Source organism: Sphingobium sp. FW305-3-2-15-F-TSA7 (assembly GCF_058787155.1).
Genome location: NZ_JBYSZM010000045.1, coordinates 1 through 51,522, shown reverse-complemented (window position 1 = coordinate 51,522; position 51,522 = coordinate 1). Strand labels below are relative to the sequence as shown.

The following is a 51,522-nucleotide window of genomic DNA, read 5'->3' as shown; positions in this document are numbered from 1 at the left end:
GCCCCAACCCCTCCCTTGAAAGGGAGGGGCTAATTGCTCTCAAAATCCCGAGAGAAAACTCGCGACATTGCGCCCTAGCGCGTCGGTGGCGTAGCCACCCTCCATCACCACCACCAATGGCAGTCCCGACGCGGCGATGCGCCGTGCCAACGCCGGATAGTCGCTCGTCTTCAGCTTGAACTGAGAGATCGGGTCCTCCTCGAACGTGTCGGCACCGAACGAAACCAGCAGCAGATCAGGTCCGAAATCGGCGATCGCACCAAGCGCGCCGTCCAGCACCGGCTCGTAATCCGCCAGCGTCGTGCCGCGTGGCAGCGGGAGATTGAGCGTCGCACCCTCCCCCGCCCCTTCGCCGCGCTCGTCGGCATGGCCCCAGTAAAAGGGATAGTCGGTCACCGGATCGGCATGGATCGAGACGAACAGAACGTCGCCGCGATCGTAGAAGATGTCCTGCGTACCGTTGCCGTGATGATAGTCGATATCGAGGATCGCGACCTTCTTGCGGCCCGCATCGAGCGCGGCCTGCGCGGCAACGGCGACATTGTTAATGTAGCAATAGCCGCCGAGATAGTCGGCGCCGGCATGATGGCCCGGCGGGCGGCAGAGCGCGAATGAATTGGATGCGCCGTCGAGCACGTCATGCGTCGCCGACAGCGCCGATTGCGCACCCCAATAGGCGCTGGCCCAGGTATCCGCGGTGATCGGCGTCGAGGCATCGAAACTGTACAGGCCGAGCTGCGCATCGATGCGATCGAGCTTGAGCGGGCGGCGGCGCGCGACCGGCCAGGTATAGCCGACGGCATCGCCACTGCGGCCCGCATCGATCCAGCGCGCATGCGCATGTTTGAGGAAATCGACATAGTCGGCCGAATGGACGCGCAGGATCGGCGCCTCACCGCGATCCGGCGGCGGCTCGGTCGCGCCAAGCGCGCCCAGCATGTTGCGGGCACGGCCGGGATGCTCGGCATAGGGGACGAAGCTGCCATTGTGCAGCTCCTGCTCGGGCGCGTGGTCAAGCTCGCGCGGATCGAAGAACAGTTTCATGGCGACATGCTAAAGCATCGCGCGGAAAAGAGTGAACCGGTTTTCCACGAAATTGGCCCAATCGCGGCGATCAACGGCCCGCCACGGCGGTGTGTTCGCCGAACGCGGCCCATTCATCACAGATTGATTTCCTTCATGTTACGGAACTGTGACTGGCTTCGTTAGGTTTTTACCGTCATAAATTTGTCATGGACCGAATCGCGCTCACTCTCCCGGCCTCGCCGCCACCGATCGCCAAGCTGCTTGGCGAAATGCGTGTGCTCGGCGAGCTGCGCCGCGGCTGGCGCTATGGTCCGGCGATGGCGACAGACCATGACGGTCATGGCCGCCCGGTGATGGTGATTCCCGGTTTCCTGGCGGCGGACGGATCGACGGTGATGCTCCGCCGTACGCTGAAGGCCGCGAATTTCCGGACTTTTGGCTGGGGCGAAGGCCGCAATTACGGTGTGAAGGCCGATATTCTCGAACGGCTCGATCGCCGGATCGACCAGATCCAGCGCGAATGTGATGCGCCCGTGGCCCTGATCGGCTGGAGCCTGGGCGGCCTGATCGCCCGCGAATATGCCAAATACGCGCCCGACCGGATCGATCGCGTGATCACGATGGGCAGCCCGTTTTCGGGCGACCTGCGTGCCAATCATGCCTGGCGCCTCTATGAACTGATCAATCGCCATCCCGTCGACCAGGGGCCGCTTTCGGTCAATCTGACCGAGAAGCCGCCCGTGCCCACCTACACTTTATGGTCGGAGAATGACGGCATCGTCTCGCCCGACTGCAGCCGCGGATTGCCGCATGAAAGCGATCGGACCTGGCAGGTCGGCTGCGGCCATCTAGGCTTCACGACATCGCCCGATTCGATCAACGCGATCTTCGAAGCGCTCGACGCCTGAGCTCTGACGCCGCGTCATTGATCGAAGCGATACCCTCTAAAATGGCACCGTCTCGGCGCGGTGGATGACGATCTCCGGCGGCTCGTTGGCGTTGGTCCGTGCATAGGCGGCAAAGGCGCGGGTTTCCGGCACCGCGAAATGCGTCCGCAGCGCGGCTTCGTCCTCCCAGAACTCGACGAACACCAGCCGGCACGGATCCTCGCAATCGACATGGACATTGTGTGCGATGCACCCCGGTTCCGATCGGGAACGGCGACAATGCTCAAGGCAGGCGGCCAGCATCGGGCCATGGCTTGCCGCCTGGGTATGGATTGCGCCGGTGACAATGATCATGGCTTCTCCTCCTCTCCCCCAATAACGAAGTTCCTGGCGACGTCGCGCGGTACGCGGCCGATACGACCGGTCGCCTTGTCGATCATCGCCCAGGTCGTCTTCGCGCGCACCTTCACCTTACCGTCGGGTCCGGTGAACTCGATCATCCGGTCGAAACGCGCGCCGCGCGGCCATTCGGGAACCCAGGTCCGCGCCGTCACGGTCTCGCCCGTGCGGACATTGCCAACATAGTCGATTTCGTGGCGCGCCACGACCCAGACATAGATATCGACATGCTCGGGCGCCGCGGCATGACGCCAATGCGCGGTAGCGATGTCCTGGATCCAGCGTACCCAGACCGCATTGTTGACATGACCCAGCTCGTCGATGTCGTCGTCGGTCGCAGTGATCGACCAGGTAAAGTCCATGAAACCGGCCTCCTCAGTCCACATCACCGAGCTGCCACAGCACGAATGCGTAGGTTTCCGCATCCTCGCGCAAGCTGTCGAACCGGCCCGACTTGCCGCCATGGCCCGCGCCCATATTGGTCTTAAGCAGCAGCATGTTCCCGTCGGTCTTGGTGGCGCGCAGCCTGGCCGCCCATTTCGCGGGCTCCCAATAGGTCACGCGCGGGTCGTTGAGCCCACCGGTGATGAGCAAGGGCGGATAGGCCTTGGCCGCGACATTGTCATAGGGGCTGTAGCTGCGGATCAGTTCGAACGCCTTTTTGTCGGTGATAGGATTGCCCCATTCGGGCCATTCGCCGGGCGTCAACGGCAGGCTGTCGTCGAGCATGGTGTTGAGCACGTCGACAAAAGGCACATCGGCGACCACCGCGCCCCATAGATCGGGATCGGTATTCGCGACGACGCCCATCAGTTCGCCGCCCGCCGAGCCGCCATTGATCGCGATATTGCCGGCCTTGGTGAAATTGGCGGCGATCAACCCCTTCGCCGCATCGGCAAAGTCGTGGAAGGTGTTCCAGCGTGCTTCCGCCTTGCCCTGCAGATACCAGTTATAGCCGAGATCGTCGCCGCCGCGGATATGCGCAATGGCAAAGGCATAGCCGCGGTCGAGCAGCGAAAGCCGTCCCGTCGAGAAGCTGGGCGGGATGGCATAACCATAGGCGCCATAGGCGTAGAGGAAGAGCTTGCCGTTGCCGTCCTTGCGGAAACCTTTCTTATAGACGACCGAAACCGGCACCTTGGCACCATCGCGCGCCGTCACCATCAGCCGTTCGGTCTCGTACTGGCTGGGATCGTAGCCCGACGGGATTTCCTGGACCTTGAGCGTCGTGAGCCCGCCGGTCGCGGGATCATATTCATAGGTGGTGCGCGGCGTCACCATCGAGGAATAGGACAGCCGATAGACGTCGGGATCATATTCGGGGTTGCTCGACAGCCCCGCCGAATAGCTCGCTTCCCCGAACGGGACACGGCTTTCCACGCCGTCATAGGTCCTCAGCACGACCTGATCGAGGCCATCGACGCGCTCGGAGAGGATGAGGTGCTTCTTGAAGGCCGCAAAGCCGGTCAGATAGACGCGATCGGAGCCGGGGATCACCGTCTTCCAGCTTCCGGGATTTGCCGGGTCGGCCTCCGCCAGGCGGAAGTTCACATGCTCGTCATTGGTCAGGATCCACAGCTTCCCATTGGACGAATCCACCGAATATTCGTGCTTCACCTTGCGGGGGGAAACCAGGATCGGCTCGGCAAGCGGGTTCGACGCGGGCAGCAGGCGCACTTCGCTGGTCTGGTTGTCGCCGGTCGCGAGGATGATCCACTGGCGATCCTGGGTTTCGTCGATACCGACCTGGAAACCGATATCCTGTTCCTCATAGAGGACCCTGTCGGTCTTCGGATCGGCGCCCAGCACATGGTGCAGCGCCTTGTAGGCGCGCCACTGCTCGTTGACCTCGGTATAGACCAGGCTCTTCGAATCCGCTGCCCAGGCGACTTCGCCGTTCACCTGCGTGCTGACCGTCTCCAGTTCGCGACCGGTCGCGATCTCGCGGATGCGCAGCGTGTAGCGTTCCGATCCATTGTCGTCGGCACCATGAGCCATCAGCCGGCCATCGGGGCTCACCTCGAGGATGCCGAGGCGGAAATACTCCTTGCCTTCGGCTTCCTTGGGTTCGTCGAACAGCACTTCGTCCGCGCCGCCGGAGACGGGCCGGCGATAATGGACCGGATATTGCGCACCGGTCTGATAGGCGAGCCAGTAGAGCCAGTCGCCGTCCCTTTGCGGAACCGACGAATCATCCTCCTTGATGCGGCCCTTCATCTCCTGGAAGATCGTCTCGACCAGCGCGGCGCGCGGCTTCATCTGTGCTTCGAAATAGGCGTTCTCCGCCTTGACGTAAGCGAGCACGTCGGCGTCGTTCACTTCGGGATAGCTCTGGTCCTTCAACCAGAAATAGGGATCCTGGATGGTGACGCCGTGGCGGGTATATGCATGCGGCCGCTGTTCGGCGACGGGGGGCTTGATCGGATCGGTCATGGTGTCTTTCTGGGCTTGAACGGGCGCGGCGAGCGCGATCAGCAGGGCGGCGGCCGGGGCCAGGCGCATGGTTGGTATTTCCCGTTGCGGCGGGTGGCAAGGCGGTCGCCATCGCCTTATGTTGATCGCAGCCACTAGAGATCAAGGATCAATCCATGTCCACCCATGAAGCGCGCCTTCAGGCGCTGCGCGAGCAACTGAAGCGCGACCGGCTCGACGGCTTCGTCGTTCCCATCTCCGACGAGCATATGAGCGAATATGTCGGCGATTATGCGCAGCGTCTCGCCTGGCTCACCGGCTTTCAGGGTTCGGCGGGATCGGCCGTGGTGCTTCCGGAGGAAGCCGCGATCTTCGTCGACGGCCGCTACACGCTGCAGGTGCGCGAGCAGGTCGACGGCAATCACTGGCAATATGTCGGCGTGCCCCAGACCAGCATCGCCCAGTGGCTGGGCGACCATGCCGCGACCGGCGCGCGCATCGGTTACGATCCCTGGCTGCACACGCGCGCCTGGGCCGATCAGGCGGCACAGGCGCTCGCGGAAAAGGGCGCCGAACTGGTGCCGGTGGACACCAATCCGGTCGATGCGGTGTGGCCCGACCGGCCGGAGCCGAGCAAGGCGAGGCTGGTCGTCCATCCGCAGGAGCTGACGGGCAAGGGTGCGGGCGAAAAACGCCAGGAGATTGCGGACTGGCTGCACGCGCACAAGGCCGACGCCGTCATTCTCTCGGCGCTCGATTCGATCGCCTGGACCTTCAACATCCGCGGGCGCGACGTCAGCCGCACGCCCGTCGCGCTCGCTTATGCCGTGGTGCATGCCGATGCGACCGCCGATCTCTATGTCGCCCCCGAAAAGATGGCCGACGACGTCGCCCAGCATCTCGGCAATGCCGTGCGCGTGCACGACCGGGCGGCTTTCGCGAAGGATTTCGCGGCACTGACGGGCAAGGCCGTGGTCGCCGATCCCGAACGCGCGGTCGCGGCGATCTTCGCCGGACTCGACAAGGCGGGCGCGAAGCCGATCGCATTGCGCGAACCGACCGTGCTGGCCAAGGCGCTCAAGAATCCGGTCGAGATCGCCGGCCAGCGCGCCGCCCAGGCGCGCGACGGCGCGGCGCTCAGCCGCTTCCTCCACTGGATCTCCGTCGAGGCGCCCAAGGGCGGGCTGACCGAATTGGCGGCGGCCGACCGGCTGGAGGCGTTCCGCAAGGACACCGGCAAGCTCGAGGACCTGTCCTTCGACACCATCTCGGGTGCCGGCCCCAATGGCGCGGTCGTCCATTACCGGGTGAGTGAGGAAACGAACCGCCCGATCGAGATCGGCTCGCTCTATCTGGTCGATTCGGGCGCGCAGTATCGCGACGGCACCACCGACGTCACCCGCACCGTCGCGATCGGCGATCCGACCTCCGAAATGTGCGATCGTTTCACCCGCGTGCTCAAGGGGCATATCGCGCTGGCGACCGCGATCTTCCCACAGGGCACGCGCGGCGGACAGCTCGACACGCTGGCCCGGCAATATCTCTGGGCGGCCGGGCTCGATTATGCGCACGGCACCGGTCATGGCGTCGGCAGCTTCCTGGGCGTCCATGAAGGGCCACAGCGCATCGCCATGTCGGCCGGCGGCCAGGCCGGCACCGACGAACCGCTGCGCGCGGGCATGATCCTGTCCAACGAGCCGGGCTATTACAAGACCGGCGAATACGGCATCCGCATCGAGAATCTGGTGCTGGTCGAGGATCGCGACATTGCGGGCGCGGAAAAGCCCGTGCTGGGCTTCGAGACGCTGACCTTCGCCCCGGTCGAGCGGCGGCTGATCGATGTCACGATGCTCTCACCCGCCGAGCGGCAATGGGTCGACGGCTATCATGCGAAGGTGCTGGCCGTGGTCGGCCCGCAGCTCGACGGCGAGGCGAAGGCCTGGCTGGAAGCGCAGTGCGCGCCGCTTTGAGGGCGATCACACCCCCATTGTCATTCCCGCGAACGCGGGAATGACAATGGGCTGATCAGGCTGCCGCCACGCCCTTCGGAATCACCGCATCGGCATAATCGCTGTCGGCAAGCGCGATCAGCGAGCGATCGTCGTGATTCCAGGGGTGGAAGCCCGGCAGGAAGAAAGCCGACCAGGACGGGATCAGCTTGCGGACGACGCCGGGGCTGCCGAACCAGAGCCAGAGGATGCGCATCGCGGCGCGCGGCCCTTCGATGCCATCCTGCTTGAGCAGATAGAGCATGCCCTGGAAGCGCTTCTTCCAGAATTCCTTGCTGACCAGCAGCATCATGATCGTCTTGACCTTCCAGCGCTTCCAGCGCGACCAGTCGCGCGTGGCGTGCAGCCAGGTGTCGTAGGCGACGCCCTTATGCTCGATCTCCTCGATCGCGTGCCATTTCCACATCGCGACCAGTTCGGGATCGGCGCCTTCCCAATAGCCGGGTTCCTTGAGCATCTTCTGCGCCATGATCGCGGTATAGTGCTCGAGCGCCATGGTGACCGCGAGATTCAGGATCTGCGGCCGATCCTTGGTCAGTTCCAGCGACTGGGCGACGACATTTTCGAGATACGCGATCTCATAGCCCGCATCGGACACGCGCTTGTTGAACGAGACATGCTCGCGGCTGTGCATCACCTCCTGCTTGATGAAGGCGTTGATCTCCCGCTCCAGCTTGGGCGGCACGCCGTCGCGGAACGCACGCACGCTTTCGACGAAGAATGCCTCGCCGCGCGGGAAGGTGACCGAAAGCGCGTTGTAGAAAGCCGTTGCAATCGGATCGCCGCGCATCCACCACCGTTGCTGCGTCATGCCGCGTCCAAAGCGGCGGTCGCGGGGGGTGATGGTCAGGTCCGTGGGTGTCTTGTCGCGGGTCATACCAAAGCTCCTTGAGCATCCAACTGGGCCTTACTGACATACATGTCAATAGTGAAAAAGAGATTGAGCCCCGAGCACAGCCGCGCCGCCGCGCTCAATGCCGCGCGCGAGCTGCTGATAGAGGCAGGGCCTCAAGCGGTTACGCTGAAAGCCGTGGCCGGGCGGATCGGACGCACCCACGCCAATCTGCTCCACCATTTCGGTTCGGCCGCCGGTCTTCAGAAAGCGCTGATCAAGTCGCTCGCCGAATCGGTGACTGCGGAGATCGGTGCGGCGGTGCTCCGCTCGCGCGCCGGCGATCATGATCCGCGCGAAGTGGTCGACCTCACCTTCGACGCCTTCGACCGCGGCGGTGCCGGCGCACTGGCGAGCTGGATGCTGCTGTCGGGCAATGAGGACGCGCTGGATCCGATATTGGAGGCGATCCATCGGCTGGTCGACGAGCTGGGCGAAGGGCATGACGGATCGATTCCGCTTCACGAACAGACGCTTTCGCTGGTGCTGACCGCGCTTGGCGACGCATTGCTCGGCGGTCCGATGGCAAGCGCCCTCGGCCTTCCGCGCGACAAGGCACGCGAGATCGCGGCGGCGCAATTGCGCGCATCGATGGCGGGGAAGGCCTGACCTTCAACCCGTCATAAGCGTCCGAATCCACGCCCCCTCCCCTTCGGAGCGGAATTGGGCTAGGCGCACGCCATGCATTTTCTCGATCAAGCAAAGATTTTCATTCGTTCCGGCACGGGCGGCCCAGGCGCCGTCAGTTTCCGGCGCGAGAAATATATCGAATATGGCGGTCCCGACGGCGGCAATGGCGGCAAGGGCGGCGACATCATGTTCGAGGCGGTGCCCGGTCTCAATACGCTGATCGACTTCCGCTACACCCAGCATTTCAAGGCGCCACGCGGCAAAGGCGGCGCGGGCTCCAACCGCACCGGCGCGGGCGGCAAGGATCTGGTGGTGCGCGTGCCGATCGGCACCCAGATCCTGTCGGAGGACAAGGAAGAGGTGCTTGCCGACTTCACCAAGCCGGGCGAACAGGTGGTGTTCCTGCGCGGCGGCGATGGCGGGCGCGGCAATGCCAGCTACAAGACATCGACCAATCGCGCACCGCGCCAGCACGGCCAGGGCTGGCCGGGCGAAGAAATGTGGGTCTGGCTGCGGCTCAAGCTGCTTGCCGATGCGGGTCTGGTCGGCATGCCCAATGCGGGCAAATCGACATTCATCAACGCCGTCACCAATGCCAAGGCCAAGGTCGGCGACTATCCCTTCACCACGACTCGCCCGCAACTCGGCGTGGTGCGGCATCACGATCGCGAGTTCGTGGTGGCGGACATTCCCGGACTGATCTCGGGTGCGGCCGAAGGCGCCGGCATCGGCGACCGCTTCCTGGGCCATATCGAACGCTGCCAGGTGCTGCTCCATCTCGTCGACGCCAATGTGCCCGACGCGGCGGCCGCCTATCGCACGGTGCGCGATGAGCTCGAAAATTATGGCGCGGGCCTGACCGACAAGATCGAGATCGTCGCGCTCAACAAGGTCGACATGCTCGACGACGAACTGACCGAGGCGCTCGTCGCCGAACTGGCGGAGGAAAGCGGCGCCGAAGTGTTCGCAATGTCGGGCGCGAGCGGACAGGGGCTGGACGCCGTGCTCGATCGGCTGATCGCGGCGATCGATCCGCCCGAAGCGGTGGCGCACAAGGAGGATGACGGGGGAGACGGGGAATGGTCGCCGGTCTGAGCGTCGCCCGCACCGACAATCCGCTGTCGCCCGCCGCCTGCCCGCGCCTGATCGTCAAGGTCGGCTCCGCGCTGCTCGTCGATCCCGACGGCACGATCCGCCGCGACTGGCTGGCCACTCTGGTCGCCGACATCGCCGCCGCGCACGCTGCCGGACAACAGGTCGCGATCGTCTCGTCGGGCGCGATCGCGCTCGGCGCACGGCGGCTGAAGCTGCCCAAGGGCGGGCGTGCCAGCCTTGAGGATGCGCAGGCCGCCGCCGCAACCGGGCAGATCGCATTGTCGCAGGCCTGGTCCGACCTGCTGGCGAGCCATGATCTGATCGCCGCGCAGATGCTGCTGACCCTCGACGATCTCGAGGATCGCCGCCGCTACCTCAACGCCAGCGCCACGCTCGACCGGTTGCTGAACCTGAGGGTCGTTCCCGTCATCAACGAGAATGATTCGGTCGCGACCGCGGAGATCCGCTTTGGCGACAATGACCGGCTGGCCGCGCGCGTGGGTCAGGCCGCAGGCGCGCAGGGTGTGATCCTGCTGTCCGATATCGATGGACTCTACACCGCCAATCCGCAGCGCGATCCGCAAGCGCGCTTTGTCGAGCGTGTGGAGCGGATCGACGCCGAGATCCTCGCAATGGCCGACGGCGGCACCGCATCGGGCATGGGATCGGGTGGCATGATATCCAAGCTGCAGGCCGCGCAGATCGCCAATGCGGCCGGAACGACGCTTGCCATCGCATCGGGCCATCATGATCACGCCTTGGCCCGCTTCACCGAAACCGGTCATGGCACGGTGTTCGTTCCCGAGCGCGCGAAGCGTGCGCGCAAGGCCTGGCTTGCCGGGCGATTGCGCGTGACCGGTGCTATCCAGGTGGATGCGGGCGCCGCCGCCGCCCTGGCAAAGGGCAAGAGCCTGCTGCCGGCTGGCGCGACCACGGTATCGGGCGAGTTCCAGCGCGGCGACGTGATCGACGTGCTGGGGCCGGACGGGCGGGCATTGGCGCGCGGCCTGGCGGAATATGACGCGACGGACGCCGCACGCATCGTCGGCCAGCGATCGGACCGGCTCGCCGCGATCCTGGGCTATGCACCCCGCACTGCCCTGATCCATTGCGACCATATGGTCCTGCTGTGACGTTGCTCGCAATCACCGGCGCGACCGGCTTTGTCGGCAGGACGCTGCTTCGCCTCGCGCTCGATCAGGGTCATCAGGTCCGCGCTCTGGTGCGCAAACCGCAGGAACCGCGTGCGGGCGTGACCTGGATTCCGGGTGCGCTCGACGATCCGGCCGCACTCGACACATTGGTCGCCGGCGCCGATGCGGTGATCCATGTCGCCGGCATGGTCAGCGGCGCCAACCGTGCCGCGTTCGAAGCCTGCAATATCGACGGTACGCTGGCGGTGGCGAACGCCGCGAAGGCGGCAGGCGTGCGCCGCTTCATCCATGTCTCGTCGCTGGCCGCGCGCGAGCCGCAGCTTTCGGATTATGGCTGGTCCAAGGCACGCGCCGAGGACGCCGTCGCCGCGAGCGGGCTCGATTGGACGATGGTCCGCCCCCCCGCAATCTACGGCCCCGGCGATACCGAGATGCTCGACCTCTTCCGCATGGCGCGGCGCGGGTTGATGCTGCTGCCGCCCGGCGGCCGGCTCTCGGTCATCGAAGTGAGCGATCTCGCGCGCCTGCTGCTTGCTCTCGCCCCGGATCGCAGTTCGATCGCCCAAATCTACGAAGCCGATGACGGTGCGCCCGACGGCTGGACGCACGAAGGCTTTGCGCGCGCGATCGGCTGGGCAGTCGACCGCCGCGTCACCATCTTCGCGACGCCCAAGCTGCTGCTCAAGGCGGCCGCCCGGCTCGACAAGTTGATCCGCCGCTCGCGTGCCAAGCTCACCCCCGATCGGGTCGATTATTTCTGCCATCCCGACTGGACCGTCGATCGGACGAAGCGGCCGCCGGCAGGCCTGTGGGAACCGCATGTCAACACGCGCGGCGGATTGAAGGCGACCGCGGCCTGGTATCGCCGCGCCGGCTGGCTCGGATAGCGCCGGAACGGACGCATCGCGTCTGGACGGCGCAGTTCCGCCGCTTATGATATGCGCGTGATGGTGGCCCTTTGCTCCGGGAGGCCGGCCCATGCCGCAATATAGTCTTCTCAAAGCCCGCATTCCCGCCGCCGACAGAAAACGCGTGGTGGCGCATCTCCAGCGCCTGATCGCCCAGCTCGACCGTGACATTCCCGACAAGGACAGCGAACGGAATCTGCTGCTCGCCACATGGAATATCCGCGATCTCGGCAAGGTCGACGGGTGGGGCCATGGCAAAAGACTGCCCGAAAGCTTCTTCTATATCGCCGAGATCATCTCGCGCTTCGATTTCGTGGCGGTGCAGGAGGTCAATGAGCTCGACGACTGGTATCGGATCATGGATATCCTTGGCCCGAACTGGGATTTCATCGCCACCGACGTCACCCATGCCAAGCTCGGCGGCAATGGCGAACGGCTGCTCTACGCGTTCGACAAACGCAAAGTCTGGTTCCAGAAGATCGCGGGCGAGATCGTGCTGCCCAGCCAGATGCTGGTGACCGGCGCGACCACCGACAGCGACGAGGCGCTGTTCAAGGGCAAGCAGTTCCGCCGCACGCCGTTCATGGCGCGCTTCCAGTCGGGCTGGTTCAAATTCGATATCTGCACGGTACATATCTATTATGGCGAGACATCCGGTGCCGCGCTGCAGGAGCGTATCCAGGAGATCGATCGCATCGCCAAATATCTGGCCGGCCTGGCGAAGCTGAACGCGAAGAAGGGCGGCCGGGCGATGATCCTGCTCGGCGATTTCAACATCGTCCACCCCGAGCATGAAACGATGCAGGCACTGAAAGCGCATGGCTTCAGGACACCCAGGAAGCTCGACGCGCCGAGCAATCTCGACCGGACCAAATATTACGACCAGATCGCGTTTCTCGCTGATCCGTCGGTGATCGACTATATCGACGGCGGCGGCGCCACGGCGCGCAATGCCGGTATTTTCGACATATATGAAAGCATTTTCAGGCCGCAGGATTTCGAGGACTACAAGGCCCATGCTGCCGCATCCAAGGCGGGCCAGGCGGTTCCGGCGGACAAGCTGCCCGGCTATTACGAAGAGGATTGGCGAACATGGCAGATTTCCGATCACAAGCCGCTCTGGGTCCGGTTAAAGTCCAGTGAAGCCGCGGAATATCTGAAGGCGCTTGCGGAGATTCCCGCCTAGACCGGCTTCCAGCCCAGATACACGACCAGGATGAAGCTGAGGAAAGTCACGGTCAGGCCAACGAGGAAAGTTCGATAGGCCAGGCCGAGATAGCGATATTTCTTGGCCTGCAGCACCTGTCCATTCTGATGGATGTCGCGCAGCATCAGCCGGTAGAGCTGTTCCTCATCGTGAAGCGCATCGAGAACCCGATCGGCGAACGCGTCTTCGTCGAGCCGGGTGAAGACGCCGAAGAACAGGATATTGGGCTCGCCTTTCGGCTTGCCGGATACCGAGGGCAGCACCGCGAACACCGCCAGCATCGCCGACACGAAGGAGAAAAAGGCAAGCAGCATCAGCGGGATCGAAAAGCTGCCGCTGCGTGCCTGCCCGACAGAGATGGTGAAGACGACGAAGGTCGCCCCCATCAGGATCGACGCCTTCTGGTCAGCCATCTGGCTCAATTGCAGAGTCAATTGCTGCGCGGTGCGGACAAGATGGATGGCGTTGGGCGAATAGGGCGGCCCCGCCCGTTCCTCAGCCTCGTCGCGCGCATTCCCCATGCAGCGACTATGCATGGCGACTTTGCCCTTTACAAGCGACGGAAATGCCGCCTTTCCGCCGCAATCCATTGGCATTCGGGCCAGGCGCGATTAAGGATTTCAGATGAGCGACAGACAGCAGATTTTTGACACGGTCGCGGTGCAGATCGCCCCTTTCAACAAGAAGGGCATCGACCTGACCGAAGCCACGACCTTCGCCGGCGACCTCGAATGGGACAGCCTGACGGTGATGGATTTCGTCGCAGCTGTGGAGGACGAATTCGACATCGTCATCACCATGAACATGCAGGCCGAGATCGAGAATGTCGGCCAGCTCGTCGATGCGGTGGGCAAGCTGAAGGGCTGATGGCTCCCGCTCAATCCTGCGCGACCGTCATTCCCGCAAAGGCGGGAATTCCGCTTCTTCTTTCCTTCTCATCGCCTGCAGGACAGCGGGATTCCCGTCTTCGCGGGAATGACGATGACAACGGGATAGTCCGATGACCGACCTCTTCTCCAAATTCGATCCCCTGATCCAGCAGCGCGAAGCGCTGCTCGCGACCGGCGTGAAGGATCCTTTCAGCCTCGTCATGGAGGCCGTGAAATCCCCGACCGTGGCCGTCTGCAACGGCCGCGAGACCATCCTGCTCGGCACCTACAACTATATGGGCATGACGTTCGACGACGACGTCATCGCCGCGGGCAAGAAGGCGCTCGACGAATTCGGCGCCGGCACCACCGGCAGCCGCGTGCTCAACGGCACCTATCAGGGCCATCGCGAAGTCGAGCAGGCGCTCAAGGACTTTTACGCGATGGACCATGCCATGGTCTTTTCGACCGGCTATCAGGCCAATCTCGGCATCATCTCGACGATCGCGGGCAAGGGCGACTATGTCATCCTCGACATCGACAGCCACGCCTCGATCTATGACGGCTGCAAGATGGGCGACGCCGAGATCGTCGCCTTCCGCCACAATGATATCGAAGCGCTCGAGAAAAGGCTGAAGCGCCTGCCTGCCGAAGCAGGCAAGCTGGTCGTGCTCGAAGGCGTCTATTCGATGCTGGGCGATGTCGCGCCGCTCAGGGAGATGATCCGCGTCTCCAAGGAAGCCGGCGCGATGGTGCTGGTCGACGAAGCCCATTCGATGGGTTTCATCGGCGACAATGGCCGCGGCGTCGCCGAGGATCAGGGCGTGCTCGACCAGGTCGATTTCGTCATCGGCACCTTTTCCAAGAGCGTCGGCACGGTCGGTGGCTTCTGCGTCTCCAACCATCCCAAGTTCGAGATATTGCGCCTCGTCTGCCGCCCCTATGTGTTCACGGCATCGCTGCCGCCCAGCGTGGTCGCGACCGCCGCCACCTCGATCCGCAAGCTCATGCACGGATCCAACAAGCGCGCGCATCTGTGGGAGAATAGCCGCAAGCTCCATGCCGGGCTGAAGGCGCTGGGCTTCACGCTCGGCACCGATGTGCCGCAATCGGCGATCATCGCGGTGATCATGCCCGATCTAGAGCGCGGCGCGGCGATGTGGGAAGCGCTGCTCTCCGAAGGCCTCTACGTCAATCTCGCCCGCCCGCCCGCGACCCCCGCGAACATGACGCTGCTGCGCTGCTCGCTCTGCGCGGAGCATAGCAGCGAGCAGGTCGACCAGATCCTCGGGATGTTCGCGGCCGCCGGACGCACCGTCGGGATCATCGGCTGACCCGCTCGACCACGCGACTTTCGTCGTTTCGGCCATTTTGCTAGACTGATCCCGATGGCGGCGGAAGACTTCGAAACCGGCAACGAGGACGGGCCGCGCTCCGGCTGGCAGCGCTGGCTGGGATGGATCGCGGCGGCACTTGTCGTCGCGAGCCTTTCCGGACTCGTCGTGATGCTCGGCGTTTCCAGCACGCAGCGCGATACGGCGCTCGCCCAGCAGGAACATAGTTTCGAAGTGATGATCGCGGTGCGTGGCATCGAGGGTCAGATGTCGAATGCCGAGGCGGTGCTCGGCCGCGCCGTCATCGCCAGCGACAAGCGGATCGCCCGCCAGTTCTACGACGAATGGCGCCGCACCGGCGTGATGATCGAACGGCTCGCCCGGCTCGCGCGCGACAACCCCGATCAGGCCGCGCTCGTCGATGCGCTGCGCGCGCTTTACCGCACGCGCAGCGACGAGCTCGAGGCAGCGGCGCTGCATCTCAATTACGACCAGAAGGTGCAGGCGCTTTCCGCCTATTTCGCCGCGGGCAAGACCGACAGCATCGCCCGCACCAAGGCGATCTTCCGCGAAATCGTCCGCAACGAGGAAAAGGTGCTCGCCACGCGCGCGGGCGATGCCCAGGGCTTCCTGCAACAGGCCAATCGCCTTGCCGCCACGCTTGCAGTGCTCGGCCTGTTGCTGGTGGCGGCGCTGATCGCGCTCGGCTGGACCACGATCGAGGTGATCGGCCAGCGCCGCCGCGCGCGCAGGCGCGCCGATGCCGAATCGATGCGGGCCGAAGTGCTCGAGGCCGCGGTCGCCGAACGCACCGCCGAACTCCGTCTCGCCAACCAGCATCTGCTGACCGAAGCCGCGGAGCGCGCCCAGGCCGAAGCGCAGCTTCGTCAGATCCAGAAGATGGAGGCAGTGGGCCAGCTCACCGGTGGTATCGCCCATGATTTCAACAATATGCTCGCGGTGGTGGTCGGCGGGCTCGAGCTGGCCAAGCGCAAGCTCCACAATCACGCAACCGATGCCGAGCGGCACATCGACAATGCGATGGAAGGCGCCAACCGCGCCGCGGCACTGACCCGCCGCCTCCTCGCCTTCGCCCGCGCGGAACCGCTGCTGCCGCAGGCGGTCCTGCCCGACGCGCTGGTCAAGGGCATGACCGACCTGATGGACCGCACGCTCGGCGAGCGCGTCCAGCTCGAATTCGCGACGATTCCCGATCTCTGGCCGATCTGGGTCGATCGCCACCAGCTCGAAAATGCGATCCTGAACCTGGCGGTCAATGCGCGCGACGCGATGGAGCATGGCGGGCGGCTGACGATCCACACCGCCAATGTCACTCTGGCGGCGGACGAGATCGGCGAATCCCCGCCCGGCGATTATGTCCGCCTCGACGTATCCGATACCGGTGCCGGCATGACGCCCGAGATCCTCGATCGCGTCTTCGAACCCTTTTTCACCACCAAGCCGGTCGGCAAGGGCACCGGCCTGGGGCTCAGCCAGATCTTCGGATTCGTCCGTCAATCGGGTGGCGAGATCGCGATCGCTTCGACCCCGGGGACCGGAACCACCGTCTCGCTCTATCTGCCGCGCCACCATGTCTACGCGACCGACCTGCCCGAAGCCGAGGAAACGCCCGCCGCCGCGGACAGTCGGCCGCTCGCGTCCCACCATGTCGCACTGGTCGTCGAGGACGACCCGCGCGTGCTGATCGCCACGGTCGGCGCACTGGAGGAACTGGGCTTCGAGACGCTACGCGCGACGAGCGGCGAAGAAGCGAAGGCATTGCTGGCGTCGAACGCGCGAATCGACATCGTCGTCACCGACGTGGTCATGCCCGGCATGACCGGGCCCGAGCTCATCGCCGAAATCGGCCCGCTCTATCCCGAACTCGCTGTATTGTTCGTCACCGGCTATGCCGATGTCGACGATGCCGCGGCGTTTTGCGGACACGCGGTGTTGCGCAAGCCCTATACGATCGGCGCGCTCAAGGCGGCCGTCGAAGCCGCGCTCAGCGGATCGCCCCGCGCGCCAGCAGCCGAGGCAGCAGAGTAAGCGCGCCGAGGATCGGAAAACGCCGTTGCCAGGGCCGAATCTCGATCCGCGTGCCGGCGTGGCGATTCACCTTCCAGGCAAGATAGTCGATCCCACCCGCAAAGGTCAGGCTCGCCTTGGCCAGCCTGATGAGCGTCAGCAGCTTGCCGTTGCGGCGAAGCTGCCGCCACCTGCGCTCCAGCCCATCCTCTGGCGGGATTGCGATCACCGCACCGAAGCGCCGGTAGCGATCCGGATCGAAATCGACGATCGATCCCGGCCGTTCGCCACGCTCGGCGCGCAGCTCGGCGCCATAGGTCAGGCTGAAACCGCGCCGCCAGCGATCGAGCGGATCGGGGTCGACGCCGCCCGGCGTCAGCGAAAGCAGCGTCCGGGGCGCGCGCGCGATCGCTGCAACGACACGCGACCGCGCTTCGGAATCGGCCATCCAGACCAGCCGCGACGGTTGCGCGAAGCGCGCCCAGACCGAAACCGTGCTGGCATCCGGCCCGCACAGCGCGTCGAAATCGGCCTCGCTCAGCACCGCATATTTGGCCGCGAGCCCATCATGTTCGAACGGAAAGACGTTGGGCGGGACAAGCCGGTTCGCGGTCGCGAGCCAGCGCCGTCCATAAGCGGCACGATAGTCGGAGACGATCAGATAGAAATCGAGCATCTGCCCGTCGAGTTCGGACGTGCGCAGGCACGAACCGTAGAACAGCACGGCGCGCGCGGCGCCCGGATAACGCGCCGCCACCGCAGTGGCCATCGCCGCGACGCGCGGATCGACGGGCACGGCAAGCTCGGCCTCGATCAATTGGGAGAGATCGGTCACGCCGCCAGGCGGAGGAAGGGCACCGGAGGCGTGGAGGTGAGCACGATCGGATGATCGATCTCCGCACGGAACGTCTCGCCGTCCAGGATCACGCTCGATCCGACACCTTCGATCCGCACGATATCGCCGCGCTCGAAATGCACGCCGCTCATCGACTGGCGACCCAGCCGGCCGGAGATCGCCGCAAAAAAGGCGCGCGCCAGTGCGGGCACGCCCACATCGACCGCCATGAACTTCATCCGCCCAGGCTGCGCCGCCGCGCCGTCGGTGCGGCTGGCGAGCAGCATCTTTTCGAGCGTGGTCACGATCAGCAGCGAGAAACGCCCCTGGAACTGCCCGTCGCGGACCAGCGACACGCGCACCGGATTGGGGCGCGGCGGCAGGAAACGCGTGCGAATGCCGAACAGCATCGACACCAGAACCGCAAAGGCCGTCAGCACGTGACTCACCCCATTGGGCAGACCCAGCGGATAGATTTTATGCCGGCAATAGAGGATCGTATCGGCAAGGCCCGCGCCACCGAGGAACATGCCGAGCGTCGGGCGGCTGCCCGCATGACCGTCCGACAGCGCGATCAGCTCGCGCGCTACGATATGATCGGACAGGTCGGACTTGGAGAGCTCGACGACGCGCTCCAGCGCATGCAGCGGATCGCCCACCGCGCCCAGGTCGAGCGCGATCAGATTGGTCTTGCCATTGGGCAGCACCGCGACGGGCGGCGGCGTGTCGCCGAAATGCCCGCCGTGATAGAGCTCGGTCAGCGCCGCCTGGACGGTGCCGTCACCGCCATTGATGACGAGAATCTTGGGCTTCACCCGCGCGATCGAACGCAGCGCATCGCCGATCTGGCTGACATGCTCGACTTCGTAATGGAAGATGTCCGGCCGGCCCGCACAATAGCTCCTGACACGCGGCAGCAACGCGCGGTTGCCCGTCGAGCGCGGATTGGAGAGGAGCGCGACGCAGGCCATGATGCTCCTATGCCGCGATCGGCCGGAAAGAGAGGCCCTGCACGTAACGCAGGGTGACGGGAACGACCTGGGTGCCGCCGCCGACGTTGAAGGCCACCCGGGCCAGACTCGGCTTGCGCTTGGCCAGCAGGTCCATCAGCGACATGTCGGGATTGCCGGAGAAACCGCCGCCGTCGCCGCGATCCGACTTGCCGTCGCCATTGACGTCGTGGCGCACCGAAATGGCGTAGCGCCCTTCCTTGGGCACAGGCACGCAGATATCCATCGACGACGCGCGCGCCGGCACGTCGATGCGCTGGAGATACGCCTTCTTCTCGAGGAAAGTGGCGGGATTGCTCGCATAAAGCTGCACACGCACCGTACCGGTACGCGCCTTCAATCCACTCACCCGTGCGATCACCGCCGGGCCGTTTCCGGCACAGGCGGCCGCGAACGGGCCGATAGGCGCCGCCATTGCAGGCATGGCGAACGGCAATGTGGCCGTGCCGAGAGCCAGGGCGATGACGGCTGAAACTTTGAACATGACCTCGTTACTCCTGGAAGCTATACCCACACCGCACGGGTGTGGCTGGTCCGGTCTAGCCCCTGTTACGATCACAAGATCGGCTGCGTTTGCGGCCAAATCATGGTCACGAGGCGTCTGAAATCTGAAAATGCTCACCTCGACCGATCGTTACCTCGCCAAGCTGATCGCGCTGCCCCTGTTCGGGACGCTGGTGATCGCCGCCATGCTGCTCGTGCTGGACAAGATGCTGCGCCTGTTCGACTTCGTCGCGTCGGAGGGCGGGCCGGTCAGCGTGGTCTGGCAGATGCTGGCGAATCTGATTCCCGAATATCTCTCGCTCGGCATTCCGATCGGACTGATGCTCGGCATCCTGCTCGCCTTCCGCAAGATCGCGACGAGTTCCGAGCTCGACGTGTTCCGCGCGGTGGGCATGAGTTATGGCCGGCTGCTGCGTGTGCCCTATATGTACGCGATCGGGCTCGCGCTCGTGAATCTCGCGATCGTCGGCTATATCCAGCCCTATGCGCGCTACGCCTATGAAGGGCTGCGCTTCGAGCTGCGTTCGGGTGCGCTCGGCGCCTCGATCAAGGTCGGCGAGTTCACCAAATTGGGCGGACGACTGACACTCCGCATCGAGGAAAGCCGCAACGAGGGCCGCAATCTCTCCGGCATCTTCGTCCGGGCCCAGAGCCGCAACGGCCAATCGGTGACCGCCACCGCCAAGGCCGGCCAGTTCATGGCGACCGACGATCCGGACACGATCATCCTGCGCCTGACCCAGGGCGTGCTCGTCCATGACGCACCCAATTTCCGTACGCCGCGCGTATTGAGCTTCAGCGCGCACGACCTGCCGATCGACCTGCCCAAGATCGAATCCTTCCGCGGCCGCGGCGGTGCTGATCGCGAACTCACCATTCCCGAACTCGTCCAGGTGGGGCGCGATTCGCGCACGTCGGAGACGCTGCGCAACGAGACGCGCGCCAATTTCCATTTCCGGCTGGTCGAGGTGGCGATGATGTTGCTGCTGCCGCTGCTCGCCGTGGCGCTCGCGGTGCCGCCCAAGCGATCATCGTCGGCGCTTGGCGTCTTCCTGTCGATCGTGATGGTGGTGACCTATCACAAGGTCAACGAATATGCCGAAGGGATGGGCGCACTTGGCCGGATCGATCCGCTGATCGCGCTCTGGGTGCCCTTCCTGCTGTTCTCCGCGCTGATCGGCTGGATGTATCACGTCATCGCTCATGTCCCGGGCGGGCAACCGATCGGCGCGCTCGAACGCGGCGCCGCCAAGCTCGGGGCCGCGATCAAGCGCCTGTTCCGCAACCGTCGGCGGGCGGAGACCTGATCCATGCAGACCCAGTTTTTCCCCTCGCGCACCGTGTCCGTCTATATGGGCCGGATGTTCCTGATCCGCAGCTTTGCTGTGCTCGCGGCGCTGGTGCTCGTCCTTCAGGCGCTCGACCTGCTCGGCGAATCGGGCAAGATCCTGGCACATCCAGGCAATGGCAATGCTGAGCTGTGGACCTATGTCTCGCTGCGCGTGCCGCAGATCATCCAGCGCTTCCTGCCTTTCTCGGTGCTGCTCGGCACACTCATCACCCTCGCGACGCTCAATCAGAACAGCGAGGTCATCGCGATGAAGGCGGGTGGGCTTTCAGCACACCAGGTGCTGGCCCCGCTGATTTTGGCGAGCGTGATGGTCGCCGCGATCACTTTCGTCTTCAACGATCGCATCGTTGCACGCGCGACGGCGACGCTCGATCGCTGGCAAGCGGTCGACTATGCGCCGCTGCCGCCCGACCGCGCGCTCCAGGCCAATATCTGGGTGCGCGACGGCAACAACCTGATCCATGCCGGGGAGGTTCGCGGCCGCGGCAATGCCACCAGGCTGAGCGACGTCACCGTTTACGATCGCGAGAACGACGCCCTGCGTGAGATATTGAAGGCGCCATCGGCGACCTTCATCGGATCGGCCTGGCGGCTGGACAAGGCCGTGCGCTTCGACGTCCCGACCGGCGTCAACCGGCCCGTCGGCACGGTGACGCTTGGCGAAGGCATCCGTCCGGATCAGTTCGCGCTGTCGAGCGTCGATCCCGACGGCCTGTCCTTCCTCGCGCTGCGCAGTGCGATCGAGGATCTCGATACCGCAGGCCGGCCGACCAAGGCGCTCAGCGCCAATCTCTGGCACAAGATCGCCGGCCCGATGTCGTCGATCCTCATGCCGCTGCTCGGCGCCGTCGCGGCGTTCGGCCTGGCGCGTTCAGGCCGGCTTTTCCTGCGCGCGGTGATCGGCATGGCACTGGGTTTTGCCTATTTCGTCGCCGACAATTTCGGGCTCGCCATGGGCAATCTCGGCGCCTATCCGCCCTTTCTGGCAGCCTGGGGTCCGTTCCTGCTCTTCTTCCTGATCGGGGAGACGGTGCTGATCCGCACCGAGGAATGACCTCCACGGCGCGTCCCTTTCTGCGCCGCAATTATGCCGCATTGACGCGGCAGAGCCTTGCATCTGATATGCGGGCGTGTGCGTTTCCGTACCGGCCCGGCACGACAAATCGAGGACGAACGCCGTGAAGATCTCAGACGCCGCCAAAACGGGGTTCTGGCAGAAGACCCATCATCTCGACCGCATGACGTTGCGCGAGCTGGTGGTCGCCTATTTCCAGTACCCGGCGATCATGCTGTATCTGGCCCTGGCCGTCGCGGCCGGCGCCGTCTGGGTGTGGCGCCCCGCGCCGCCGATCCAGACGCTCGCGTCGATCGCGCTTGCGGTGCTGGTCTTCCCGCTCGCTTGGTACGTGCTGCATCGCTGGGTGCTCCACAGCCAATGGATGTGGAAGCACAAATGGCTCGCCCCGACGTGGAAGCGCATCCATTACGACCATCATCAGGACCCCAATAATCTGGAAGTCCTGTTCGGTTCGCCGTTCAATGTCGTGCCCACCGTCGCGATCGCGACGATTCCGCTCGGCTATATGATCGGCGGCACGGGTGCGGCGGCAATCGCATTCGGCACCGGCATGGTCACGACCTGCGTCAACGAATTCTTCCACTGCATCCAGCACCTGTCCTACAAGCCGCGATATGCGTGGATCGCGATGATCAAGCAGCGGCACATGGCGCACCATTTCCACGACGAGACCGGCAATTTCGGCATCACCAACTATTGGTGGGACCGGCTGTTCGGTACGCTCTACGAACGGGTCAGCGAGCGCAAGAAGAGCCCGACCGTGTTCAATCTGGGCTACACCGCCGAAGTCGCGGAACAATATCCCTATGTCGCCGACCTTTCGGGCGGTGTCGCGACCGGCCATCCGCGCCGCCGCGGCAAGGGCTGACCCAAATTACAGGATGCCGGCGAAAGCCGGCATCTTCGATTCAAGCGCGTCGGCTTTCGCCCGCGTGACACTTGCGGCATGAGGCGCGCATGACCGATCCGATCACTGTCCGACCCGTCGAGACCAAGGCCGACCGCAAGGCGTTCGTCGACCTGCCCTTCCGCCTCTATGCGAACGACCCCAATTGGGTGCCGCCGCTCAAGGACGAAGTCCACGGCCTGATCACGCCGGCCAAGAACCCATGGTTCGGCCATGGCGAGGCGCAGCTTTTCCTTGCCGAACGCGGCGGCCGCGCCGTCGGCCGCATCTCCGCACATCTCGACCATCTCGCACTCACCCAGCCGGTCGAGCAGGGCATGGGGCCCGGCACCGGCAATTGGGGCATGATGGAGGCGGAGGACGAGGCCGTCTTCCAGGCGCTGATCGCGCGTGCCGAACAATGGTTGCGCGACAAGGGCATGCACCGGTCGCTTGGCCCGCTCAGCCTGTCGATCTGGGATGAACCCGGCCTGCAGGTCAGCGGTTTCGATCATCCGCCGACGGTGATGATGGGTCACAACAGCCCGGCCTATCAGGCATGGGTCGAACGCGCGGGCTATGCCCATGCCAAGTCCCTCTACACCTATGATCTGGGGATCGTGGAGCCGTTTCCGCCGCTCATCCAGCGCATCGTGAGTTCGGGCGAGCGCAATCCGCGCATCCGCATCCGCAATGTCGACAAGAGCCGGTTCGATGCGGAGGCCGCGCTGATCCTCGGCATATTGAACGACGCCTGGTCGGACAATTGGGGTTTCGTGCCGCTCACCGACCCCGAAATCGCCTATGTCGGCAAGAAATTGAAGCCGATCGTGTTCGAAGATCTGATCCGCATTGCGGAGGTCGATGGAGAACCGGTGGCGTTCATGCTGGTGCTGCCCGATCTCAACGAGGCGCTGAAGCCGCTTGGCGGATCCCTTCTGCCCTTTGGCTGGGCGAAGCTGCTCTGGTGGCTGCACAAACCAAAGGCGCGGACGATGCGCGTGCCGTTGATGGGCGTGATCAAGCAGCTCCAGTCCAGCCGGCTCGCCAGCCAACTCGCCTTCATGATGATCGAGTTCATCCGCCGCGACGCGATCGTCCATTATGGCTCGACCCGCGGCGAGATCGGCTGGATCCTCGACGACAATCAGGGGATGCGCGCCATCGCCGATGCGATCGAGAGCAAGATCAACAAGGAATATGTTGTCTACGACAAGGCGCTCTGAGCGGAGATAAATTATGAACCTGCCGACCATCGAGACGCCGACGATCGCGATCGCCGGAAGCACGGAACGCTTCCCGGTCCGGCGCATCTTCTGTGTCGGACAGAATTACGCCGATCATGCGCGCGAAATGGGCTCGGATCCCGACCGGCAGAGCCCGTTCTTCTTCACCAAGCCCGCCGACGCCGTCGTCGCAGGCGGCGTCACCCTGCCCTTCCCCAGCCGGACCAGCGATCTTCATCACGAAGTGGAACTTGTCGTGGCGCTTGGCGGTGGTGGCTCGCACATCGATCCGGCGAATGCCGAACGACTGATCTTCGGACACGCGGTGGGGCTCGATCTCACGCGCCGCGATCTGCAGGGTGAGGCAAAGAAGGCCGGACGCCCCTGGGACATGGCAAAGGGATTCGATCACTCGGCGCCGATCGGCGCGCTTGCGCCTGGCGCGCCACCGCCAAGCGGCCGCATCGCGCTGACGATCGACGGCGATCTCCGTCAGGTCGGAGACCTGTCGCACATGATCTGGAGCGTCGCCGAGATCATTGCCGAACTATCGACCTATGTCGCGCTGGCCCCCGGCGACCTGATCTTCACCGGAACGCCCGCAGGCGTGGGTCCGATCCGCGCCGGCGAAACCGTCCATGGCGCGATCGAGGGGCTCGAACCGATCGAGATCCGTTTCGCCGCCTGAACGCGGCCGTCATTCCGATCTTCATTTTGTTTCGTTGCCGCATTGAAAGCGCAACATCACGGAGCGATAGTCACGCCGCCCAATGTACGGGCGAATCGTAACTCAAAGGATACCTCATGACCCGAATCGTCCCGCTCTCCCTGATCGGCGGACTGATGATGGCATCGCTCGCCGCCGGCCCGGCCGCCGCCCAATCGTGCGCCAGCAACCGCAACATGTGCGACGCGCTCAGTTCCCTCGAACAGGCGCGCGCATCGCTGCAGCGCGCCGATTCGAACAAGGGCGGCTATCGCGCCCAGGCGCTCCGGTCGATCGACCAGGCGATTCGGCAGGTCCGTGACGGCATCCGCCACAGCAGCGGCCGCCCCGGCTATCCCGACCGGCCCGGCTATCCCGATCGGCCCGGTTACCCCGATCGGCCCGAACGCCCCGAACGGCCGCGCTGAACGGTCGTCGGCACCGACATTCGAAGCCTATCGCGTTTCGGCCTGATCGGCGATATCCTGCGTGTTGCGGGGTTTCGCCGATGGAGGCCTTATGCTCACCAGACTGACCGTCGCCGCGTTGCTCGCGGCCGTTCCAGCCGCTGCGTTCGCGCATCACGGCTGGAGTTCCTATGACGATACCAAGGTCCTGACGATCAAGGCGCCGGTCAGCGCCGTCACATGGGGCAATCCCCATGGGGCGGCGAAGGTCGTCTGGCAGAAAAGAACCTGGGATGTGGTTCTCGCACCCGTGGCGCGCATGGAAACGCGCGGGCTGACGCGCGAGATGCTGGCGCCCCGAAAAACGGTCACTCTGATCGGCTATCCCCGCAAGGACGGGACGCCGGAGATGCGGATCGAGCGCGTCATCGTCGACGGCAAGACGGTCGAACTCCGCTGATCGAAGCATTCGCAACCGCGCTCGAAACCTCGCAGTTCGGCGGTTTCGCGCGCGGATCGGCCTGGGCCTACCCCGTCGCCAACCTCATCCACCTGCTTGGTCTCGTCTTGCTGCTGGGTGCGATCGGGGCGGTCGATCTCAGGATCGCCGGCGCCTTCCGGGCACTGCCGCTCGATCCACTGGTCCGCACGCTGACTCCGCTCGCCATCGGCGGACTGATCCTGCTCGCGCTGAGCGGCCCCGTCCTGTTCGCGGCGGATGCGACTGCGCTGATACGTTCGGACATTTTCTGGCGAAAGCTGACGCTGATCGGGATCGCGCTGCTGAACGCGCTCGCATTTCGCTGGGTCCGGCGCGGCAGGACGGGTGAGCCCGATATCGTCGAACGCGTGATGGCGATTGCGTCGATCCTGCTCTGGCTCACCGTCGCGGCCCTGGGCCGGATGATCGCCTATAGCTGATCGCGATGCGAAAATTCCTCGACCATCCAGTCGATGAAGACGCGCACCCGCGGCGAAAGCTGGCGATTGCGGGGGTAAAGTATCGAGATCGGCGCGGATGGCGGCGGGGTTTCGACGAGCAGCGGGACAAGCGTGCCGCGCGCAAGATCGGCCGCGGCATGGAAATGCGGCACCTGGAAGAGGCCCAGCCCGCGCTGCGCGGCAGCCAGATAGCTTTCGGTTCCCGTCACCGAAACCGTCGCGGGCATGTCCACTGTGCGGATCCGGCCTTCGACCTCGAATTCGAGCGGCCTCAGACTGCCCGTGCTCAGCGACCGCAGGCCGATCATGCGATGCCCGTCGAGCGCATCGATGCTCTGCGGGACACCGAATCGTTCGAGATAGGCAGGTGCGGCGCAGGTCAGCCGTTCGAGCATGGTCAGGCGACGACCGACCATGTCGCTATCCGGCAGGTTGCCGTAACGCAGCACGCAATCGACGCCCTCGCGCACGACGTCGACCCACCGCTCGCCCTCGCTCATCGAGAATTCGATATCGGGATAACGCTCGAGAAAACCGGGCAATCCCGGCATCAGGAAATGACGCGCCAACGTGCCCTGCACCTCGATGCGCAGCAGCCCCTTGGGCTTCAGCCCCGCAAAGGCCCCCTCCGCATCCTCGATATCGGCGATCAGGCCCAGGCAGCGGCGATAATAGGCCTCACCGTCGAGCGTCGGGCTGACATGCCGTGTCGTGCGCTGGAGCAACCGGACGCCGAGCCGCGCTTCGAGTTCCTTCATCGCATCGGTCGCGGTCGATCGCGGCAAGCCGATATCCTGTGCGGCCAGGGTGAAGCTGCGTCGTTCGACGATCCGTGTGAAGAGGCGCATCGCGTCGAAGCGGTCCATTGTTCGTCCTGACCGAATAGAATTGCCGAATCATGGATGATTATCCGCACGTCGAAAAGCGCCATTTGATGTGCATCCGGATGACCGGACCGACGAAGGAGACCGAACATGACCATTCCATCCAGCCCCTACACCGCCCGCGTCGCACTCGTCACCGGTGCCTCGCGTGGTATCGGCGCCGCGATCGCCCAGCGCCTCGCCAATGACGGCTGCACCGTCATCATCAACTTCGCCGGCAACACCGCCGCCGCCGAAGCGCTGGTTCAGACGATCGAGGCCGCAGGCGGCCGTGCCATCACGGCCCAGGCCGACGTCTCGGACGCTGGCGCCGTCGCCCGCATGTTCGACGCGGCCGAGGCCGCATTCGGCGGCATCGACATACTCGTCAACAATGCCGGCATCATGCAGCTCGCGCCGATTGCGAACAGCGACGATGCGCTGTTCGACCGCCAGGTCGCGATCAATCTCAAGGGCAGCTTCAACACGCTGCGCGAAGCCGCCAAGCGGCTGCGCAACGGCGGCCGGATCGTCAATTTCTCGACCAGCGTCGTCGGGCTCAATCTGGAAAGCTATGGCGTCTACGCCGCGACCAAGGCGGCGGTCGAAGCGCTGACGCGGATCCTGTCGAAGGAACTGCGCGGCCGCGCGATCACCGTCAACGCCGTCGCGCCAGGGCCCACCGCGACGGATCTGTTCCTCGACGGCAAATCACCCGAGTTGATCGAGCGCATGGCGAAGATGAACCCGCTCGAACGCCTCGGCACGCCGGACGACATCGCAGCCGCCGTCGCCTTCCTTATCGGCCCCGATGGCGGCTGGATCAACGGCCAGGTGCTGCGCGCCAATGGCGGCATGATCTGATGCCGGGCCAGGCCCCTTCAGTCCCTTCAAAATCCAGGAACGCGACAATGAACCAGGTCATCCTCATCACCGGCGCCTCCAGCGGCTTCGGCGCCCTCACCGCCCGTCATCTCGCCCGGGCCGGCCATATCGTCTACGCCTCGATGCGCGAGACCGAGGGCCGCAATGCCCCACAGGTTGCCGAGACGGCACGCTACGCCGCCGAGCACGGCGTCGACCTCCGCACCGTCGAGCTCGACGTCGCATCCGACATATCGGTCGAAGCGGGTATCGCCAGGATCATCGCGGAGGCCGGCCGGCTCGACGTCGTGATCCACAATGCCGGTCATATGTCCTTCGGCCCGGCCGAAGCCTTCACGCCCGAACAATTCGCCCAGCTCTACGACATCAACGTGCTGAGCACGCAGCGGGTCAACCGCGCCGTGCTGCCGCACATGCGCGAACGCCGCGACGGGCTGGTGCTGTGGATCTCCTCATCGAGCGCACGCGGCGGCACCCCACCCTATCTCTCCCCCTATTTCGCGGCCAAGGCGGCGATGGACTCGGTCGCGGTCTCCTATGCTGGCGAACTCGCCCGCTGGGGTATCGAGACATCGATCATCGTGCCCGGCGCCTTCACCAAGGGGACCAATCATTTCGCGCATTCGGGCAAGCCCGCCGATGAGGCCGTGGCCGCCGATTATGCCAATGGACCGACCGCCGACCTCCCCGATATCGCTTTGAAGGGTCTCGCCGCACTCGAACCGGCCGATGCCGATGTCGAGGAGGTCGCCCGCGAGATCGTCCGGATCATCGGCATGGCGAAGGGCGCCCGCCCCTTCCGCGCCCATGTCGATCCGTCGCAGGACGGCGCGGAGATCGTCAACGCCATGGCCGATCGCGTCCGCGCCGAAATGCTCCGCCGCATCGGGCTCGCGGATATATTGCGGCCCGCCGCCTGAGGTCAGACGAATGCCCCGTCGGCCAGCGATCGGGCATGGTCGCGAATGCCGACGGGCCATTCGCCGGTCAACGCTTCGAATCTTGCGCGATCCGCGGCATAGAGCGCGCGGATCGCGTCCTCATATCCCGGACGGTCGCCCGCGATCGCGGTCATGAAATGATAGGCGGCATCCTTCGCCTGGCGCGCATCGGCGGGGCGCTTGCGCGCTTCGTCGACGAGCCGCCGGATCGTGGTCGACGCGCCGCCCGGCTGACTCCTCAGCCAATCCCAGTGGCGCGGCAACAAAGTGACCTCTCCCGCCGTCACGCCGAGCCTGGGCCGTCCGCGCCGCGGTCGAGCGGGCAAGGCCTCCCGCATATCGAGGTCGATCTGACGCCCGGTCTCGTCGTCGAACACCAGCAAAGGCCCCGCTATGACGGGGTCCATCGTCCGAAGCGCCGCGCGAACCTCTTCGGGGGTGCCGGTCGCGATCCAGAGATCGCCGGCAAATGCAGTGCACGTGATATCCATGCATCGGATATATTATCCGGGTAAAATAGAGTCAATATTACCCGGATATAATATCAGTCCTGCAAGACCGCCCAGGTCGGCGCGTGATCGCTGGCCTTTTCCCGCCCGCGATACGCCTTGTCGACATTGGCATCGGTCAGACGGTCGGCCGCCTGGGGGCTCAGCAACAGGTGATCGATGCGGAAGCCCGCATCGCGCTGCCAGGCACCCGCCTGATAGTCCCAGAAGGTCCAGATCGGGCCGATCGGATGCCGCGTGCGGATCGCGTCGGTCCAGCCCTGATGGCAAAGCGTGCGGAATGCCGCGCGGCTCTCCGGCTGCATCAGCGCATCGTCGGCCATTGCCCGCACCGAGAAGACGTCTTCGTCGGTCGGGATGACGTTGTAATCGCCCGCAAGCACCGCCGGCACTTCCTCCGCCAGAATCTCGCGGGCACGCTGCTGCAATCTGGTCATCCAGCGCAGCTTGTAATCGAATTTCGGGCCGGGCTGCGGATTGCCGTTGGGCAAATAGATCGATGCGACGCGCACACCGAAGATATCCGCCTCGATATAGCGGCTATGCTCGTCCTCCGGCTCGCCCTCCAGCCCGCGCCGGATTTCAACCGGATCGGTGCCCCGCGCCAGGATCGCGACGCCGTTGAAACCCTTTTGCCCGTGCCAGATCGCGCCATAGCCGGCGCCGCGCACGTCGCTTTCGGGAAAGGTCTCGTCCGAGGATTTGAGTTCCTGGAGGCAGACCACGTCGGGCTTGGTCTCCTCGAGCCATTCGAGCAGACGCGGCAGCCGGGCCTTGATGCCGTTGACGTTGTAGGTGACGATCTTCATGCGCCCGGCCTAACCCAGCCGGCGCGATGATGCTAGATCAAGCTACGCGATCGGGGATCGTGCAGCTTGATCTAAATTTTTGATATCGCATCGCTTTATGCGGAAAACCGGTACCCACTTTTCCGGCGATGCTTTAGATCGAGAAGCTGGAGCCGCAGCCGCAGCCCGACGCCGCGTTCGGATTTGCGACCTTGAATGCCGAGCCGCCCAGCGATTCGACGAAATCGACCGCCGCACCGCGCACCAGGTCGAGGCTGATCGGATCGACCACCAGTTGCGCCCCGTCGCGAGTCACGCTGATATCGTCCGCATCCACGGTTTCAGCCAGGCCGAAGCGATATTGGAAGCCCGAACAGCCCCCTCCTTCGACGGCGAGACGCAGGATCGCCGGCTTGCCCTGGCGTGCAGCGATCGCCGCAACGCGTGCGGCAGCCGATTCGGTGAAATCGATGGGGTGCGGTTCGCTCATGGAACCGAGATAGGGAGGTGGGGGCCCTACGACAAGCGCGGGCCCCTCTCCTCTCCTATTCCTTGTCCGGACCGCCCATGGCGATCTGGGTGCCCGTGCGCTGCTGCATCGCGACGACATAGTCCGACGATTGCAGGAACGGCATGGGATTGACGGCGCGACCGTCGAGGCGAACTTCATAGTGGAGATGGCTGCCCGTGGAGCGGCCGGTCGAGCCCATCAGGCCGATGAGCTGGCCGCGCTTCACGCGGGCATTGGGCTGAACGATGATCGACGAGAGATGGCCGTAGCGGGTCTCAATGCCCTGGCCGTGCTCGATCTCGATGAAATTGCCATAGCCGCCCAGACGCTGGGCGCGGCCGACGACGCCGTCGGCGGTGGCATAGACCGGGGTACCGAGCGGACCGGGAATGTCGACGCCGGCATGCATGGCGCGGCTGCCGCGGAACGGATCCGACCGGAACCCGAAATTGCTGGTGAAGGCCAGCTGCGAAACCGGCTTTTGCGAGGGGACGGAAACGAAACCGGTGCCGGCGGTGCCGACCTGATCGAGCTTCTTCCACGACAGGAAAAGCGAACGGAACTGCGGATCGGCCTCGCGATCCTCCTTGGTGGCCTTTTCAAAAACGCCGCCAGTGGCGGCGGCGGCTTCGACGGTCTTGGGGGAAACCGCGGCCAGCACGGTCTCCGCGGGCGTATCCGCAGCCTGAGCGGGCGCGGCAGCCATCAAAGGCATCGCAACCAGCAGACCCATCGCCGATTTTTGAAGGAAAGCAGCACCGCTGCGGAACCCAAGTACAGAAATAACGTTGTTCAAAATCATACCCACGCTCTTTGTGCCCCCAAAGATCGACGGTCGAAACGCCGATAGCGACCAGCGTGTCTTGAACCCTAACTGCACCGGGATTTGCCCCGCCCGTTGTGCAAAGCCTGTGTGATGCAGAGCACAGCCGCCGACAAGTCAGCGATAATAGTCTTGCGTTAAACCGGCTGCCGACCGCGCCGAGTCGTTGAACGGAGGCTTAAGCGTGCCGCGGAAATGCCGGTTAACCAGCATCTTCCAGATTGCGGCCGGGCTCGAATCATCGTCACGACACGCCCAGGCGAACCATTTCGTGCCCGCGCGGACGTGGCGAATCTCGTCGACATAGATACGTTCCAGGATCCGCGCCGAGCGCTCATCGCCCGAATCGCGGAACCGCCTGACGGTTTCCGGAGTCACGTCCAGCCCGCGCACTTCGAGCACCATCGGCACCACCGCCAGCCGCGCACGGACATCCTGCACCGTCCCCGCCGCCGCCTCCCACAGCCCGTCATGCGCCGGCATTGCGCCATAATGGCTACCCAGGCTGCGCAGCCGCCGGTCGAGCAGCGCGAAATGCATCGCTTCGTCGGCACCCACGCCCAGCCAGTCGTCGATGAAGACGCGCGGGAATTGCGCGCCGAACCGCCCCGCCATGTCGAAAGCGAGATCGATCGCGGCATATTCGATATGCGCCAGCGCATGCAGCATCGCGATCCGGCCGCGTTCCGACCCGCCACGCCCGCGCTTGGGCATGCGATTGGCGGGCAGGAGCGGCGGTTCCGCCGGACGCGACGGGCTGTCGGGCATCGCAATCCCGAATTCATGCTCGAGCCGCCCCAGCCGCCAGTCGCGGGCGACCTTGCGCGCGATCTTCACCTTGGCGGCCGGGTCCGCCGTCAGCAGGACCGCTCGGATCGCATCCGCGATGGACGTCATGCCGCTCAGAGCGCCTGCGCCGCCTTCAGCACGTCTTCGGCATGGCCGGCGACTTTCACCTTGCGCCAGATACGGGCGATCCTGCCGTCCTTGCCGATCAGGAAGGTCGCGCGATCGATGCCCATATATTTCCGCCCGTACAGGCTCTTCTCGATCCAGGTGCCGAACGCCTCGCACACCGAATCGTCGACATCGCTCGCCAGCGTCACCTTCAGCCCATATTTGTCGATGAACTTGTTATGCTTGGCGGGCTTGTCCTTCGAAACGCCGACAACCGCCGCACCCGCGGCCGCGAAATCGTCGATCAGCGCGGTGAAGGCCTGTGCTTCGGTGGTGCAGCCCGGCGTATCGTCCTTGGGATAGAAATAGAGGACCAGCGGCTTGCCGCGCCATTCCGAAAGCGTCCGCGTCGCCCCATCGGTCATCGTCAGCGTCACATCGGGCGCCATATCGCCATCGTTCAGCATCATCGCATCTCCTCAGCCTCGGCAACCACATGTTGCCAGCATTGCCCGACAGTCTCGCGCGCCGCGCCATAGGCGGCCATCAGCGAGCCCCAATCCTCCATGCCGCAGGCGCGCGCCACCAGCCGCCGCGCTGTCTCCGATGGCTCATCGCAGCCGGGCGAGACCAGCCGCAGCGTGACGAGCATCCGCGTCAGCAGCAGTTGCGCCTCGGCCAGTCCCCCGGGCAGATAACCCGCCTCGGTCAGCACGGCGATCGCATGGTCGAGCCGCGTGTCGAGGCCCTGGCCATGGCGGAGTTGCGCGACATGGACGCAGAATTCGAGATCGACCAGTCCGCCGTCGATCAACTTCACGTCCAGCGGCCCGGCGGCCGGCTTGTGCTTCGCCATTTCCCCGCGCATCGAAACGGCATCCGCCAGCAATTTGGCGCCATCGCGCGCACTGGTCAGGACCGATCGAATGACATCCTCGATCGCCGTTCGCGCGACTATCGATCCGAAGACGGGCCGAGCGCGGGTGAGCGCCATATGCTCCCAGGTCCAGGCACTCTCGCGCTGATATTTGGCAAAGCCGGCAAGCGACACCGCCAGCGGCCCCTGCGCGCCCGAGGGCCGGAGTCGCGTATCGACCTCGTAAAGCGGCCCCGATGCGGTCGGCACCGACAATGCTGCGCTGATGCGCTGGCACAGCCGGTTGTAATATTGCACGGCACCCAGCGGTTTCGCGCCGATCGATTCCCCCGCATGATCGCCGGTGAAGACATAGACCAGGTCCAGATCGGAGGCATGGGTGAGCGCCCCGCCGCCCAGCCGGCCAAGCCCGATGATCACCAGCTCGCTGTCGGGCACCCTGCCATGCACGGTTTCGAATTCCGCAATGGTCGCGGCCGCCAGCGTTTCGATCGCGGCTTCGGCGACACGCGAATAGCCGTACCCGACCTCCACCGGATCGCCGGCGCCGGCGACGATCTGCGCGCCCAGCGCGAAACGGCGCTCATTGACCTTGCGCCGCACCGAATCGAGCAATTGCTGATAATCGGCACCGTATTCGCACCGGCCGAATTCGGCGGCCAGCCCCTCGACCGACGGCTGCGGTTCGAGCGCGGTCGCATCGATCAGCCCGTCGAGCAATTCGGGCCGCCGCCCGAGCAGATCGGCCAGCGTCGGGGCATGGCTCAATATCTCGCCGAGCAACCGCGCCAGCGCCGGCCGCGCACCGAGCAGTCGGAACAGGTTGATCGCGCTCGGCAGCCGCGCGATCATGTCGTCGAGCCGATTGAGCGCACCATTGGGATCCGGCGCGCCGCCAATGGCCGCGATCAGCGCCGGCAGCACATCCTCGAGCGCCGCGCGCGCGGCATCGGTACGCAGTGCGCGAAGCGACCCGTCGCGCCAACGCTCGATCCGCGCCAGTGCCGCTTTCGGATCGGCGAAACCGGCCGCTGCGAGTTGCCCGGTCAACCGGTCCGGATCGCGCGAGACCGTCGTTTCGGTATCCTCGGGCCCATCCAGGCCATCATAGATCCGCCCGACCGTTTCCACCGGTCCGTCGAGCAGGTCGATCAGCGCGGCGCCATCCGCCAGCCCGTGGAGCCGGGCGACGCCGTCGAGCGCCGCCGGATCGCGCGGCAGGCTATGCGTCTGTTGATCGTCGACCATCTGCAGCCGATGCTCGATCGTGCGATAGAGGCGATAGGAATGCGCGAGGACATCCTCGACATCCGGCTCGATCCGCCCGGCGGCGGCGAGCGCCGCCAAGGCATCGAGCGTGGCGGGTGCACGCAAGGCTTCGTCGCGCCCGCCATAGATCAGCTGATGGATCTGCGCGAAGAACTCGACCTCGCGAATGCCGCCGCGTCCGCGCTTGAGGTCATAGCCCGGCCCGAATTTCTGCCCTTGAGCATGATGGTCGCGAATCTGGCGCGAAATCCCCCTGATCTCCGCGATCGCGCCGTAATCCAGGCCACGCCGCCATACGAAGGGGCGGATCGCCGTCAGGAAGGACTCGCCCAGTCCGACATCCCCCGCCGCGGCGCGCGCACGGATGAACGCCGCGCGCTCCCATGGTCGCGCGCTCGATTCATAATGGGAAATGGCGGCATTGACGGGCAATGCGAGCGGGGTCGCTTCAGGTGACGGACGCAATCTGAGATCGACCCGAAACACATAGCCGTCACCATCGCGCGCCTGCAGCAATTCGACGACGCGGCGCGCGATCCGCACGGCCGCCTCGACCGGTTCCTCCCGCGCGCGACGCGGCAATGTCTCGGGATCGAAGATCAGGATGGGATCAATGTCGGAGGAGTAATTGAGCTCGCGGCTGCCATGCTTGCCGAGCGCAAGCGCCGCAAAGCCGCGTGACACCTCGCCCGGAGTTCGCTCCTCTATGGCCGCGGCGATTGCGCGATCGAGCGCACGATCCGCCAAGTCGGACAACGCGCGCGTCACCACTTCCATGCTCAGCAGGCCCGCAAGGTCCCCGATGGCGAGCACCAGCGCCAGCGCGGCCCGCTCGCGCCGCAATCCCGCCCCCACGCTCTCGGCATCGTCACCGCGTCGCATCGCCAAAGCCATCGCGCCATCGAGATCGCCGGCGGCCAGCAGGTCGGTCAGATCCGCGTCGCGCTCGATCGCATGGCGCAGAAATGGGGCATGGCCCGCGGCGCGCTGCAGCGCGTCCGCAATCGCTTCCTTCGGGTTCATGCGCGCGCTTTAGCTGGGTGGCAGGGCGAAAGACAATCGGCTGCGCAACCTTGCTGGCTAAACCGCGTTGTCCGCTTATGGAATCGCGTGCGCCCCCGACAAATGCAAGCCGTGTCCGACAGGGACTGGTGGATATCCCCAAGCCCACCGACGGCGTCGGCAATGCGCTGCGCGCCGCATTTCGCGGACGGCTGAATCATATGCCGCCCGATATCGCCGAGTTGCTGGAAAAATTGCGTTAGCGCCGGCGAACACGGCAAGCACATTGTCACCCCGAACTTGTTTCAGGGTCCATATCGAAATCGGCGTTATGGTGCAGGTCGCAGCATCGATGCCGAAACACCTTCGGTATCACTAGAGCGGATTTGGATATCGGCATCCAATATCCGGCGAAAGCTGGAACGGCGCGGGGGAGCGATATCTCACCGATCCCGGCTGAGTTCGTCCACCTGCCCCATGATCGTCTCGAGCGCGGTGCGTCCGGTCTCGGCTTCATACTCGCTACGCGGGCCGAGCGAATTGTCGGTCATGATCTGTTCGAGCGCAACGCGGCCACGTGCCACCCGGCTCTTGATCGTGCCCACCGCGACCCCGCAGATTTCCGCAGCTTCCTCATATGCGAAGCCGCCGGCGCCGACCAGGATCAGCGCTTCGCGTTGCGGCTGGGGCAGCATCAGCAGCGCACGCTGCATGTCGGCAAGCTCGACATGGCGATCCTGGCTCGCCGGTGCCGCCAGGATGCGGTCGGCGGCAAGATCGTCCCATTCGCCCTTGAAGCGCGCGCGGCGCATCTGCGACAGATAGAGATTGCGCAGGATGATGAAGGTCCAGGCGCGCATGTTGGTCCCGGCCAGGAAGCGCTTGCGCGCCGCCCACGCCTTCATCAACGTCTCCTGGACCAGATCGTCCGCAAGGTCGGCATTGCCCGACAATGAGCGGCCAAAGGCGCGCAGATGCGGGATAACCCGCGCCAGCTCGACCTTGAAATCCTCATCGCTCAGCGAGATGTGCTCGGCGGGGGGACCGTCCTCCCCGTCAAAGGCATCGGCATCGTCCTCTACGGCCTTCTGCCTGTTATCATTCGTCATTTGCCTACCCGCTCCGAAGCCGGTCGCCGGCCGCGGTCCGCCCGTGACTAGCATTGTGCTGCCCTCGCGGCCAACCGAAAACACCCTTCGACCTCAACGCACGAAGAGGATGAATGCGAAGATGATGATCACCGCGGTCAGCGAGATCGCCAGAATATAGCGCGTCATATGCGGCGTCGCGCCGGCCCGCGCCTTCTCAGTGGAAATATGCTGTTGTTCGTCGACCATGGCCCGCCCTTTCGCAGTGTCGCTCAAGTGCATGAACGTTGCGCGGCGCCCACAGTTCCGAATCCGGAACGGTGGGAACCCGGGCGGGCATTCAAGCCGGAACTGTCGCCGCGTCGAAGAACAGCGCCTGCGCGATCGCCGCCTTCACCGTCGAACGCTGGAAAGGCTTGGTGATCAGGAAGGTCGGCTCGGGCCGTTCACCGGTGAGCAACCGCTCCGGAAATGCGGTGATGAAGATGACCGGCACGCTGAATTCGGCGAGGATGTCCTTCACCGCGTCGATGCCGCTGCTGTCGTCGGCGAGCTGGATGTCGGCCAGCACCAGGCCGGGGCGCCGCGCCCGCGCCTGCGCCACCGCTTCGTCGCGCGTGACGGCAACGCCCGTCACGTCATGGCCGAGATCGCGGACGATCGTCTCGATATCCATCGCGATGATCGGCTCATCCTCGATGATGAGCACATCGGCACGCGTCTGCCGCTCGATCTCCGAAAGGGCCTCGCCGACCAGGGCCTCGATCTCGGCGGGTGTGGCTTCGATCAGATAGGCGGCATCCTCGTTGGAAAAACCCTCCATCGAGGTCAGCAGCAACGCCTGGCGCGAACGCGGCGTCACCGCGGCCAGCCTGGCCTGCGCGATCGCCTCCGGCATATCGGATCCGCGATCCTTGACCAGATCCGGCTCGTCCAGATTGGTCGAGCTCCAGATCGCCTGGAACGTTCGGTAGAGCCCGAGCCGGGGATCGACGTCGCGGGGAAATTGATCCGGGGCATCGACGATCGCCTCGAGCGCCGCGCGCACATAGGCATCGCCATGATTCTGGCTGCCGGTCAGCGCACGCGCGTAGCGGCGAAGAAAGGGAAGATGGGGCGCAAGCTGTTGTCCAAGCGACATCGATAGGAAGCTCCTCTAGGGACTGACCTTGTGATTTGACGGACAGGGCTTGGCAACCCCCGGCCCCCGAACGCAAAAAAACGACTCTTCCGCGTCGGTTGTGGAACTATCGAGGCGTTTTTTTGTTTCATGCGCGGGCCGTAAAATATACCGGTGCCCGACCGGCGCGCGCCGGATCGGCTTTTATGCCGCTATGACGGCATTTGTGTGTTGATCGAGATCTTCAGGGGGGAATGGATCACCGGTGGCGTCAGGAAAAAAAACAGAAAAAGTGGCTGTGGCTCGCGAGCCAACGAGCAAGGCAAAGTCGAAGGGCAAGACGTCTGGCGGCAAGAATCCTATCGTCGGCGAGGCACTACGCTCTATCTATCAGAAAACCATCGACGAATCGGTCCCCCAGGAAATGCTGGATCTGCTGGGCAAGCTCGGCTGATCGCATGTGTTCACGCTAGATCAGGATGAGGAGAAGCCCGGCCGCGTGCCAGGCCGGCTCCTCTTCATCAATCGTTCGACGGGCTTTCGCGTTTTCCTGATCCTCAGCCTGGCGCTGTTGCCGCTGGGCCTGATCGCTTTTCTCGCCACATTGCAGTCGAGCCGCACCGCAGATCTCGAGAAACGGGCGCAGATCCGGATCGCGCTGAACGAGAATGCGCGCCGACTCGCATCCTCCTGGGCCTCCGACGCTTCGCTCGCGCGCGCCACGATGCGCAGCGCGTCGACCGATCCCGACGATATAGACCGCTGCGCCCGCTTCACCGAAATCCTTGCCGCGCAATCCAGACGGATGCCGCAATTCGCATTATTCGAGACCGCATCCGCGCCCTGGTGTGCGTCGCCGGGCTTCACACCGGTCCGGCCGAGCATGCTTGGGTTCGATTCGGACGCCCCGCCCAGCTACGAACTGAGCACGGATGCGCTCGATATCGTGGTGCCGGTCTCCGGTGGGGTCGTCGGCGTATTGCGTTATTCCGACCAGACAATGGCCGCCGCTATCGCATCGGACTCGTCGCCCGTCCCATATGCGCTTTCGCTCACCAGCGAAGGCAAGACGCTTCCACTGATCGACGTGACGCCGAGCGCGGGCTTCGCCGGCTATGAGACGATGGCCACCCCCGTCGGCGCCACCGGTCTCAATGCCGAGATCACGACGCCGCGCACGCCGTTCAGCGCGGTCGAGATCCTGTCGATCATGCTCCCGCTGGTCATGTGGGCCGCGGCCGCACTCATCGGCTGGTTCGTGGTGAACAGGATGCTGATCCGTCCGCTACGCCAGCTCGAACGAACGGTATCGGGCTACAAGCCCGGCGAGATCATCGCCCCGCCGCGCGGCATGGAGACCTCGGCACAGGAACTCCGCCAACTCAGCGAAACCTTTCGCCACATCACCGAAATGATCTCCAGGCACGATGCGGAGCTTGCCGCGGGCCTTGCTCGCCAGACACGCCTGACCCGGGAGGTGCATCACCGGGTCAAGAACAACCTGCAGGTCGTCGCCAGCCTGATCAACCTCCACGCGCGGGGCCAGCTCCAGCCCGACGTGGTCCGCGCCTATGCCTCGATCCAACGCCGGGTGGACGCGCTCGCCGTCGTCCACCGCAATCATTATGCGGAACTGGAGGAGAATCGCGGCGTCAGCTTGCGCGCCCTGGTCGGCGAATTGGCGCAGAATATCCGCGGCTCGGTGCGGGAAGGCGACCCCGTCCCGCCGATCGGCGTCGATATCTGCCCCTGCTATACGAACCAGGACGTTGCCGTTTCCGTCGCGTTCCTGCTCACCGAGCTCATCGAACTCTCGCTGCTCACCGACCCTCGCGCGACGATCGTGATCAGGCTCGTCCCCGCCTCGGCGCATAATGCGCTTCTCTCGGTCACGTCTTCCGCACTGATCGAGACTCCCGATCTGGTCCTGCGCATGGAGAACCGCTTCGGTCGCGTGCTCGAAGGCTTGTCGCGACAGCTCCGTTCACCACTCGAACGCGACCGGGAAGGCGGAGAATTCTCGATCCAAATCACCGTCATTGGCGAGACGGCCGAGGAAACAGACTGATTTTTCTCGTCTTTTTTTGCTTCAAAAAAAAACGTCGAAAAATACGATTTTCCTGGAACCTTTGTTTTTCACGTCCGTTTTGAAGTTCGGATAGTGACCTTTTGCCCCCCCGCTCTCGCTATCCAAGACACGGGCCCGGACATGCCAACCCCCTCCCCCCCGGTGGCATGTCCGGGCCTAAATCGTCCAGAACACCCCGCACATCATATCGAACAATCCGGAATAGGCGATCGGACGGTCAGCCGTGCCGATCGTTGCGGAACCGAATCCGTCGTCTGCGCATTTTTACCAGCGCAGCATCGATACGATGCGCCCTCATCGGAGAAAGATCATGGTCCGCAAATATCTTGGCGCCGCCCTGCTGGTGGGCACGCTTCTCGTCAGCGCCTGCAACACCATCGAAGGCGCCGGCCGCGACGTGAAATCGGTTGGCAATACCGTCGAAAAAGCAGCGAAATAAGTCGATTTCGAACATCAAGGGCGCGCCGGGCCAGCCGGCCTGACGCGTCCCTTGCCTATTCGGAGTCCGCCGCCGCTGCCGCCTTCACCCGACGGCGTTCGGTAAACAGGATCGCAATCAGCGCCAATTCGTAAAGCAGCACCAGCGGGATGGCGAGCAGGAGCTGCGAGACAACGTCGGGCGGAGTCAGCACCGCCGAGATGGCAAAAGCGCCAACGATCGCATAGCGTCGACCGGAGGCGAGCTGCTGACGGGTGACGATGCCCGCACGCTCGAGCAGCATCAGCAGCACCGGCAGCAGGAATGCGACACCGAAGCCGAACAGGAATTTGGTGACGAAGCTCAGATAATTGCCGATCGCCGGCAATGCTTCCTGTTCCACGCCCCCGACATTGCCCTCGAAGCCGAGCAGGAAATGCAGCGCGACCGGCATCGCGAAATAATAGGCCAGCGCCGCGCCGCTCAGGAACAGCACCGGCGTCATAATCAGAAACGGCAGAAAGGCGCGCTTCTCGTTCGAATAGAGGCCCGGCGCCACGAACCGCCAGATCTGTGTCGCGATCACCGGAAACGACAGCATCAACGATGCGAACAGCGCCACTTTCAGATTCACGAAGAACGCTTCGAAAATGTCGGTGTAGATCAGCTTGCCCTGCCCTGCCTTGAGCAGCGGCTGGACCAGAAAGGCGAAGATCGGCTCGGCCAGATACAGGCAGACCGCAAAAGCGACACCCAGCGCCGCAACGCTCCACAGCAGACGGCGGCGCAGTTCGATCAGGTGATCGAGCAGCGGCATGCGGCTCTCGTCGATCTCCTTCATGGCTTGGAATCCGCAGGCGTGCCGCCCAGGCCGAGATCGAGCTGTCCGTTGGATTTCGGCGCTTCTGTCTGCTGGGGGGGCGTAGCCGATTCCACCGGCGGCGGCGCAGGCTCGTTTGGCGGCCCGATGGATGTTGTCGGCGGGATCGGTGCAGGCATGTCTGTCGCTGGTGTGTCGGAATCGGGCACTGCTTCGGCCTCTGCCGGCGCGGCAACGGGGGATTCAGGCTGGGTTTCGGGTGAAGGCTCGGGCGGATGCTCGCGCATGATGCGCTCATTCTCCGCCGCCCATTTCTTTTCCATCTCGTCCAGCTCGGCCTCGCGGACCATCGCGTCGAAGCCGGAGCGGAACTGGCGCGCCATCCCCCGCGCCCGGCCGACCCAATGGCCGACCACGCGCATCGCCTTGGGCAGGTCCTTGGGTCCGATCACCACCAGCGCGACGAGCGCGCAGAGCAGCAATTCGGTTGGGGCGATATCGAACATGGCGACTTTCTAAAGCATCGCGCGGAAAAGTGGGAACCGGTTTTCCGCGCCAAGCGATGCGATCACAAAAACCTGCAGCTAGGCGTGCGATTCACATTTCGCGCGGCTTGCTGCAGAGCCGGATCGGTTGAGGTGGAAGCGCGACCGCACCCCACCTCACAGCGCGGTCAGGCTCTTAAGTGATCTTCAGCATCAACGGCCCGGCTCAGGGCCGATCCTCGCTCACCGGGCGCGCATCACGCTCAGGCGCGGCATCAACGACGCGCGGCGTATCGATCCGCGACTGCGGCTTGGCTTCATCATCCTCCGCCATGCCCTTGCGGAAACTCTTGATGCCCTTGGCGACGTCGCCCATCAGGCTGGAAACGCGGCCGCTGCCGAACAGCAGGACGACCACAAGAAGCAACACGATCCAATGGATCGGGGACCCGAAACCCATGACAAATCTCCTCGATTCCGGCCCCCTTTACTCGCTCTCGTCGGTGCTTTCCAGCGCGCCTTGGGAAAGATCGAATTCAGCCATCGCCAGATCGATCGGATCGAGCAGTCCCGCCGCACGCAGATCGTCGATCCCGGGGAGGTCCCGGCGACTTTCGAGCCCGAAATGCGTGAGAAAGTCGGGGGTAGTCGCATAGATTAGCGGCCGCCCCGGCACTTCACGACGGCCGGCGGGGCGCACCCAACCTGCCTCCATCAATACGTCCAGCGTGCCCTTCGAGATCTGCACGCCGCGGATCGCCTCGATCTCCGCCCGGCTGACCGGCTCGTGATAGGCGATGATCGCCAGCGTCTCGATGCCGGCACGACTCAGCTTGCGCGGCTCTTCGCGTTCCCTTCGCAGGATATGGGCAAGATCGGGCGCGGTCTGGAAATGCCAGCGTCCGCCGCGCTCGACCAGTTCGATGCCGCGCCCGGCATAATCCTGGCGCAACGTCTCGAGCACCTGTTTGAGATCGGCGACATCGCCGACATGCGCGCGCAGTTCCGGGATGCCGAGCGGTTGATCCGCGGCGAACAGCGCGGCTTCGACCGCGCGCGCCAGATCGTCTGGCGGATTCATGATGGCGCCCGCAGATAGAGCGGCGCGAACGGTGCGGCCTGCTGCATCTCGACACGCCCCTGCCGCGCCAGTTCGAGTGCCGCGACGAAGCTCGAGGCAAGTGCCGAGCGCTGCATGCTGCCATCGAGTCCGTCGGGCAGGAAGCGGCCGATCTCGGTCCAGTCGATCGTCTCGCCGATCAGCCGTTCGACGCGCTGCAACGCTTCATCGAGCGTCATCACCGCGCGGCGCGCGACATGGTGATAGACGGGCGCCGTGCGCGCCTTCACCGCACCATAGGCGGAAATCAGTTCGTAAAGCTCGGCTTGCCACAGGCTCTTGCGGATCGCGCGCAACCCCTCCGGCGCGCCGCGCGGAAAGACGTCACGGCCCAGCCGGTCGCGGCCCACCAGCCGGGCGCCGGCGTCACGCATCGCGTGGAGCCGCTGGAGACGAAGCTGGAGCCGCAACGCCAGTTCCTCGGGCGACGGATCGGCCTCCACATCGCGCGGCAGCAACAGGCAGGATTTGAGATAGGCGAGCCACGCCGCCATCACGAGATAATCGGCGGCGATCTCCAGCTTGAGCGCCTTCGCCTCGCTCAGGAACGTCAGATATTGCTCGACGAGCGCGAGGATCGAGATTTCGCGCAGGTCGACCTTCTGGACGCGCGCGAGCGACAGCAGCAGATCGAGCGGCCCCTCCCAGCTGTCCAGCGTCAGGGTGAGCGTGTCGGCGCTCGCATGCGGCGCCTCTTCGAAAAGATCCTCGTACGGATTCATCGCCGGAGAGTAACCGCGAGAGTCCGGCAAAGTCGACTCCCCCGCCCGCCGACGGGCGAGGATTCACGCATAGGCCAGCAATGCGTCCCGTTTCTCGACCAGGGTCGCGAAATCGCCCATGGGCGCGTCGCCCGCGATTGTCGCCATTGCACGTTCGAGCCGCGCAAGCGACGCCGCCGGCATATCGCCGAGCGCCTCGACGATCGCGGCCATCTCGTCGAACCGCCCCCAGCAGTCGAGCGCCGCGTCGCACCCGGCCGCCACCACTGCCGCCGCTTTCTCGGACGCGCTGCCCTTCAGCGCCTTCATGTCGATATCGTCGGACATCAGGAAACCGTCGAAGCCGATCCGCCCGCGGATGATCTCGCTGATGACATGGGGCGACATCGACGCGGGCTGCTCCGCATCCCAGGCGGTATAGACGACATGGGCGGTCATCCCCATCGGCGCCGATTTCAGCGACACGAACGGCGCCAGATCGGTCTCCAAAGCTTCCGCCTCGGCATCGACCACGGGCAATTCGAGATGGCTGTCCACCACGGCGCGACCATGGCCCGGCATATGCTTGACCACGCCGACACAACCACCGCGCCGCAATCCATCGAGCACCGCGCAGCCGAGTGCCGCCACCCGCATCGGATCGCTGCCGAACGCCCGGTCGCCGATGATGTCGTGTGCGCCCGGCTGGCGGACATCGAGCAGCGGCAGGCAATCGACGGTGATCCCCGATTCACGCAGCACGATCGCCAGCGCCTCGGCATTGGCGCGCGCCGCCTCGATCGCCGATGCGGGCGCAACATCATAGAGCGCACCGAACGGCGCGCCGGCGGCCGGGAATGCGGGCCAGACCGGCGGCTGCATCCGCGCAACACGCCCACCCTCCTGGTCGATCAGGATCGGCAGCGCCGCGCGTCCGTCGAGCGTGCGCAGATCGTCGGTCAGCCGGCGGAGCTGATCGCGGTCGGCGATATTGCGCTTGAACAGGATATAGCCGGCGGGCCGGGCAGCGGCGAACAGCGCGCGCTCGTCCGCGCTCAGCGTCTCGCCGGCAAGACCGAAGATGACCGGCTTCATCGATTCGCTCAGTTCGTCGCGATGATGCAGTTCTCGCCGGCGACCTTGAGCTTGCCGCACAGCGAAGAAGCCTGGCCGGCAGAGCCGGCATCGACGCGCAGGCGATAGAAAGTGTTGTCCCCCACCTTCACCGGCGTGATCGTCTTCGCGAGCGGCGCCAGAAAGGCGAAACGCTTGCTCATGGCCGTCCAGCTCTGATTGGCGATCGCCTCGCTGCCATATGCGCCGAGCTGGATCGTCGACCCGGCGGGGCCCGCCACGGGCTTCGGCGCAGGCGCGGGCTTTGCCGCGGGCGCCGGCATCTTGCCGCCGTTCGCCACCTTGACGGTCGCTGCGGGACCGCCCGCCACGGGGCGCTCGACCGCAGGCTTGGCGGGCGCACGACCGCCAGCCACCGGTGCCTCGGGGACCGCGCTGGTGTCGATCTTGCCCGTCGCTTCGGCGCCTTCGCTGGTCGCGAAGGACGAATCGCCTTCGCCTTCCACCTTCATTCCGCCCGGCTGGTCCGGCTTCACCTTGTAATCGCCTTCGGCGGCGGCGATCAGCGTGCCGTCACCATCGGGCTGGGCGTTGCGATCCTTGATCCACCAGACGCCCGCAATGACGACGCCGAGCGCGACGAGCGCACCGATCACACCACCCGCCAGCTTCGCCGGGGAAATGCCTTCATCCTCGTCGGCATCCTCGACGGCTTCGAGCCAGGGCAGGCGATCCTCCTCGGAAAGCTGCAAGCCTTCGCGGTCGGTGTCGGTCATCACTGCATCTCCTCGACGGCCTTAACGCCCATGATGGCGAGACCATTGCGGACAATCTGCCCGATCGCATTGGCTAAGAAAAGCCTCGCAGATGTGGTTTCCGGATCGTCCACCAACAGGAAGCGCCGATCCGGCCGATCATTGCCCATATTCCAGAGCGCATGGAAAGATGCAGCCAGATCAAAGAGATAGAATGCGATCCGATGCGGTTCGCGGGCCAGCGCCGCGGCCTCGACGATGCGCGGGAACTGCGCCGCGAGCTTCACCACAGTCAGCTCGTCCGTATCAAGGCGGGACAGGTCGGCGACGCCGATCGCGATGCCGGCCTCCTCGGCCTTGCGATTCACCGAACGAATCCGGGCATGGGCATATTGGACGTAGAAGACCGGATTGTCCTTCGACGCCTCGACCACCTTGGCGAAATCGAAGTCCATCTGCGCATCGGCCTTGCGGGTGAGCATGGTGAAGCGGACCACATCCTTGCCCACTTCGCCGACCATATCGGCAAGCGTCACGAAATTGCCCGAGCGCTTGGACATCTTCACCGGTTCGCCCGCGCGCAACAGCCGCACCATCTGGACCAGCTTGACGTCGAACCGCGTCTTGCCTTCGGTCAGCGCCGCGACGGCGGCCTGGATGCGCTTCACCGTGCCGGCATGGTCGGCGCCCCAGATGTCGATGAGCTGATCGGCCGTTTGCGCCTTCTGGAAATGATAAGCGAGATCGGCCCCGAAATAGGTCCATTGCCCGTTCGATTTCTTGATCGGCCGATCCTGATCGTCGCCGAAGCGCGTCGAGCGGAACAGCGGCAGTTCGACCGGTTCCCAATCCTCGGGCGTTTCGCCCTTGGGTGCCTCGAGCACGCCGTCATAGACCAGGTCGCGTGCGCGCAACCATGCCTCGGCCGCCTCGGGCTTGCCCGCCGCCTGGAGTGCTGCCTCCGACGAGAACAGGTCGTGGTGGATGCCGAGCAGCGCCAGATCGGCGCGGATCATCTCCAGCATCGCATCGACGGCGCGCTCGCGGAACAGCGCCAGCCACTCGCTTTCGGGCGCATCGGCATAGGTCGGGCCGAATTCCTGCGCCAGCCGCTCACCGACGGGAATCAGATAGTCGCCCGGATAGAGCCCCTCGGGGATCTCGCCGATCTCGATGCCCAGCACTTCGCAGTAACGCAGATGCGCCGAGCGGGCGAGCACGTCCACCTGCCCGCCGGCATCGTTGACATAATATTCGCGGATCACCCGGTGGCCGGCATATTGCAGCAGCGTCGCCAGCGCATCGCCGACAACGGCGCCGCGACAATGGCCCATATGCATGGGACCGGTGGGATTGGCCGAGACATATTCGACATTGACGGTGACGCCAGCGCCCATCGTGGAACGACCATAATCGTCGCCAGCCGCCGCGATCGCCTGAAGCTCGTCGCGCCACACGGCATCGTGCAGGCGCAGATTGATGAAGCCCGGTCCGGCGATCTCCGCCGATGCCACTTCGTCGATCGCACCCAGCCCCGCCGCGATCTTCTCCGCCAGCGCGCGCGGATTCGTCCCTGCCGGCTTGGCAAGCACCATCGCGGCGTTGGTCGCCAGATCGCCATGGGAGGGATCGCGCGGCGGCTCGACCGTCACGGCGCGTCGCTCCAGCCCCTGCGGAAGATCCCCGGCGGCAGTGAGCGTGTCGAGCACCGCATCGATATGCGCGGCGAAACGGGCGTAAAGTGTCACAGATCAACCTTTGGTTGCGGCAAGCGTGCGCCCATAGCGGAGTTCACCGTCGGGCGTCCATCCTTGCGCCCGATCGACGCGGCGCAGACATGCGTGGAACGCAATCGCCCAGGCGTCATTTGCGATCGGGAATCGCGCCATTGCCCTGCATGATCCGCCACAGAACAGAACGGGGTGCTGATCGGCCTTCAACATGGAGGACGACAAATGACGAAGTTCGTGACCGCTGCCATCGCCGCATTCGCCCTTGCCGTGCCCGCCGTCGCGCTGGCCCAGCCCGAACAGACGCGCTTCGAACATGACGGCTTTACCTATGTGTTCACCGCGCGCGACGCGGGCAAGGCCAAGATCATCGCGGGCAAGCGCTATCCCGGCGCCGACTCGTTCCGCCTCATCGTCAGCAATGGCCGTGTCCGCGGCACCAGCGCAGGCAAGACCGTCGAGTTCCGCCTGAGCGAAGTCGAGCGCATCGACAACGCCACAACGTTGGCTTCGCGCTGAATCCAGATGGGCGGGCCGGCGGAGCGCTATGCCCTCGCCAGCCCGTCCACCGGCTTCAGGCCCGCAATGGTGGGATAGAGAGACCGCGCGACGCGGATCGGCTCAAGTCCGTAGTGACTGGCCAGCGCACCAGCCACGAACCCTTCGATCTGGCCGGTCGGGCGAAGGTCGCGTGCTTCGTAAAGTGCGCCCGCATGCAGGCCGGGCCAGTCGGCGACCACATGGCCGCCCTTGACCGCACCGCCGAACAGCATTGCCGCAGCCCCCGTACCGTGATCGGTCCCGCCCGTGCCGTTAGCCGCCACGGTGCGGCCGAACTCGGTGGCCACGAGGACCATGGTTTTCGTCCAGACCGGCCCCAATCCGGCCTTCAACGCGGCGACCATGGCGTCGAGCCCCCCAAGCTGAAGCGCCAGCCGCGCATTCTGGCCGCTATGCGTGTCCCAGCCGCCGGTTTCGATCATGACGAGCCGTGCGCCATCGGCCGGCACCATCAGCCGAGCGGCGAGCGCGCCGGTCGCGCGGCCGGCACGGCCCTTCTCACCGGCAAGATCGCCAGCCAGCATCCGCGTCTGCATCGCGCTCTGCCATAGCGCATGGAATTTGGCATCCCCCTTATAGAGCGCACCGACACGCATCAGCAGATCCTCTGACGCACTCGGCAATGCCGAAGGCGCGTAGCTCGCCACTTCGATGGGACCGCGCAAAGCCATTGGCACCGCCTGTGCGATCGCCAGTGCCTTTCCCTCTCCGTCGGGCAGCATCGCCGCCAGCCGGTTCATCCACCCCGTCTTCTCGGCATAGGCGGAGCGACCACCGGTCTCGAGAATATTCTGTCCGTCGAAATGCGATCGGTCACGATAGCCGGATGCAAGCGCATGGCCGAACAGTGCCTCGCCTGCAGCATAGAGGCTGGCGGTTTCGGCAAGCGCCGGATGCAGCGAGAATGTCGAGTCGAGTTTCGCCGCTCCGCCCAGCTCGGCCAATACACCGCGCGCGGCGGCATAAGCCGGATCACCGACTGGCGCCACCATCGCCAGCCCATCGGCGGCCCCGCGCTGGATGATGAAGACGAAACGCTGGTCGGTCGCTGCGCTTGCAAAGGCGATTCGCGGTGCGAATGCGAACATGCCCGCACAAAATGCCGCCGATCCGATCAATCTACGCCGGTCGATCATTGCTATCTCCGAAGGAATTCCGGTGCGACGAGCAAAAGCGCGAGGCCCTGGCCCGGACTGTCGGCCCGGGCAATCGCCTGGGCCGTCGATGGACTCAGCGTTCCCGGCAGCAGGCGGCTTGCGAGCGCCCGCGGATCTCCCGCCTCCCCCGCACGGCGCGCCAACCGCTCGGCGACCTCGACCCGGCGCAGAAGCGCGTCGGGGCCCAGCCAGCTTGCTGCCACGTCCTCCCAACCCGCGGGTGAGCCAGGCCGCCAGACCGGCTGGCCGAGTTGCTGCATCATCGCCATTGCCACCTTGTCATCGATGGTCTGCGCACCCAACGCGCGCAACGCCGAGACGCCCCAGTCCCATGGCGTCTTGAACTTGGCGGCGTCCGGCGCCCAGCTTTCCGGTGCATCGATCAGTGCGGCGTAGAGAGTCGGCAGATCGCCGCGCGAGGAGGTGAACGCCGCGGCCAAGCGCGCGACGAGCGCCGGCGGCGGATCGTCCGTGACGAAATGGCGGGCAAGCTTCGTTGCGATATGCCGCGCCGTCGCCGGATGGACCGCCAGATCCTCCAGAACGGCGCGCGCCTGCCCCTCGCCCTGCTGCGCATATTGCCTGCCCATGATCGTCCGCACGCCCGGCTCGTGCAGTCGGTCAGCAAAGACGAACATACCTGGCTCCCCGATCAGGTCGGCCAGGCGTGCGGCGGGACCACGCGTGAGTCCCGCCACCGTCCAGCCGGTCAGCGCCCGCGCGAACTCGGTCACGTCCTGTTGCAGATATCCGGTGCGGACCCCCAGCGTGTGCAGTTCCAGTATCTCGCGCGCCAAATTCTCGTTCAGACCGACCTGTCGGCCACCGCGCGCCGAAACCTGACTGCCCAGCATCGATGCCGCACCGATCGACTGCGCCTGATCGAGATAAAGCAGCATTGCCGGGTGCTGTTCGACCGCAAGCAGCATATCGGCGAAGCTGCCGAGCAGATTGGGCCGGATCGCCTCGAATTCGAGCAGACCGGCCAGGCCGGTCGTCGCCAGCCTGTCGACCGACACCGCGAAATGATTGGCCCAGAAATGCACCAGCCGCTCGGCGAACGGAGTCTGGCTGACCAATGCCGCGCGCATGCGCGCGCCGACTTCAACCATATACTGGCTGCGCGCCGCCTGCCGGACATGTTGCCGCGTCTGTTTCTCGACGCCGGCCATGGGTTTCGCCGTCATGTCCGTCATAGGCTTCGGTGCAGGCTCCTGCCTGCTCATGCCACGCGCGCGAATTTCCTGCAGATAGTTGGCAAAGGCCGAAGCGACATCCCCGCGTGTCGGGATATCCGCCAATGCGACGGGACGTGGCTCGAAACGCCGAAGCTGGTTCCTGAGCCAGGCCCTCGGATCGACCGGAGACTCATCGTCCGGCCGAACACCGAGCCCGAAACGGTTCTGGGCGATCGCATATTCCATCATTGCCTCGTCGAACGATCGGCGACCGCATGAGTCTACGCCCGCGTGACCTCAAAAGTTTGTCAGAACGCGATTTCGTCGCGTTTCAGAAACCGTCCGGCATATCCATCGGGCCGACGACCTCGCGATAGCGCTTGATCGCGTAACGGTCCGTCATTCCGGCCACGAAATCGGCGATGTGGCGGCTGCGTCCAGGCTCTTCGGCCGGCAGGGTCGCCAGCCATTCCGCCGGCATATGCGTGGGATCGTCCCGATAGGCCGCGAACAGGCCGGAAACGACGTGACGCGCCGCCGACGCCGCGGCGAGCTGGCTCGGATGATGATAGAGATTGGCGTACATGAAGCGCTTCAGCGCACGCTCGCCGTCGCGCATGCCGATCGAAAAGCCGACCAGCGCGCGTCCGGCGGCGCGGACGTCATCGACGCTCGTCACGCCGGATTCGGCGATCCGTCGCTGCGTTTCGGCGATCAGGTCGTTCACCATCCGCCCGATCTGCACGCGCACCAGTTCGGCGCGCAGCCGATCCGGGGGGCATCCTTCGCAACGCGCGGTCACCTCGGCCCAGCCTTCGGCAATCAACGGCACCGCGAGCAACTGGTCGATATCGAGCAGACCGGCGCGTACGCCGTCGTCGATGTCGTGATTGTCATAGGCGATGTCGTCGGCGAGTGCCGCGACCTGCGCCTCGAGCGACGGCCAACGATCAAGATCGAGCGGGAATTCGGCGTCCGCCGCACGCATCGCCCAGCCCGGCGTCCGGATCGGACCATTATGCTTGGCGAGCCCTTCCAGCGTCTCCCAGGTCAGGTTCAGCCCGTCCCAGCGCGGATAAGGCGTCTCCAGCCGCATCAGGGTGCGCAGCGTATGGGCATTGTGATCGAAGCCGCCCTGCGCCAGCGTCGCGGCCTTCAGCGCATCCTCGCCGGCATGACCGAATGGCGGATGGCCGATATCGTGCGCCAGGCACAGCGCCTCGGTCAGATCCTCGTTGAGGCCGAGCGAGCGCGCGATCGTTCGCCCGATCTGCGCGACTTCGAGGCTGTGCGTCAACCGAACGCGGAAATGATCGCCATCGGGCGCCAGGAACACCTGGGTCTTGTGGCGCAGCCGACGAAAGGCGATCGAATGGATGATCCGGTCGCGGTCGCGCTGGAACGCGTCACGCGGGCCACGCGCGGCGCCATCCGCCTCGCGGTGCATCCGCCCCCGGCTCGCTGCGGGCGTGGCGGCATAGGGCGCGAGGACGCTCATCCGCGGTGCCTCATCGTCCGCCGAGCTTTTCGATCTCCGTGCCGGCCGGGCTCGTCCAGGCGAATCCGGTGATGCCCGCCTTCTTCAGGAACTCATCCGCCTTTTTCGCGGTCGGAAACGGTCCGACGAGCAAGCGACGCGTCGCCTTGAATGGGACGCTCCAGCCGGTCATGCCCTTGAACGCGGCCGGCGCCTTCTTGACCAGCTTGCCATAGTCGGTGACGAGCGCGCCCTTGCTCGCGCCGGTCGCGATCTGCGCCCAGATCCGCTCGGGATGAAGTTTTTTGGGATCCGGCTTCGCCGCGGCCTTCTTTTCGGCGGCTTTCCTGTCGGCTTCCTTCCTGTCGGCCGCTTTCTTGTCCGCGGCTTTCTTGTCGGCCGCCTTCTTTTCGAGAGCGGCCTTTCTGTCGTCGGGCTTCTCGTCCGCGACCTTCGCCGCGACGGTCGCGGTTGCAGCCGGCTTGCGCTCCGCAGGAACGGGCAACGGAACCGCCTCGGCCTGTTCGAGCTCCAGTCCCTGCACGATCGAGGCCAGCGAACGCTCAAGCGGGGTGGGCGACGATGAGGG

Annotated in this window: 55 protein-coding genes and 1 pseudogene; 24 read left to right on the top strand and 32 right to left on the bottom strand. The window is 64.9% G+C overall.

Annotation, left to right across the window (positions count from 1 at the left end; all coding sequences use genetic code 11):
* Nucleotides 1-39: 39 nt before the first annotated feature.
* The gene (locus tag AC3WN8_RS26985; protein WP_492672604.1) at nt 40-1,044 is read right to left on the bottom strand and encodes a histone deacetylase family protein; all 1,005 of its coding nucleotides are present in this window, start codon (nt 1,042-1,044) and stop codon (nt 40-42) included.
* A 188-nt stretch (nt 1,045-1,232) separates the two neighbouring features.
* Here AC3WN8_RS26985 and AC3WN8_RS26980 point away from each other — a divergent pair, with 188 nt between their 5' ends.
* Nucleotides 1,233-1,934: an esterase/lipase family protein gene (locus AC3WN8_RS26980; protein WP_492672603.1), complete on the top strand. Its 702-nt coding sequence runs from the start codon at nt 1,233-1,235 to the stop codon at nt 1,932-1,934.
* Between the two features lie 36 nt (nt 1,935-1,970).
* Here AC3WN8_RS26980 and AC3WN8_RS26975 read toward each other — a convergent pair whose 3' ends face one another.
* The 3 genes from AC3WN8_RS26975 to AC3WN8_RS26965 are packed head-to-tail and all read right to left on the bottom strand — an operon-like array spanning nt 1,971 to nt 4,745.
* Nucleotides 1,971-2,267, bottom strand: coding sequence for a putative quinol monooxygenase (locus AC3WN8_RS26975; protein WP_492672602.1), 297 nt, complete (start codon nt 2,265-2,267; stop codon nt 1,971-1,973).
* Complete coding sequence (locus AC3WN8_RS26970; protein ID WP_492672601.1) at nt 2,264-2,674, bottom strand: acyl-CoA thioesterase; 411 nt, start codon at nt 2,672-2,674, stop codon at nt 2,264-2,266. Before AC3WN8_RS26970 ends, AC3WN8_RS26975 begins: the two co-directional genes overlap by 4 nt.
* Before the next feature lie 13 nt (nt 2,675-2,687).
* Nucleotides 2,688-4,745, bottom strand: a complete 2,058-nt coding sequence (locus tag AC3WN8_RS26965; RefSeq protein WP_492672606.1) for a S9 family peptidase — start codon at nt 4,743-4,745, stop codon at nt 2,688-2,690.
* Between the two features lie 155 nt (nt 4,746-4,900).
* Here AC3WN8_RS26965 and AC3WN8_RS26960 point away from each other — a divergent pair, with 155 nt between their 5' ends.
* Entirely contained in the window at nt 4,901-6,694 is a 1,794-nt protein-coding gene (locus tag AC3WN8_RS26960; RefSeq protein WP_492672600.1) for an aminopeptidase P family protein, read from the top strand.
* 55 nt (nt 6,695-6,749) lie between these two features.
* On the opposite strand, the gene AC3WN8_RS26955 is transcribed toward AC3WN8_RS26960, so the two are convergent.
* On the bottom strand, nt 6,750-7,610 hold the full coding sequence (locus tag AC3WN8_RS26955) for a metal-dependent hydrolase (protein ID WP_492672599.1): 861 nt from the start codon (nt 7,608-7,610) through the stop codon (nt 6,750-6,752).
* Nucleotides 7,611-7,652: 42 nt separating this feature from the next.
* Here AC3WN8_RS26955 and AC3WN8_RS26950 point away from each other — a divergent pair, with 42 nt between their 5' ends.
* The 5 genes from AC3WN8_RS26950 (at nt 7,653) to AC3WN8_RS26930 (ending at nt 12,598) form a co-directional block, all read left to right on the top strand.
* Complete coding sequence (locus AC3WN8_RS26950) at nt 7,653-8,234, top strand: TetR/AcrR family transcriptional regulator (RefSeq protein WP_492672598.1); 582 nt, start codon at nt 7,653-7,655, stop codon at nt 8,232-8,234.
* A gap of 72 nt (nt 8,235-8,306) precedes the next feature.
* Nucleotides 8,307-9,350 carry a GTPase ObgE gene (gene obgE / locus AC3WN8_RS26945; protein WP_492672597.1) on the top strand — a complete coding sequence of 348 codons (1,044 nt, stop codon included), beginning with the start codon at nt 8,307-8,309 and terminating at the stop codon, nt 9,348-9,350.
* A complete protein-coding gene (gene proB / locus AC3WN8_RS26940) occupies nt 9,335-10,483 on the top strand; it encodes a glutamate 5-kinase (RefSeq protein WP_492672596.1) in 1,149 nt (382 codons plus the stop codon). The genes obgE and proB overlap by 16 nt, the downstream gene beginning before the upstream one ends.
* Entirely contained in the window at nt 10,480-11,391 is a 912-nt protein-coding gene (locus tag AC3WN8_RS26935) for an NAD-dependent epimerase/dehydratase family protein (protein ID WP_492672595.1), read from the top strand. The genes proB and AC3WN8_RS26935 overlap by 4 nt, the downstream gene beginning before the upstream one ends.
* 91 nt (nt 11,392-11,482) lie before the next feature.
* A complete protein-coding gene (locus tag AC3WN8_RS26930; RefSeq protein WP_492672594.1) occupies nt 11,483-12,598 on the top strand; it encodes an endonuclease/exonuclease/phosphatase family protein in 1,116 nt (371 codons plus the stop codon).
* Here the strand turns inward: AC3WN8_RS26930 and AC3WN8_RS26925 are convergent.
* Nucleotides 12,595-13,155 (bottom strand): Pycsar system effector family protein, encoded by a 561-nt coding sequence (locus tag AC3WN8_RS26925; protein ID WP_492672593.1) that lies wholly within the window; start codon nt 13,153-13,155, stop codon nt 12,595-12,597. The two genes, AC3WN8_RS26930 and AC3WN8_RS26925, sit on opposite strands and share 4 nt — an antisense overlap.
* Nucleotides 13,156-13,243: 88 nt before the next feature.
* On the opposite strand from AC3WN8_RS26925, the gene AC3WN8_RS26920 reads away from it, so the two are divergent.
* The 3 genes from AC3WN8_RS26920 to AC3WN8_RS26910 all read left to right on the top strand — a co-directional run bounded on the left by AC3WN8_RS26920 (nt 13,244) and on the right by AC3WN8_RS26910 (nt 16,871).
* Nucleotides 13,244-13,486 carry an acyl carrier protein gene (locus AC3WN8_RS26920; RefSeq protein ID WP_492672592.1) on the top strand — a complete coding sequence of 81 codons (243 nt, stop codon included), beginning with the start codon at nt 13,244-13,246 and terminating at the stop codon, nt 13,484-13,486.
* A gap of 133 nt (nt 13,487-13,619) precedes the next feature.
* Complete coding sequence (gene spt / locus AC3WN8_RS26915; RefSeq protein ID WP_492672591.1) at nt 13,620-14,822, top strand: serine palmitoyltransferase; 1,203 nt, start codon at nt 13,620-13,622, stop codon at nt 14,820-14,822.
* A 54-nt stretch (nt 14,823-14,876) separates the two neighbouring features.
* The gene (locus tag AC3WN8_RS26910) at nt 14,877-16,871 is read left to right on the top strand and encodes an ATP-binding protein (protein ID WP_492672590.1); all 1,995 of its coding nucleotides are present in this window, start codon (nt 14,877-14,879) and stop codon (nt 16,869-16,871) included.
* Here AC3WN8_RS26910 and AC3WN8_RS26905 read toward each other — a convergent pair.
* The 3 genes from AC3WN8_RS26905 to AC3WN8_RS26895 are packed head-to-tail and all read right to left on the bottom strand — an operon-like array spanning nt 16,828 to nt 19,179.
* Nucleotides 16,828-17,685, bottom strand: a complete 858-nt coding sequence (locus AC3WN8_RS26905) for a hypothetical protein (protein WP_492672589.1) — start codon at nt 17,683-17,685, stop codon at nt 16,828-16,830. The genes AC3WN8_RS26910 and AC3WN8_RS26905 overlap by 44 nt on opposite strands.
* Nucleotides 17,682-18,656 (bottom strand): diacylglycerol/lipid kinase family protein, encoded by a 975-nt coding sequence (locus AC3WN8_RS26900; RefSeq protein WP_492672588.1) that lies wholly within the window; start codon nt 18,654-18,656, stop codon nt 17,682-17,684. Before AC3WN8_RS26900 ends, AC3WN8_RS26905 begins: the two co-directional genes overlap by 4 nt.
* Before the next feature lie 7 nt (nt 18,657-18,663).
* On the bottom strand, nt 18,664-19,179 hold the full coding sequence (locus AC3WN8_RS26895) for a DUF2141 domain-containing protein (protein WP_492672587.1): 516 nt from the start codon (nt 19,177-19,179) through the stop codon (nt 18,664-18,666).
* A gap of 130 nt (nt 19,180-19,309) precedes the next feature.
* Between AC3WN8_RS26895 and lptF the strand changes: the two genes are divergently transcribed.
* The 8 genes from lptF to AC3WN8_RS26855 all read left to right on the top strand — a co-directional run bounded on the left by lptF (nt 19,310) and on the right by AC3WN8_RS26855 (nt 25,774).
* Complete coding sequence (gene lptF / locus AC3WN8_RS26890) at nt 19,310-20,506, top strand: LPS export ABC transporter permease LptF (RefSeq protein ID WP_492672586.1); 1,197 nt, start codon at nt 19,310-19,312, stop codon at nt 20,504-20,506.
* A gap of 3 nt (nt 20,507-20,509) precedes the next feature.
* Nucleotides 20,510-21,604, top strand: a complete 1,095-nt coding sequence (gene lptG, locus AC3WN8_RS26885; protein WP_492672585.1) for an LPS export ABC transporter permease LptG — start codon at nt 20,510-20,512, stop codon at nt 21,602-21,604.
* Between the two features lie 124 nt (nt 21,605-21,728).
* The gene (locus AC3WN8_RS26880) at nt 21,729-22,496 is read left to right on the top strand and encodes a sterol desaturase family protein (protein ID WP_492672584.1); all 768 of its coding nucleotides are present in this window, start codon (nt 21,729-21,731) and stop codon (nt 22,494-22,496) included.
* Between the two features lie 89 nt (nt 22,497-22,585).
* The gene (locus tag AC3WN8_RS26875; RefSeq protein ID WP_492672583.1) at nt 22,586-23,740 is read left to right on the top strand and encodes an N-acetyltransferase; all 1,155 of its coding nucleotides are present in this window, start codon (nt 22,586-22,588) and stop codon (nt 23,738-23,740) included.
* 13 nt (nt 23,741-23,753) lie between these two features.
* The gene (locus tag AC3WN8_RS26870; protein WP_492672582.1) at nt 23,754-24,428 is read left to right on the top strand and encodes a fumarylacetoacetate hydrolase family protein; all 675 of its coding nucleotides are present in this window, start codon (nt 23,754-23,756) and stop codon (nt 24,426-24,428) included.
* Nucleotides 24,429-24,544: 116 nt separating this feature from the next.
* Entirely contained in the window at nt 24,545-24,874 is a 330-nt protein-coding gene (locus AC3WN8_RS26865) for a hypothetical protein (RefSeq protein ID WP_492672581.1), read from the top strand.
* Between the two features lie 91 nt (nt 24,875-24,965).
* The gene (locus AC3WN8_RS26860; RefSeq protein ID WP_492672580.1) at nt 24,966-25,313 is read left to right on the top strand and encodes a DUF6152 family protein; all 348 of its coding nucleotides are present in this window, start codon (nt 24,966-24,968) and stop codon (nt 25,311-25,313) included.
* A gap of 107 nt (nt 25,314-25,420) precedes the next feature.
* Complete coding sequence (locus AC3WN8_RS26855) at nt 25,421-25,774, top strand: DUF6644 family protein (protein ID WP_492672579.1); 354 nt, start codon at nt 25,421-25,423, stop codon at nt 25,772-25,774.
* On the opposite strand, the gene AC3WN8_RS26850 is transcribed toward AC3WN8_RS26855, so the two are convergent.
* Entirely contained in the window at nt 25,765-26,661 is an 897-nt protein-coding gene (locus AC3WN8_RS26850) for a LysR family transcriptional regulator (protein ID WP_492672578.1), read from the bottom strand. The two genes, AC3WN8_RS26855 and AC3WN8_RS26850, sit on opposite strands and share 10 nt — an antisense overlap.
* Nucleotides 26,662-26,769: 108 nt before the next feature.
* On the opposite strand from AC3WN8_RS26850, the gene AC3WN8_RS26845 reads away from it, so the two are divergent.
* Both AC3WN8_RS26845 and AC3WN8_RS26840 read left to right on the top strand, forming a co-directional pair.
* Entirely contained in the window at nt 26,770-27,522 is a 753-nt protein-coding gene (locus tag AC3WN8_RS26845; RefSeq protein WP_492672577.1) for an SDR family oxidoreductase, read from the top strand.
* Nucleotides 27,523-27,569: 47 nt separating this feature from the next.
* Entirely contained in the window at nt 27,570-28,463 is an 894-nt protein-coding gene (locus AC3WN8_RS26840) for an SDR family oxidoreductase (protein WP_492672576.1), read from the top strand.
* 2 nt (nt 28,464-28,465) lie between these two features.
* Here the strand turns inward: AC3WN8_RS26840 and AC3WN8_RS26835 are convergent, their stop codons facing one another.
* The 10 genes from AC3WN8_RS26835 to AC3WN8_RS26790 all read right to left on the bottom strand — a co-directional run bounded on the left by AC3WN8_RS26835 (nt 28,466) and on the right by AC3WN8_RS26790 (nt 37,389).
* A complete protein-coding gene (locus AC3WN8_RS26835; RefSeq protein WP_492672575.1) occupies nt 28,466-28,975 on the bottom strand; it encodes a DUF2239 family protein in 510 nt (169 codons plus the stop codon).
* A 53-nt stretch (nt 28,976-29,028) separates the two neighbouring features.
* Nucleotides 29,029-29,802 (bottom strand): exodeoxyribonuclease III, encoded by a 774-nt coding sequence (gene xth, locus AC3WN8_RS26830; RefSeq protein WP_492672574.1) that lies wholly within the window; start codon nt 29,800-29,802, stop codon nt 29,029-29,031.
* A 133-nt stretch (nt 29,803-29,935) separates the two neighbouring features.
* A complete protein-coding gene (erpA, locus tag AC3WN8_RS26825; protein WP_492672573.1) occupies nt 29,936-30,271 on the bottom strand; it encodes an iron-sulfur cluster insertion protein ErpA in 336 nt (111 codons plus the stop codon).
* 55 nt (nt 30,272-30,326) lie between these two features.
* On the bottom strand, nt 30,327-30,998 hold the full coding sequence (locus AC3WN8_RS26820; protein WP_492672572.1) for a M23 family metallopeptidase: 672 nt from the start codon (nt 30,996-30,998) through the stop codon (nt 30,327-30,329).
* Between the two features lie 234 nt (nt 30,999-31,232).
* Nucleotides 31,233-32,012 (bottom strand): ferritin-like domain-containing protein, encoded by a 780-nt coding sequence (locus AC3WN8_RS26815; protein ID WP_492672571.1) that lies wholly within the window; start codon nt 32,010-32,012, stop codon nt 31,233-31,235.
* A gap of 5 nt (nt 32,013-32,017) precedes the next feature.
* Nucleotides 32,018-32,479: a peroxiredoxin gene (locus AC3WN8_RS26810; RefSeq protein WP_492672605.1), complete on the bottom strand. Its 462-nt coding sequence runs from the start codon at nt 32,477-32,479 to the stop codon at nt 32,018-32,020.
* Entirely contained in the window at nt 32,479-35,181 is a 2,703-nt protein-coding gene (locus AC3WN8_RS26805) for a bifunctional [glutamine synthetase] adenylyltransferase/[glutamine synthetase]-adenylyl-L-tyrosine phosphorylase (RefSeq protein WP_492672570.1), read from the bottom strand. The genes AC3WN8_RS26810 and AC3WN8_RS26805 overlap by 1 nt, the downstream gene beginning before the upstream one ends.
* Before the next feature lie 422 nt (nt 35,182-35,603).
* Entirely contained in the window at nt 35,604-36,269 is a 666-nt protein-coding gene (locus AC3WN8_RS26800) for a sigma-70 family RNA polymerase sigma factor (RefSeq protein ID WP_492672569.1), read from the bottom strand.
* A gap of 93 nt (nt 36,270-36,362) precedes the next feature.
* On the bottom strand, nt 36,363-36,497 hold the full coding sequence (locus tag AC3WN8_RS26795) for a hypothetical protein (RefSeq protein ID WP_492672568.1): 135 nt from the start codon (nt 36,495-36,497) through the stop codon (nt 36,363-36,365).
* A 91-nt stretch (nt 36,498-36,588) separates the two neighbouring features.
* Nucleotides 36,589-37,389 (bottom strand): response regulator, encoded by an 801-nt coding sequence (locus AC3WN8_RS26790; RefSeq protein ID WP_492672567.1) that lies wholly within the window; start codon nt 37,387-37,389, stop codon nt 36,589-36,591.
* A 244-nt stretch (nt 37,390-37,633) separates the two neighbouring features.
* On the opposite strand from AC3WN8_RS26790, the gene AC3WN8_RS26785 reads away from it, so the two are divergent.
* From AC3WN8_RS26785 to AC3WN8_RS26775, 3 genes are all read left to right on the top strand, one after another.
* Complete coding sequence (locus tag AC3WN8_RS26785) at nt 37,634-37,822, top strand: NepR family anti-sigma factor (protein WP_492672566.1); 189 nt, start codon at nt 37,634-37,636, stop codon at nt 37,820-37,822.
* Nucleotides 37,823-37,867: 45 nt separating this feature from the next.
* Entirely contained in the window at nt 37,868-39,436 is a 1,569-nt protein-coding gene (locus AC3WN8_RS26780) for a sensor histidine kinase (RefSeq protein WP_492672565.1), read from the top strand.
* Nucleotides 39,437-39,767: 331 nt separating this feature from the next.
* Entirely contained in the window at nt 39,768-39,896 is a 129-nt protein-coding gene (locus AC3WN8_RS26775; RefSeq protein WP_492672564.1) for an entericidin A/B family lipoprotein, read from the top strand.
* Between the two features lie 55 nt (nt 39,897-39,951).
* Here the strand turns inward: AC3WN8_RS26775 and tatC are convergent, their stop codons facing one another.
* The 8 genes from tatC to argS all read right to left on the bottom strand — a co-directional run bounded on the left by tatC (nt 39,952) and on the right by argS (nt 46,578).
* Nucleotides 39,952-40,716: a twin-arginine translocase subunit TatC gene (tatC, locus tag AC3WN8_RS26770; protein ID WP_492672563.1), complete on the bottom strand. Its 765-nt coding sequence runs from the start codon at nt 40,714-40,716 to the stop codon at nt 39,952-39,954.
* On the bottom strand, nt 40,713-41,201 hold the full coding sequence (gene tatB, locus AC3WN8_RS26765) for a Sec-independent protein translocase protein TatB (protein ID WP_492672562.1): 489 nt from the start codon (nt 41,199-41,201) through the stop codon (nt 40,713-40,715). The genes tatC and tatB overlap by 4 nt, the downstream gene beginning before the upstream one ends.
* A gap of 205 nt (nt 41,202-41,406) precedes the next feature.
* Complete coding sequence (locus tag AC3WN8_RS26760) at nt 41,407-41,640, bottom strand: twin-arginine translocase TatA/TatE family subunit (protein ID WP_222993166.1); 234 nt, start codon at nt 41,638-41,640, stop codon at nt 41,407-41,409.
* Nucleotides 41,641-41,667: 27 nt separating this feature from the next.
* The gene (gene scpB, locus AC3WN8_RS26755) at nt 41,668-42,261 is read right to left on the bottom strand and encodes an SMC-Scp complex subunit ScpB (protein WP_492672561.1); all 594 of its coding nucleotides are present in this window, start codon (nt 42,259-42,261) and stop codon (nt 41,668-41,670) included.
* The gene (locus AC3WN8_RS26750; protein ID WP_492672560.1) at nt 42,258-43,022 is read right to left on the bottom strand and encodes a segregation and condensation protein A; all 765 of its coding nucleotides are present in this window, start codon (nt 43,020-43,022) and stop codon (nt 42,258-42,260) included. The genes scpB and AC3WN8_RS26750 overlap by 4 nt, the downstream gene beginning before the upstream one ends.
* A 63-nt stretch (nt 43,023-43,085) precedes the next feature.
* Nucleotides 43,086-44,096, bottom strand: a complete 1,011-nt coding sequence (nagZ, locus tag AC3WN8_RS26745) for a beta-N-acetylhexosaminidase (protein WP_492672559.1) — start codon at nt 44,094-44,096, stop codon at nt 43,086-43,088.
* Nucleotides 44,097-44,104: 8 nt separating this feature from the next.
* Nucleotides 44,105-44,851, bottom strand: a complete 747-nt coding sequence (locus AC3WN8_RS26740; protein WP_492672558.1) for an SPOR domain-containing protein — start codon at nt 44,849-44,851, stop codon at nt 44,105-44,107.
* Nucleotides 44,851-46,578, bottom strand: a complete 1,728-nt coding sequence (gene argS, locus AC3WN8_RS26735; RefSeq protein WP_492672557.1) for an arginine--tRNA ligase — start codon at nt 46,576-46,578, stop codon at nt 44,851-44,853. Before argS ends, AC3WN8_RS26740 begins: the two co-directional genes overlap by 1 nt.
* Nucleotides 46,579-46,785: 207 nt before the next feature.
* Between argS and AC3WN8_RS26730 the strand changes: the two genes are divergently transcribed.
* On the top strand, nt 46,786-47,079 hold the full coding sequence (locus tag AC3WN8_RS26730; protein ID WP_492672556.1) for a hypothetical protein: 294 nt from the start codon (nt 46,786-46,788) through the stop codon (nt 47,077-47,079).
* A gap of 26 nt (nt 47,080-47,105) precedes the next feature.
* Here the strand turns inward: AC3WN8_RS26730 and AC3WN8_RS26725 are convergent, their stop codons facing one another.
* The 4 genes and pseudogenes from AC3WN8_RS26725 to AC3WN8_RS26710 form a co-directional block, all read right to left on the bottom strand.
* Entirely contained in the window at nt 47,106-48,257 is a 1,152-nt protein-coding gene (locus AC3WN8_RS26725) for a DUF1501 domain-containing protein (RefSeq protein ID WP_492672555.1), read from the bottom strand.
* Between the two features lie 2 nt (nt 48,258-48,259).
* On the bottom strand, nt 48,260-49,702 hold the full coding sequence (locus tag AC3WN8_RS26720; protein WP_492672554.1) for a DUF1800 domain-containing protein: 1,443 nt from the start codon (nt 49,700-49,702) through the stop codon (nt 48,260-48,262).
* An 85-nt stretch (nt 49,703-49,787) separates the two neighbouring features.
* On the bottom strand, nt 49,788-50,954 hold the full coding sequence (locus tag AC3WN8_RS26715; protein WP_492672553.1) for a deoxyguanosinetriphosphate triphosphohydrolase: 1,167 nt from the start codon (nt 50,952-50,954) through the stop codon (nt 49,788-49,790).
* A gap of 10 nt (nt 50,955-50,964) precedes the next feature.
* A pseudogene (locus AC3WN8_RS26710) lies at nt 50,965-51,522 on the bottom strand (SPOR domain-containing protein); the annotation flags it as partial.

Excerpts from the sequence above, each read along its gene's own strand:
- AC3WN8_RS26985 (WP_492672604.1), bottom strand. The coding sequence starts at position 1,044 with ATGAAACTGTTCTTCGATCCGCGCGAGCTTGACCACGCGCCCGAGCAG.
- AC3WN8_RS26980 (WP_492672603.1), top strand. The coding sequence starts at position 1,233 with ATGGACCGAATCGCGCTCACTCTCCCGGCCTCGCCGCCACCGATCGCC.
- AC3WN8_RS26975 (WP_492672602.1), bottom strand. The coding sequence starts at position 2,267 with ATGATCATTGTCACCGGCGCAATCCATACCCAGGCGGCAAGCCATGGC.
- AC3WN8_RS26970 (WP_492672601.1), bottom strand. The coding sequence starts at position 2,674 with ATGGACTTTACCTGGTCGATCACTGCGACCGACGACGACATCGACGAG.
- AC3WN8_RS26965 (WP_492672606.1), bottom strand. The coding sequence starts at position 4,745 with ATGACCGATCCGATCAAGCCCCCCGTCGCCGAACAGCGGCCGCATGCA.
- AC3WN8_RS26960 (WP_492672600.1), top strand. The coding sequence starts at position 4,901 with ATGTCCACCCATGAAGCGCGCCTTCAGGCGCTGCGCGAGCAACTGAAG.
- AC3WN8_RS26955 (WP_492672599.1), bottom strand. The coding sequence starts at position 7,610 with ATGACCCGCGACAAGACACCCACGGACCTGACCATCACCCCCCGCGAC.
- AC3WN8_RS26950 (WP_492672598.1), top strand. The coding sequence starts at position 7,653 with ATGTCAATAGTGAAAAAGAGATTGAGCCCCGAGCACAGCCGCGCCGCC.
- obgE (WP_492672597.1), top strand. The coding sequence starts at position 8,307 with ATGCATTTTCTCGATCAAGCAAAGATTTTCATTCGTTCCGGCACGGGC.
- proB (WP_492672596.1), top strand. The coding sequence starts at position 9,335 with ATGGTCGCCGGTCTGAGCGTCGCCCGCACCGACAATCCGCTGTCGCCC.
- AC3WN8_RS26930 (WP_492672594.1), top strand. The coding sequence starts at position 11,483 with ATGCCGCAATATAGTCTTCTCAAAGCCCGCATTCCCGCCGCCGACAGA.
- AC3WN8_RS26925 (WP_492672593.1), bottom strand. The coding sequence starts at position 13,155 with ATGCATAGTCGCTGCATGGGGAATGCGCGCGACGAGGCTGAGGAACGG.
- AC3WN8_RS26920 (WP_492672592.1), top strand. The coding sequence starts at position 13,244 with ATGAGCGACAGACAGCAGATTTTTGACACGGTCGCGGTGCAGATCGCC.
- spt (WP_492672591.1), top strand. The coding sequence starts at position 13,620 with ATGACCGACCTCTTCTCCAAATTCGATCCCCTGATCCAGCAGCGCGAA.
- AC3WN8_RS26910 (WP_492672590.1), top strand. The coding sequence starts at position 14,877 with ATGGCGGCGGAAGACTTCGAAACCGGCAACGAGGACGGGCCGCGCTCC.
- AC3WN8_RS26900 (WP_492672588.1), bottom strand. The coding sequence starts at position 18,656 with ATGGCCTGCGTCGCGCTCCTCTCCAATCCGCGCTCGACGGGCAACCGC.
- AC3WN8_RS26895 (WP_492672587.1), bottom strand. The coding sequence starts at position 19,179 with ATGTTCAAAGTTTCAGCCGTCATCGCCCTGGCTCTCGGCACGGCCACA.
- lptF (WP_492672586.1), top strand. The coding sequence starts at position 19,310 with ATGCTCACCTCGACCGATCGTTACCTCGCCAAGCTGATCGCGCTGCCC.
- lptG (WP_492672585.1), top strand. The coding sequence starts at position 20,510 with ATGCAGACCCAGTTTTTCCCCTCGCGCACCGTGTCCGTCTATATGGGC.
- AC3WN8_RS26875 (WP_492672583.1), top strand. The coding sequence starts at position 22,586 with ATGACCGATCCGATCACTGTCCGACCCGTCGAGACCAAGGCCGACCGC.
- AC3WN8_RS26870 (WP_492672582.1), top strand. The coding sequence starts at position 23,754 with ATGAACCTGCCGACCATCGAGACGCCGACGATCGCGATCGCCGGAAGC.
- AC3WN8_RS26865 (WP_492672581.1), top strand. The coding sequence starts at position 24,545 with ATGACCCGAATCGTCCCGCTCTCCCTGATCGGCGGACTGATGATGGCA.
- AC3WN8_RS26860 (WP_492672580.1), top strand. The coding sequence starts at position 24,966 with ATGCTCACCAGACTGACCGTCGCCGCGTTGCTCGCGGCCGTTCCAGCC.
- AC3WN8_RS26850 (WP_492672578.1), bottom strand. The coding sequence starts at position 26,661 with ATGGACCGCTTCGACGCGATGCGCCTCTTCACACGGATCGTCGAACGA.
- AC3WN8_RS26845 (WP_492672577.1), top strand. The coding sequence starts at position 26,770 with ATGACCATTCCATCCAGCCCCTACACCGCCCGCGTCGCACTCGTCACC.
- AC3WN8_RS26840 (WP_492672576.1), top strand. The coding sequence starts at position 27,570 with ATGAACCAGGTCATCCTCATCACCGGCGCCTCCAGCGGCTTCGGCGCC.
- AC3WN8_RS26835 (WP_492672575.1), bottom strand. The coding sequence starts at position 28,975 with ATGGATATCACGTGCACTGCATTTGCCGGCGATCTCTGGATCGCGACC.
- xth (WP_492672574.1), bottom strand. The coding sequence starts at position 29,802 with ATGAAGATCGTCACCTACAACGTCAACGGCATCAAGGCCCGGCTGCCG.
- erpA (WP_492672573.1), bottom strand. The coding sequence starts at position 30,271 with ATGAGCGAACCGCACCCCATCGATTTCACCGAATCGGCTGCCGCACGC.
- AC3WN8_RS26820 (WP_492672572.1), bottom strand. The coding sequence starts at position 30,998 with ATGGCTGCCGCGCCCGCTCAGGCTGCGGATACGCCCGCGGAGACCGTG.
- AC3WN8_RS26815 (WP_492672571.1), bottom strand. The coding sequence starts at position 32,012 with ATGACGTCCATCGCGGATGCGATCCGAGCGGTCCTGCTGACGGCGGAC.
- AC3WN8_RS26810 (WP_492672605.1), bottom strand. The coding sequence starts at position 32,479 with ATGCTGAACGATGGCGATATGGCGCCCGATGTGACGCTGACGATGACC.
- AC3WN8_RS26805 (WP_492672570.1), bottom strand. The coding sequence starts at position 35,181 with ATGAACCCGAAGGAAGCGATTGCGGACGCGCTGCAGCGCGCCGCGGGC.
- AC3WN8_RS26800 (WP_492672569.1), bottom strand. The coding sequence starts at position 36,269 with ATGACGAATGATAACAGGCAGAAGGCCGTAGAGGACGATGCCGATGCC.
- AC3WN8_RS26795 (WP_492672568.1), bottom strand. The coding sequence starts at position 36,497 with ATGGTCGACGAACAACAGCATATTTCCACTGAGAAGGCGCGGGCCGGC.
- AC3WN8_RS26790 (WP_492672567.1), bottom strand. The coding sequence starts at position 37,389 with ATGTCGCTTGGACAACAGCTTGCGCCCCATCTTCCCTTTCTTCGCCGC.
- AC3WN8_RS26775 (WP_492672564.1), top strand. The coding sequence starts at position 39,768 with ATGGTCCGCAAATATCTTGGCGCCGCCCTGCTGGTGGGCACGCTTCTC.
- tatC (WP_492672563.1), bottom strand. The coding sequence starts at position 40,716 with ATGAAGGAGATCGACGAGAGCCGCATGCCGCTGCTCGATCACCTGATC.
- tatB (WP_492672562.1), bottom strand. The coding sequence starts at position 41,201 with ATGTTCGATATCGCCCCAACCGAATTGCTGCTCTGCGCGCTCGTCGCG.
- AC3WN8_RS26760 (WP_222993166.1), bottom strand. The coding sequence starts at position 41,640 with ATGGGTTTCGGGTCCCCGATCCATTGGATCGTGTTGCTTCTTGTGGTC.
- scpB (WP_492672561.1), bottom strand. The coding sequence starts at position 42,261 with ATGAATCCGCCAGACGATCTGGCGCGCGCGGTCGAAGCCGCGCTGTTC.
- AC3WN8_RS26750 (WP_492672560.1), bottom strand. The coding sequence starts at position 43,022 with ATGAATCCGTACGAGGATCTTTTCGAAGAGGCGCCGCATGCGAGCGCC.
- nagZ (WP_492672559.1), bottom strand. The coding sequence starts at position 44,096 with ATGAAGCCGGTCATCTTCGGTCTTGCCGGCGAGACGCTGAGCGCGGAC.
- AC3WN8_RS26740 (WP_492672558.1), bottom strand. The coding sequence starts at position 44,851 with ATGACCGACACCGACCGCGAAGGCTTGCAGCTTTCCGAGGAGGATCGC.
- AC3WN8_RS26730 (WP_492672556.1), top strand. The coding sequence starts at position 46,786 with ATGACGAAGTTCGTGACCGCTGCCATCGCCGCATTCGCCCTTGCCGTG.
- AC3WN8_RS26725 (WP_492672555.1), bottom strand. The coding sequence starts at position 48,257 with ATGATCGACCGGCGTAGATTGATCGGATCGGCGGCATTTTGTGCGGGC.
- AC3WN8_RS26720 (WP_492672554.1), bottom strand. The coding sequence starts at position 49,702 with ATGGAATATGCGATCGCCCAGAACCGTTTCGGGCTCGGTGTTCGGCCG.
- AC3WN8_RS26715 (WP_492672553.1), bottom strand. The coding sequence starts at position 50,954 with ATGAGCGTCCTCGCGCCCTATGCCGCCACGCCCGCAGCGAGCCGGGGG.